Annotated in this window: 63 protein-coding genes (2 of these 63 only partly in view); 20 read left to right on the forward strand and 43 right to left on the reverse strand. The window is 64.1% G+C overall.

Annotated elements, in window-relative coordinates:
• The 11 genes from OB905_03400 to pth2 all read right to left on the reverse strand — a co-directional run.
• Window positions 1-377 carry the 5' portion of a DUF2243 domain-containing protein gene (locus tag OB905_03400; GenBank protein MCU4925032.1) on the reverse strand. The gene continues 136 nt to the left of window position 1, outside the view, so the window shows 377 of its 513 coding nt (coding positions 1-377); it begins with the start codon at window positions 375-377; the stop codon falls past the left edge of the window.
• Window positions 378-432: 55 nt separating this feature from the next.
• A complete protein-coding gene (locus OB905_03405; GenBank protein MCU4925033.1) occupies window positions 433-687 on the reverse strand; it encodes a KEOPS complex subunit Pcc1 in 255 nt (84 codons plus the stop codon).
• 6 nt (window positions 688-693) lie between these two features.
• Complete coding sequence (locus OB905_03410) at window positions 694-828, reverse strand: DNA-directed RNA polymerase subunit P (protein MCU4925034.1); 135 nt, start codon at window positions 826-828, stop codon at window positions 694-696.
• A 9-nt stretch (window positions 829-837) separates the two neighbouring features.
• On the reverse strand, window positions 838-1104 hold the full coding sequence (locus tag OB905_03415; protein MCU4925035.1) for a 50S ribosomal protein L37ae: 267 nt from the start codon (window positions 1102-1104) through the stop codon (window positions 838-840).
• Between the two features lie 143 nt (window positions 1105-1247).
• Window positions 1248-1451 (reverse strand): hypothetical protein, encoded by a 204-nt coding sequence (locus OB905_03420; GenBank protein ID MCU4925036.1) that lies wholly within the window; start codon window positions 1449-1451, stop codon window positions 1248-1250.
• A 111-nt stretch (window positions 1452-1562) separates the two neighbouring features.
• Window positions 1563-2282 carry a DUF2103 domain-containing protein gene (locus tag OB905_03425; protein ID MCU4925037.1) on the reverse strand — a complete coding sequence of 240 codons (720 nt, stop codon included), beginning with the start codon at window positions 2280-2282 and terminating at the stop codon, window positions 1563-1565.
• 60 nt (window positions 2283-2342) lie between these two features.
• Window positions 2343-2603 (reverse strand): hypothetical protein, encoded by a 261-nt coding sequence (locus OB905_03430; GenBank protein MCU4925038.1) that lies wholly within the window; start codon window positions 2601-2603, stop codon window positions 2343-2345.
• Window positions 2604-2950: 347 nt separating this feature from the next.
• Window positions 2951-4348: a tRNA pseudouridine(13) synthase TruD gene (gene truD, locus OB905_03435; protein MCU4925039.1), complete on the reverse strand. Its 1398-nt coding sequence runs from the start codon at window positions 4346-4348 to the stop codon at window positions 2951-2953.
• 60 nt (window positions 4349-4408) lie between these two features.
• Window positions 4409-4984 (reverse strand): hypothetical protein, encoded by a 576-nt coding sequence (locus OB905_03440; protein ID MCU4925040.1) that lies wholly within the window; start codon window positions 4982-4984, stop codon window positions 4409-4411.
• A gap of 65 nt (window positions 4985-5049) precedes the next feature.
• The gene (locus OB905_03445; protein ID MCU4925041.1) at window positions 5050-5694 is read right to left on the reverse strand and encodes a dienelactone hydrolase family protein; all 645 of its coding nucleotides are present in this window, start codon (window positions 5692-5694) and stop codon (window positions 5050-5052) included.
• A gap of 92 nt (window positions 5695-5786) precedes the next feature.
• A complete protein-coding gene (gene pth2 / locus OB905_03450; protein ID MCU4925042.1) occupies window positions 5787-6125 on the reverse strand; it encodes a peptidyl-tRNA hydrolase Pth2 in 339 nt (112 codons plus the stop codon).
• 111 nt (window positions 6126-6236) lie between these two features.
• Here pth2 and OB905_03455 point away from each other — a divergent pair, with 111 nt between their 5' ends.
• Together OB905_03455 and dcd are read left to right on the forward strand one after the other, a co-directional pair.
• The gene (locus OB905_03455; GenBank protein MCU4925043.1) at window positions 6237-6890 is read left to right on the forward strand and encodes a DsbA family protein; all 654 of its coding nucleotides are present in this window, start codon (window positions 6237-6239) and stop codon (window positions 6888-6890) included.
• Window positions 6891-6943: 53 nt separating this feature from the next.
• Window positions 6944-7546: a dCTP deaminase gene (dcd, locus tag OB905_03460; GenBank protein MCU4925044.1), complete on the forward strand. Its 603-nt coding sequence runs from the start codon at window positions 6944-6946 to the stop codon at window positions 7544-7546.
• Window positions 7547-7600: 54 nt separating this feature from the next.
• On the opposite strand, the gene OB905_03465 is transcribed toward dcd, so the two are convergent.
• The 6 genes from OB905_03465 to OB905_03490 all read right to left on the reverse strand — a co-directional run bounded on the left by OB905_03465 (window position 7601) and on the right by OB905_03490 (window position 12549).
• Window positions 7601-8035, reverse strand: coding sequence for an SRPBCC family protein (locus OB905_03465; GenBank protein MCU4925045.1), 435 nt, complete (start codon window positions 8033-8035; stop codon window positions 7601-7603).
• A gap of 88 nt (window positions 8036-8123) precedes the next feature.
• Window positions 8124-8798, reverse strand: coding sequence for a cyclase family protein (locus OB905_03470; GenBank protein MCU4925046.1), 675 nt, complete (start codon window positions 8796-8798; stop codon window positions 8124-8126).
• Window position 8799: 1 nt separating this feature from the next.
• Window positions 8800-9834 (reverse strand): molybdopterin-dependent oxidoreductase, encoded by a 1035-nt coding sequence (locus OB905_03475; GenBank protein ID MCU4925047.1) that lies wholly within the window; start codon window positions 9832-9834, stop codon window positions 8800-8802.
• Window positions 9831-11174, reverse strand: coding sequence for a molybdopterin-dependent oxidoreductase (locus OB905_03480; protein ID MCU4925048.1), 1344 nt, complete (start codon window positions 11172-11174; stop codon window positions 9831-9833). Before OB905_03480 ends, OB905_03475 begins: the two co-directional genes overlap by 4 nt.
• Window positions 11171-11668: a (2Fe-2S)-binding protein gene (locus OB905_03485; GenBank protein MCU4925049.1), complete on the reverse strand. Its 498-nt coding sequence runs from the start codon at window positions 11666-11668 to the stop codon at window positions 11171-11173. The genes OB905_03480 and OB905_03485 overlap by 4 nt, the downstream gene beginning before the upstream one ends.
• A complete protein-coding gene (locus OB905_03490) occupies window positions 11665-12549 on the reverse strand; it encodes an FAD binding domain-containing protein (GenBank protein ID MCU4925050.1) in 885 nt (294 codons plus the stop codon). Before OB905_03490 ends, OB905_03485 begins: the two co-directional genes overlap by 4 nt.
• 193 nt (window positions 12550-12742) lie before the next feature.
• Between OB905_03490 and OB905_03495 the strand changes: the two genes are divergently transcribed.
• Window positions 12743-13642 carry a helix-turn-helix domain-containing protein gene (locus tag OB905_03495; GenBank protein ID MCU4925051.1) on the forward strand — a complete coding sequence of 300 codons (900 nt, stop codon included), beginning with the start codon at window positions 12743-12745 and terminating at the stop codon, window positions 13640-13642.
• A gap of 8 nt (window positions 13643-13650) precedes the next feature.
• Window positions 13651-14337 carry a methyltransferase domain-containing protein gene (locus OB905_03500; GenBank protein MCU4925052.1) on the forward strand — a complete coding sequence of 229 codons (687 nt, stop codon included), beginning with the start codon at window positions 13651-13653 and terminating at the stop codon, window positions 14335-14337.
• Window position 14338: 1 nt separating this feature from the next.
• Here OB905_03500 and OB905_03505 read toward each other — a convergent pair whose 3' ends face one another.
• The 6 genes from OB905_03505 to OB905_03530 all read right to left on the reverse strand — a co-directional run bounded on the left by OB905_03505 (window position 14339) and on the right by OB905_03530 (window position 22460).
• Complete coding sequence (locus OB905_03505) at window positions 14339-14758, reverse strand: hypothetical protein (protein MCU4925053.1); 420 nt, start codon at window positions 14756-14758, stop codon at window positions 14339-14341.
• Between the two features lie 43 nt (window positions 14759-14801).
• Window positions 14802-16616: a hypothetical protein gene (locus tag OB905_03510; GenBank protein ID MCU4925054.1), complete on the reverse strand. Its 1815-nt coding sequence runs from the start codon at window positions 16614-16616 to the stop codon at window positions 14802-14804.
• Between the two features lie 108 nt (window positions 16617-16724).
• A complete protein-coding gene (locus OB905_03515) occupies window positions 16725-18188 on the reverse strand; it encodes a flippase (protein MCU4925055.1) in 1464 nt (487 codons plus the stop codon).
• A 413-nt stretch (window positions 18189-18601) separates the two neighbouring features.
• Window positions 18602-20479 (reverse strand): hypothetical protein, encoded by a 1878-nt coding sequence (locus OB905_03520; protein MCU4925056.1) that lies wholly within the window; start codon window positions 20477-20479, stop codon window positions 18602-18604.
• A 249-nt stretch (window positions 20480-20728) separates the two neighbouring features.
• Window positions 20729-21505 carry a hypothetical protein gene (locus OB905_03525; protein ID MCU4925057.1) on the reverse strand — a complete coding sequence of 259 codons (777 nt, stop codon included), beginning with the start codon at window positions 21503-21505 and terminating at the stop codon, window positions 20729-20731.
• 25 nt (window positions 21506-21530) lie between these two features.
• Window positions 21531-22460 (reverse strand): sulfide-dependent adenosine diphosphate thiazole synthase, encoded by a 930-nt coding sequence (locus OB905_03530; protein MCU4925058.1) that lies wholly within the window; start codon window positions 22458-22460, stop codon window positions 21531-21533.
• A gap of 151 nt (window positions 22461-22611) precedes the next feature.
• Between OB905_03530 and OB905_03535 the strand changes: the two genes are divergently transcribed.
• Window positions 22612-23019 (forward strand): universal stress protein, encoded by a 408-nt coding sequence (locus OB905_03535; protein MCU4925059.1) that lies wholly within the window; start codon window positions 22612-22614, stop codon window positions 23017-23019.
• Window positions 23020-23046: 27 nt separating this feature from the next.
• On the opposite strand, the gene OB905_03540 is transcribed toward OB905_03535, so the two are convergent.
• Window positions 23047-24027, reverse strand: a complete 981-nt coding sequence (locus tag OB905_03540) for a mechanosensitive ion channel family protein (GenBank protein MCU4925060.1) — start codon at window positions 24025-24027, stop codon at window positions 23047-23049.
• Window positions 24028-24238: 211 nt separating this feature from the next.
• On the opposite strand from OB905_03540, the gene OB905_03545 reads away from it, so the two are divergent.
• Entirely contained in the window at window positions 24239-25309 is a 1071-nt protein-coding gene (locus OB905_03545; GenBank protein ID MCU4925061.1) for a Gfo/Idh/MocA family oxidoreductase, read from the forward strand.
• A 26-nt stretch (window positions 25310-25335) separates the two neighbouring features.
• Here OB905_03545 and OB905_03550 read toward each other — a convergent pair whose 3' ends face one another.
• Window positions 25336-26247, reverse strand: a complete 912-nt coding sequence (locus OB905_03550) for a phosphatase PAP2 family protein (protein MCU4925062.1) — start codon at window positions 26245-26247, stop codon at window positions 25336-25338.
• A 76-nt stretch (window positions 26248-26323) separates the two neighbouring features.
• The gene (locus OB905_03555) at window positions 26324-28069 is read right to left on the reverse strand and encodes an ABC transporter substrate-binding protein (GenBank protein MCU4925063.1); all 1746 of its coding nucleotides are present in this window, start codon (window positions 28067-28069) and stop codon (window positions 26324-26326) included.
• Between the two features lie 271 nt (window positions 28070-28340).
• Here OB905_03555 and OB905_03560 point away from each other — a divergent pair, with 271 nt between their 5' ends.
• Window positions 28341-29504, forward strand: coding sequence for a tubulin/FtsZ family protein (locus OB905_03560; GenBank protein ID MCU4925064.1), 1164 nt, complete (start codon window positions 28341-28343; stop codon window positions 29502-29504).
• Window positions 29505-29541: 37 nt separating this feature from the next.
• Here OB905_03560 and OB905_03565 read toward each other — a convergent pair whose 3' ends face one another.
• Window positions 29542-30735, reverse strand: coding sequence for a Xaa-Pro peptidase family protein (locus tag OB905_03565; GenBank protein ID MCU4925065.1), 1194 nt, complete (start codon window positions 30733-30735; stop codon window positions 29542-29544).
• 119 nt (window positions 30736-30854) lie between these two features.
• Between OB905_03565 and aroA the strand changes: the two genes are divergently transcribed.
• The gene (aroA, locus tag OB905_03570; protein ID MCU4925066.1) at window positions 30855-32153 is read left to right on the forward strand and encodes a 3-phosphoshikimate 1-carboxyvinyltransferase; all 1299 of its coding nucleotides are present in this window, start codon (window positions 30855-30857) and stop codon (window positions 32151-32153) included.
• 34 nt (window positions 32154-32187) lie between these two features.
• Here aroA and OB905_03575 read toward each other — a convergent pair whose 3' ends face one another.
• The 3 genes from OB905_03575 to dctP all read right to left on the reverse strand — a co-directional run bounded on the left by OB905_03575 (window position 32188) and on the right by dctP (window position 35350).
• Complete coding sequence (locus tag OB905_03575) at window positions 32188-33480, reverse strand: TRAP transporter large permease (GenBank protein MCU4925067.1); 1293 nt, start codon at window positions 33478-33480, stop codon at window positions 32188-32190.
• Window positions 33477-34049 carry a TRAP transporter small permease subunit gene (locus OB905_03580; GenBank protein ID MCU4925068.1) on the reverse strand — a complete coding sequence of 191 codons (573 nt, stop codon included), beginning with the start codon at window positions 34047-34049 and terminating at the stop codon, window positions 33477-33479. The genes OB905_03575 and OB905_03580 overlap by 4 nt, the downstream gene beginning before the upstream one ends.
• Window positions 34050-34171: 122 nt before the next feature.
• Complete coding sequence (gene dctP, locus OB905_03585; GenBank protein ID MCU4925069.1) at window positions 34172-35350, reverse strand: TRAP transporter substrate-binding protein DctP; 1179 nt, start codon at window positions 35348-35350, stop codon at window positions 34172-34174.
• A 183-nt stretch (window positions 35351-35533) separates the two neighbouring features.
• On the opposite strand from dctP, the gene aroC reads away from it, so the two are divergent.
• The 3 genes from aroC to OB905_03600 all read left to right on the forward strand — a co-directional run bounded on the left by aroC (window position 35534) and on the right by OB905_03600 (window position 38401).
• Window positions 35534-36688 (forward strand): chorismate synthase, encoded by a 1155-nt coding sequence (aroC, locus tag OB905_03590; GenBank protein ID MCU4925070.1) that lies wholly within the window; start codon window positions 35534-35536, stop codon window positions 36686-36688.
• 106 nt (window positions 36689-36794) lie between these two features.
• Entirely contained in the window at window positions 36795-37391 is a 597-nt protein-coding gene (locus OB905_03595) for a small multi-drug export protein (GenBank protein ID MCU4925071.1), read from the forward strand.
• 164 nt (window positions 37392-37555) lie between these two features.
• Window positions 37556-38401, forward strand: a complete 846-nt coding sequence (locus tag OB905_03600) for a hypothetical protein (protein ID MCU4925072.1) — start codon at window positions 37556-37558, stop codon at window positions 38399-38401.
• A gap of 18 nt (window positions 38402-38419) precedes the next feature.
• On the opposite strand, the gene OB905_03605 is transcribed toward OB905_03600, so the two are convergent.
• Window positions 38420-40921: a DNA topoisomerase I gene (locus OB905_03605; protein MCU4925073.1), complete on the reverse strand. Its 2502-nt coding sequence runs from the start codon at window positions 40919-40921 to the stop codon at window positions 38420-38422.
• A 238-nt stretch (window positions 40922-41159) separates the two neighbouring features.
• Between OB905_03605 and OB905_03610 the strand changes: the two genes are divergently transcribed.
• Window positions 41160-42629 (forward strand): MATE family efflux transporter, encoded by a 1470-nt coding sequence (locus tag OB905_03610; protein ID MCU4925074.1) that lies wholly within the window; start codon window positions 41160-41162, stop codon window positions 42627-42629.
• 4 nt (window positions 42630-42633) lie between these two features.
• Here OB905_03610 and OB905_03615 read toward each other — a convergent pair whose 3' ends face one another.
• Both OB905_03615 and OB905_03620 read right to left on the reverse strand, forming a co-directional pair.
• The gene (locus tag OB905_03615; protein MCU4925075.1) at window positions 42634-44187 is read right to left on the reverse strand and encodes a flippase; all 1554 of its coding nucleotides are present in this window, start codon (window positions 44185-44187) and stop codon (window positions 42634-42636) included.
• Window positions 44188-44317: 130 nt separating this feature from the next.
• The gene (locus tag OB905_03620; protein ID MCU4925076.1) at window positions 44318-44698 is read right to left on the reverse strand and encodes a DUF3426 domain-containing protein; all 381 of its coding nucleotides are present in this window, start codon (window positions 44696-44698) and stop codon (window positions 44318-44320) included.
• A gap of 116 nt (window positions 44699-44814) precedes the next feature.
• On the opposite strand from OB905_03620, the gene OB905_03625 reads away from it, so the two are divergent.
• The 3 genes from OB905_03625 to OB905_03635 all read left to right on the forward strand — a co-directional run bounded on the left by OB905_03625 (window position 44815) and on the right by OB905_03635 (window position 45725).
• Window positions 44815-45054: a DUF5816 domain-containing protein gene (locus tag OB905_03625; protein ID MCU4925077.1), complete on the forward strand. Its 240-nt coding sequence runs from the start codon at window positions 44815-44817 to the stop codon at window positions 45052-45054.
• Window positions 45055-45132: 78 nt separating this feature from the next.
• Window positions 45133-45453, forward strand: coding sequence for a hypothetical protein (locus tag OB905_03630; protein ID MCU4925078.1), 321 nt, complete (start codon window positions 45133-45135; stop codon window positions 45451-45453).
• Window positions 45454-45524: 71 nt separating this feature from the next.
• Window positions 45525-45725: a dodecin family protein gene (locus OB905_03635; GenBank protein MCU4925079.1), complete on the forward strand. Its 201-nt coding sequence runs from the start codon at window positions 45525-45527 to the stop codon at window positions 45723-45725.
• Between the two features lie 41 nt (window positions 45726-45766).
• Here the strand turns inward: OB905_03635 and OB905_03640 are convergent, their stop codons facing one another.
• The 3 genes from OB905_03640 to hisD all read right to left on the reverse strand — a co-directional run bounded on the left by OB905_03640 (window position 45767) and on the right by hisD (window position 47803).
• The gene (locus OB905_03640; protein MCU4925080.1) at window positions 45767-46135 is read right to left on the reverse strand and encodes an iron-sulfur cluster assembly accessory protein; all 369 of its coding nucleotides are present in this window, start codon (window positions 46133-46135) and stop codon (window positions 45767-45769) included.
• 54 nt (window positions 46136-46189) lie between these two features.
• A complete protein-coding gene (locus tag OB905_03645; GenBank protein MCU4925081.1) occupies window positions 46190-46411 on the reverse strand; it encodes a hypothetical protein in 222 nt (73 codons plus the stop codon).
• Between the two features lie 96 nt (window positions 46412-46507).
• Window positions 46508-47803, reverse strand: coding sequence for a histidinol dehydrogenase (gene hisD / locus OB905_03650; GenBank protein ID MCU4925082.1), 1296 nt, complete (start codon window positions 47801-47803; stop codon window positions 46508-46510).
• A gap of 195 nt (window positions 47804-47998) precedes the next feature.
• On the opposite strand from hisD, the gene OB905_03655 reads away from it, so the two are divergent.
• Window positions 47999-48589: a metal-dependent hydrolase gene (locus OB905_03655; GenBank protein ID MCU4925083.1), complete on the forward strand. Its 591-nt coding sequence runs from the start codon at window positions 47999-48001 to the stop codon at window positions 48587-48589.
• A gap of 276 nt (window positions 48590-48865) precedes the next feature.
• Here OB905_03655 and OB905_03660 read toward each other — a convergent pair whose 3' ends face one another.
• Entirely contained in the window at window positions 48866-49177 is a 312-nt protein-coding gene (locus OB905_03660; GenBank protein ID MCU4925084.1) for a hypothetical protein, read from the reverse strand.
• On the reverse strand, window positions 49174-49521 hold the full coding sequence (locus OB905_03665) for a winged helix-turn-helix domain-containing protein (protein ID MCU4925085.1): 348 nt from the start codon (window positions 49519-49521) through the stop codon (window positions 49174-49176). Before OB905_03665 ends, OB905_03660 begins: the two co-directional genes overlap by 4 nt.
• 139 nt (window positions 49522-49660) lie before the next feature.
• On the opposite strand from OB905_03665, the gene OB905_03670 reads away from it, so the two are divergent.
• A complete protein-coding gene (locus OB905_03670; protein MCU4925086.1) occupies window positions 49661-50236 on the forward strand; it encodes a TlpA family protein disulfide reductase in 576 nt (191 codons plus the stop codon).
• A 95-nt stretch (window positions 50237-50331) separates the two neighbouring features.
• Window positions 50332-50628 (forward strand): hypothetical protein, encoded by a 297-nt coding sequence (locus tag OB905_03675; protein ID MCU4925087.1) that lies wholly within the window; start codon window positions 50332-50334, stop codon window positions 50626-50628.
• Window positions 50629-50658: 30 nt separating this feature from the next.
• Here OB905_03675 and OB905_03680 read toward each other — a convergent pair whose 3' ends face one another.
• Window positions 50659-50835 carry a hypothetical protein gene (locus OB905_03680; GenBank protein ID MCU4925088.1) on the reverse strand — a complete coding sequence of 59 codons (177 nt, stop codon included), beginning with the start codon at window positions 50833-50835 and terminating at the stop codon, window positions 50659-50661.
• Between the two features lie 264 nt (window positions 50836-51099).
• On the opposite strand from OB905_03680, the gene OB905_03685 reads away from it, so the two are divergent.
• Entirely contained in the window at window positions 51100-51378 is a 279-nt protein-coding gene (locus tag OB905_03685; protein ID MCU4925089.1) for a hypothetical protein, read from the forward strand.
• A 6-nt stretch (window positions 51379-51384) separates the two neighbouring features.
• On the opposite strand, the gene OB905_03690 is transcribed toward OB905_03685, so the two are convergent.
• Window positions 51385-52152: a ribonuclease H-like domain-containing protein gene (locus tag OB905_03690; protein MCU4925090.1), complete on the reverse strand. Its 768-nt coding sequence runs from the start codon at window positions 52150-52152 to the stop codon at window positions 51385-51387.
• 41 nt (window positions 52153-52193) lie between these two features.
• The gene (locus OB905_03695) at window positions 52194-52853 is read right to left on the reverse strand and encodes a hypothetical protein (GenBank protein ID MCU4925091.1); all 660 of its coding nucleotides are present in this window, start codon (window positions 52851-52853) and stop codon (window positions 52194-52196) included.
• A gap of 96 nt (window positions 52854-52949) precedes the next feature.
• Here OB905_03695 and OB905_03700 point away from each other — a divergent pair, with 96 nt between their 5' ends.
• Window positions 52950-53726: a hypothetical protein gene (locus OB905_03700; GenBank protein MCU4925092.1), complete on the forward strand. Its 777-nt coding sequence runs from the start codon at window positions 52950-52952 to the stop codon at window positions 53724-53726.
• On the opposite strand, the gene OB905_03705 is transcribed toward OB905_03700, so the two are convergent.
• Both OB905_03705 and OB905_03710 read right to left on the reverse strand, forming a co-directional pair.
• Window positions 53705-54076 carry a nucleic acid-binding protein gene (locus OB905_03705; GenBank protein MCU4925093.1) on the reverse strand — a complete coding sequence of 124 codons (372 nt, stop codon included), beginning with the start codon at window positions 54074-54076 and terminating at the stop codon, window positions 53705-53707. The two genes, OB905_03700 and OB905_03705, sit on opposite strands and share 22 nt — an antisense overlap.
• A 56-nt stretch (window positions 54077-54132) precedes the next feature.
• On the reverse strand, window positions 54133-54851 hold the 3' portion of the coding sequence (locus OB905_03710) for a thiolase family protein (protein ID MCU4925094.1). The gene runs 436 nt beyond the window's last position; only the last 719 of its 1155 coding nucleotides appear in the window; its start codon lies beyond the right edge, outside the window — the gene reads right to left on this strand; it ends in the stop codon at window positions 54133-54135.

Consider the following 54851-nt stretch of genomic DNA (forward strand, 5'->3'; position numbering starts at 1 on the left):
AGCCCGAGCAGATGGTGGTTGACGAGCCCCTCGAGGACGTTGAACAGTCCCCACCCCATCAGCCAGGAGCCAAACAAGGTTCGTCCGTCCGGCCGAACGCGCGGGCGCTTCCAGGCGCGGTGTAACAGTGCGATTCCGACCGCAGTCGCGATCCAGGCGACGGCGTGAAAGAGCCCATCCGCACGCATGTTCAGGTGGACGTCGTTTGCAACGCTCGGATCCGGGTGGGCTGAGAGCAGCTGGTGCCACTGCAGGATCTGGTGGAAGACGATCCCGTCGAAGAAGCCGCCCAGGCCGATTCCCAGCGCGACGCCAGCCAGGACGAGCGGTCTGCGACGACGTGGGAGTCCCAGCCACGTCGGGTTCCGATCTGGCATACGCGAGTTCAGAGCGCAATTTGGAAGGAGACATTGCCAGCCGTCGCAGGCTGTGTTACTGGGGTTCGACGATTTCTACCGTTCGCTCGGCGACGTCGACCAGCGAAAACCAGGTGTTCAGCGCCGCCCGCAGCGCGATGACGTCTCGGGCTTCGATCGTGATCGTGAGGGTCGTCCCCTGGCGGTCGATCTCGGTGCGCGAACGCTCGTCGTCGATCTCGCCGACCTCGCGGGCGACGCTCTCGGCGACGAGGTGGGCACTCGAGGGGGCGTCGTACTCGAAGGTAAGGATCGCCTCGTGAGAAGACACGGCGGACTACTCGACGTCGACTTCCTTGACGTCGCGGCTGCGCTCTTTTAACAGCACCCGGTGTCCGCAGTACGGACAGCGGACGCCGCCGTACTCGTCGAGTTGGACGTCGCGCTTACAGCGTGAACACTTGTAGCTCATCCGTGTGCGTTACTCGTCGTCGGCAAGCGCTGCGCGAATCGAGCGGCGGACGGTTTTACCGGCCGGCGTCTCGGGGCGGTAGGAGCCGCCGGTGAAGAGCTCGCCGGTCTCCTCGTTCTTCCAGATCCCGGTTCCGACGCGGGTGACGTCGTCGCCGTCGACCGTGGAACTGCGCATTTCGTGTTCGATCTCGCTCACTCGTCGTCGCGAAACGCGTCCGTAGCGCGCGCCGAAGCGACCGGCGCTACCGACGGTTCCGCTCCCGGTATCGGCCATAGTATCGCAACCTATCGCCAGCGGAGGCATAAAGCTGTTGAGTCGGACCCGGATTCCGCCTCGATCGCACTGCAGTCGCGGTGAGGGCGAGGGCCCCGTCGCGACGCCTCGAACGTCGGCCGTGGTGTCGATCGGCTAGGCGGTCAGTCGGCGGCTTGCTCTGCAACGGGGCCGGTGAACAGCTCCCGAAGGACGAGCGCGAACGAAGCCAGAAACCCCGCGGGAGCTAACGGGGCAGCGAGCAGACCGGTACCGAACCCGGTCGCGGCGATCAGCGTGCGGGCGGCGACGCCACTCACCGCGAGCAGCGGCACGGCCGCTAGCACGACGTCGGCGCGTTCGAGCATGGTAATGATATCTAATTACTCCCGGTCGGAAAAGGGGCCCACAACCAGCAGGTACTGTAGCTTCCATCGACGTGTGACTCTCCAGTACGGCAGGCAGTCGAGCGGAACGTGCTACTGGTACTCCTCGTCGGTGAGTACGTCGTTTAAATCGTCCCGAATGCGCTCGCCGAGTTCCCGGTCCCAGGCGGTCGTAACGACCCGATTCTCCTGAACGCTCGAACCGTCACGCAGGAGCATCCGTACGTTACCGCCGTCGTCGGCTCGGGTAACTTTCGCCCGGAGTCCCGACTGCGAGCCAGTTCCGCCGGCGTCGATCGGGCCCGGGATCACCTTCTTGACGTGGGGATGTTCGGCGACGGTCTGGACGACTCGGATCCCGCGCCGGCCGCCGATGAGCGTCGAGTGACTGCCGCCGATCTTCTCTGCGGGCGGGAGGTCGACGACGTCGAGTGCGCGCTCGCCACGGCGTTCGAGCACCGCCTCGACGGGCGTCTCGCCGTCGACGCGGTAGAATGGGTAGTGAAGTAGTTCGCGAACGTCCCGAATCACCGATCGATCCCCGCCGGCGTAGATCTCCTCGGGACGCTTGCGCCGGACGTCCTCCGCGATCAGCTCTGCGAAGTTTCGGCGCTCGACGACCTCCTCGTCACCCGTCTCGGGGACGGTCGTAATCGTCGTCTCGCCGATAACCGTCTCCCCGTCAGCGAGCATCGTGATCGTCGCCCGATCGCGTGCAGCCTCGAGAACGATCGCCTCCGTGTTCCGTTCCCGGCAGACCAGACAGAAGTCTCCGGGCTTCTCGAGTTCCGAGGCGCAGTGGCGACACTCCATTCCCCTGATCGTCCGACTGTAGCGGATCCGGCCCTAAAACGACGCCGTTTCGGTTGCCAGCTAGGGATTCGCGATCTCGTCCGCCGGCGCGTGAATCGCGTCGTCGAGAACGACCTCTAAGCGATCGTCCGCGATCAGGCGGTCGATCTGGTCGAACGAGAACGTCCCGTCGCAGTCGGGGCCGACGAAGGTGACGAGCCGGTCGGTCCGCTCGACGACGGTCGCGAAGGAGCTGCCGGTTCGGTAGTGGTATCGGACAGTCGTTCCGGGGAGGAGGGCGGCTTCGGTCACGCGGAGGTACGATCGACGGCGGAGAGTCATACCGGTGGAGGCGACGGCCGGATTATCGATCTTTCGGTGGGATGGCCGGTGTCACTCTCGTTGTCGGAGGTGAGGAGTTCGGTATTCGGGAAGAACATGGAATTGAATCGGGTAGCTCGGCGAATACAGCTGCGAGTTGAACACGAGCATTCGCGCGAACGAGCGGTCCGAAGGACCCGGTAGTGAGCGCGATTCACCGGTCGAGCGGAGCGAGACCGGCTTTTTGGCATGAACGGGTTTTCGCCGAGCGGTGCGCGAAGCGCATCCGAGGCGAAAAGAGGTTCGCCTCTACTGAACGCGGGTTTCAGGACAGATTCTGTACACGCACTCCGTATCAGGGGCGCTCGTCAGCCCAGGTGGACCGGATCGACCTTCAGGAACTCCCGCGAGAGTACCGTCGCGTACGAGCCCTTGGGGAGCGAAAAGGACAGTGAGAGCGGCTCCCGACCGAGTTCGAGGTCGGTCCGGACGAGGATCGCCCGCCGGGTGCCCGTCGAGTGGAACTCCCCGGGGAGATCGAAGTCCGACTGGGAGAGCCCGAGGTCGTCGAGAACCTCCCGCTCGATCTCGCCTTGCTCACCGTCGGCGAGTTCGGTCTCCGTGCCGACCAGGGGCGCCGTGACGAACGCCCGCCCGCGCTCGCAGTGGCGGGTCACGGAGCGCACGCGGCGCTCGTCGACGCGCTGCTCGCGGGAGACGTCCGGTAGCTCGAGGCCGACGGGGGCATCTCGGTCCGCAAAGCAGACGACGTCGCCTGCCACGGGGCAGTCGAAGGGGAGCCCGCGCTCCAGACGCTCGCTGAGCATCAGATTGAACGCGTAGGACTGGGCCGCGTGGACGAACAGCCGCTGCAGATTCGAAGGGACGCGCTCGAGTGCCGCCCGGAAATCGGCGGGCTCCGGCCTGCCCGATCCGACGCGGTCGGCGAGTTCGTGCAGCATCGAGCGTTCGTACCGGAGGCGGTGGGGGAATCGCTCGAGTGCGGCCTGCCAGTCGCGCTCTTCTTCGAGGAACGCCCGCGCTTCCTGAGTCTCCTCGGGTTCGCGTTCGTGGGGCCGACCGAGGTAGGCCATCACGGCACCCTCCCAGTCGTCGCGAGCGACTGCGAGACCGACCTCGTGGGTGATCGGCCGGCGGCTTCCGAAGCGCTGCTGGCCGAAGAAGTTGGGGACGCCCACCGTGATCGGGCCGGCGGTTTCAGTCTCTTTCCCGCCGTCGTCCGATTCGACAGTGTCACCGTCGTCTTTGGCGCCCGAGAACGCCGCAAGCTTCGCGGCAATCTGCTCGGCGCGATCCGGCCGGTCGGGATCGCTGACAACGAGTTCGAAGGCGTTGCCCGCGAGGTCGCCGAACTCGAGCGAGCGCCCCGCTCGGCCGACAATCTCGATTTCGACACCGTTAATCTCCGGAATCGACTCGGGATCGAGCCCGTAGATTGAGAACAGCTGCGTGGTGATCGCGTACTTGTCTTTCGTCCCGGCCCAGGAGACGCGCTCGCGGCTCATCCCGACCGCGTCCGAAAGGCGGCTCGCGAAGTCGTTCGTATCCCACCCCTGCAGGGTGGCTCGGATGACAACGTGGGGGTAGTCGTCCGGCGAGGCGTCTACTGGCTGGGTCTCAAACCGCTCGAGTTCGCGGACCCGGAAGTGCTCGTCGTCGGCGCGGAGTCGGCCGCCGGTGCCGTCGACGTCGCTCACGTAGTGGTGCATGCCGACGGTCCGTTCGGTGGGGTGGGCCGGGCGCATCTGCCGGCGATTGGATCTCGGCGAGTAAATCGGTTCGGCTCTGGGGTCGCGAAGGGGTGGCTACTGATCGTCACACTCACTCAACGTCGGCTGGTACGTACACGGATCGAAGTCGTCGAGGTCGATCGCCTCGAGTTCGGCCGCCTGGCCCCAGAACGTACACAACCCCGACTCCGGGGGCTCGTCGGCGAACGTGATCCGGGCGGTCAGGGCGAGGGACGGCATACTGTCACCACAACCGGACTCTGCCAGCTGCTCCGCATCCTCGACGCGCCGGACCGTCAGATGAACGCTCCCGTCGAGAACCTCGACGTCTCGAGCCTCGATCTCGTAACAACTGCTGTACCCCCACGTGATCGCGTGGACGAGCACCGACTGCGAGTCGACTGTCACTCCGAACGGACGCTCGTCGCTCGTTGCGTCGGTTGCGAACAGCGCAAGGGGTTCTTCTAAGTTCGGACTCACGGTCGGTGACGCAGAGCGGATGTCGACCTCCGTAATTCCCGAATCGTCGGCGATCTCCACTTCGGAGTCGTCGGTCTCGTCGGAATCTGTATTCCAGGGGAGCTCGCCGACACAGCCGCTGAGTCCCGCGAGCGTTCCGGTCCCAGCCGCGAGGAGCGTTCGGCGGCGCATGGGAGCAATTGGGCTGCCACTGTAAAATAGCCGCGCCAAGGACAAATGCGCGTTTCAGCGTCGGCTCACGCCTCTGCGACCGAGGCGACCAGCTCCCGAACGAAGTCCATCTCGTCCTGGTTGACGGTGTGGCCCATCCCCTCGTAGATCCGTGTCTCGACGTCGCCCTCCAGCCCCTCGCAGATCTTGGCGCTGTCGTGGACGCGCTCTTCGGGGATGTGCGGATCGCGGTCGCTACAGCCGAAGAACACCGGGGTTTCCTCGAGCGAGCCGTCGTAGCGATCCGGATCGAGCGTGTCGCCGATCAGGCCGCCCGAGAGTGCGACGACGCCGCCGTATCGGCGCGGATTCCGGGCGGCGAACTCGGTGCTGAGGCAGGCGCCTTGCGAGAAGCCCAGCAACACCGTGCGCTCGGGCGGTATCCCGCCGTCGGCGACGGTCTCGAGGACGGTTTCGAGACGAGAGAGCGCCGAGTCGAGAAACGGTTGGTTCGCCTCGGTCGGGGCGAGAAACGATTGGGGGTACCAGGTGCGGCGGTGGGCCTGCGGAGCCAGGTACGCGACGTCGCCCCGGCCGATGTCGTCGGCGAAACTGAGCATCCCTCGGGCCTGGGCCCCCCGCCCGTGGACGAGGACGACCGCCGCGGCGGCGTCTTCGAGGGCGGCTCCGGCGCGCTCTACGGGCTGTCCCTGATGTGGATCGTCGGTCATACCCGATTCCTGGTGTCGAACGCCAAAAGGCGTTGGTGCGCCGGTGATTCGCGCCGCCAGGCGCTGTCTGCGAGGTGCCGGCAACCGGCCCCCTACAGCAGCGACAGCTCGCCTGTCACCCGGTCCACCGTCTCTTCGTCGCCGGGACCGACCGCTAGCGCGGTGACGGTCCCCGGCTCGAGTTGGGTGTGTCCCGCATCCCTAACGACGGCGGCGGGGAGCCCCTCGCGTTCGGCGATCTCCGAGAGTTCGTACAGCTCGCGCTCGCTCGATCCCTTCAGCACGACCTTCTTCTGGCCGCCGCCCTTCCAGCGCTTTCGGGCCCGCTTGCCTGCCTTCTCGTAGGCAGACAAGGAGGCGTGAGAAGCCTGTGCAGCGAGCTTCCCGGTTCCCATTCCGATGTCGGTTCGGGCGACGATGGCCTGTTTCATACCCGAGCCACGACGGCGGGCGATTTAGGGGCGGCGATCGGTATCAGCGTACTCAGATCCAAAAGCGGTGACGCACTACATATTTCAGGACCCGACCGCTAGGCTGGTTCGATGACCCCAACACGACGCACGGTGCTTGCCTCGGCGGCCGGGACCGCCGGCCTCGCCCTCGCCGGCTGTCTCGGTGACGACGACACCGGCGAAACTGGTTCCGAGATAACCCTCGACGGGGAGGACATCCTCCCGGTTCCCGTCGCCGGCGACCCCGACGCCGACGTCACGGTGATGGTCTTCGAGGACTTTTCCTGTGGCGGCTGCAGAAGCTACAAACAGAACGTCTATCCGGAAATCCGTGATTCGTACATCGACCCCGAGTCAATCCGGTACGAGCACCACGACTTTCCGATCCCGGTCGACGACATGTGGTCCTGGGGGATCGCGGGTGCGGCGCGCTCGGTCCATGAGCAGGCCGGCGATGAGGCGTTCTGGGCGTTCACAGAGCTGATCTACGACCACCAGGGACAGTACGCCAACGAGGCGATCAGGACGGTCGTCGAAGAGATCAACAACGACGGAGGATACGGCATCGACGACGACACCGTCATCACGGACGTCGACGAAGGGACGTATCGCGACGATCTGGAGACAGAACGCGATCGAGCACACGAGGCCGGCGTCGAGGGGACCCCGACGGTCGTCGTCGACGGCCAACTCGTCGAATCGTCCCTTGGCGCCATCGAGTCGGCGATCGAAGACGCGCTGTAGGTCGCGCGACAGCTTTCATGTAGTTTTACATCGTCCGGCTCGATTCTCCGCACATGATCCTCTCAGATGCCGACATCCTCGACCGGCTCTCGGACGGGGAGCTCGTCGTCGACCCGCTAGACGATCCCGACCTCCAGATCCAGCCGGCAAGTGTCGATCTCCGGCTCGGTCGGGAGTTCCTCGAGTTCCAGCGAACGAACATTCCCTGTATCCATCCGAACTCCGAGCGCGAGGTCGACGAGTACGTCACCGAGACGATCGTCGACGAGGGTGACGACTTCATCCTCCACCCCGGCGACTTCGTCCTGGGGACGACCCACGAGCGCGTCGAAATCCCCGCAGATTTGATCGCTCACGTCGAAGGTCGCTCCTCGCTCGGCCGGCTCGCCGTCGTCGTCCACGCGACCGCGGGTCTGTGCGATCCAGGCTACCGCGGCCAGATCACGCTCGAGCTGTCGAACCTCGGTTCGGCGCCCGTCGCGCTCACGCCCGGCATGCGTATCTCTCAGCTCACATTCACCGAGCTCAAGACGCCCGCTGAGCGACCATATGGAAGCGATCGCGGATCGAAGTACCAGGATCAAGACGGCCCACAGGCCTCCCGAATCCAGAGCGACGACGAGTTCGGCGGCGACCAGCTAGAGCGAGATCAGTAGCGCCGGCGCTCGAGAGACGGGTTCCCAAGTCGACGACAAGTCGATGGCGTTCGCTTACGAGTACTGCTCGCGAAGCGAGTTCAGCGCTCCTGCGAAGACGTCCTCGAGGTGGGCTTTCGCCTCGTCGAGTTCGACGCCCTCGACGTCGAAGTGGGCGTGCTGTCGCGCCAGCGTCTCGCCGGTTTCGGTGATCGGAATCAGTCGAAGTTCGCTCACGTAGTCGACCTTACCCCCACCACCCTCGACGATCGTGTACTGGTAGAATCGGTCCTCATCTGAGAGGGCGACGAGTTCCTCGCGGACGGTCCGGTCGCCGGCCTGAAACGTTCTGACTGCGCCGAGCTGGTCGGGGTCGTGGTCGCCCTCGATGGTACACTCCTCGAGTGGTCCCCACTCGTCTAAGCTGTCGAACTCGCGGATCGTCTTCCACACGTCGTCGGGCGAACCGGGAATGACCTGGCTCACGAGCACTCTGGGTTGGTGCGGCATAACGTGTTCCGAACTGCACCGTATCGGCGTATAAAGACTGCGACGTCGGTCCGAGAAGCCGTCAAAAGAACCGAACGACTGCGGTCGCTCAGTCCTCGAGCACCGCGAAGAACCGGGCCGGCGATCCCTCGCCACCTGCGACCTTGATCGACGGGCCGTAGAACTGGAAGCGCTCGCCGACGGGCAGCTCCGACAGGTTCGTCAGGTGTTGCATCAGGATCGCGTCGTTCTCCAGAATGATCTTGTGAATCTGGAAGTCCTCGGGTTCGAAGTCTGCCAGACGCGCGGGGTACTCGCTAAAGCAGTCGAAGCCGACCGCCTTCGCGCCGTTCTCGACGAGCCACTCAGCGGCCTCGGGCGCGCAGTACGGCGAGTCGCTGTAGTACCGGGGGAAGTTGCCCCACTCCTGTTCGGCCCAGTCGGTCCGGATGAGCACGATGTCGCCCTCCTGGATGTCCGCAGCGTGCTCTCTGACGTCCTCAAGTGTGATCTCGTAGTTCTCGCCGCCGTCGGAGAGATCGACGACGAAGGCGTCCCCGCAGACACGGTCGAGCGAAACGTCGGCGGCCGTCTCACCCTCTTCGACCGTGTGGAGTTCGAAGTCGACGTGCGAGCCGGTGTGGAGCAGCATGTCGACCTCGCTGGATTGCCAGTAGCTCTCGCCGTCCATCGTGTGTGTGGTCAGCTCCACGGGCTTATCGACAGACGGTGGACTGCGCGTCTCCTCGCCGATCGTCACCGAGAGGTCGACGATTTGGCCCACGTCAGCCCTCCACCGTCTGTACGTCGCCGAGTTCGTCGTCTTCCTTTCCTTCGAGCGCCCGCAGCACCCGTTCGGGAGTGACCGGGAGCTTGGTAAAGCGGATGCCGATCGCGTCGTAGATCGCGTTGACGATCGCCGGGATTGGCGGCGTCGCGGACATCTCGCCGATTCCCTTGGTCCCGAACGGACCCGTCCGGGAGGGCATCTCTAAGACGTCGAACTGGATCTCGGGAGTTTCCCCGGGACCCGGAAGCGGATAGTCGCCGAAGCTGCGCGGCTGGTGATCCGTTTTGGGATAATATGGATCGGTGGTCTCATAGAGGGCGTGGGCCATCCCCATCTGGGCGCCGCCGACGATCTGGCCCTCGACGAGCGCCGGATTGACCATCTGGCCGATTTCATAGGCGCAGTTCAGGTTCAATACGTCGACCTCACCGGTCTCGGTGTCGACCTCAACGTCCGCGATGACGCAGGCGTGGGCCTCCGTCGAGTCGGGGTCCATCTCGCCGGTGTCGGGATCTGGCGTACTCTTCTCCTTGTAGCCGATTCCCCGTCCCGAGATCGTCCGTCCCTGGTCGAAGTGGGCCGCCATCGCGACGTCCATCACGCTGATCGAGCGGTCGGGGGCACCCTTGACGTGGATGTTGCCCTCACCGTCGGTGACGAGGTCCTCTGGCGCCGCCTCTAACTCCTCGCCTGCGGCCTCCATCAGGGCTTCCGTGGCTTCCTCGGCGGCGTCGATGATCGCGTTCCCACAGCGGTGGGTCGCCCGGCTGGCGAAGGTGCCCATACAGTGGGGGCCGGTGTCCGTGTCGCCGGTGTCGACGATGATGTTCTCGGCAGGGACGCCCATCGCGTCGGCAGCGATCTGTTTCATCGCCGTCTTCAGCCCCTGTCCGAGGTCGGTACTCGAGATCGTCACGACGAAGCTGCCGGTCGTCGTGCTGTGGATCAGCGCCTGGGTCGGGTCGCCACCCAGGTTCATTCCCGAGGGGTAGTTAACCGCGGCGATCCCGCGGCCGCGCTTTTTGGTCATTGTTCTACCTCCGCGTCCTGCAGCGAACTCATTTGTTTGAACTCCTCCGGCAGCCCCTCGCCCGCCAGCTCGGCGGCCGACTGCATCGCCTCGATCACGCTCGCGTCCTCGACCTCCTTGCGGTGGGGGGTCATATCGCCGTTCTGGTAGGCGTTCTTGAAGCGGACCTCCCACGGATCCATGTCGAGCTTCTCGGCGATGCGGTCCATCTGTGACTCGATCGCGAACGAACACGGCGTCACGCCGAACCCACGCATCGCGCTGGACGGCGTCTTGTTTGTGTAGACGCAGTAGCAGTCGAACTTGGCGTTGGGAATCCGGTACGGCCCACCGAGATTCGCCGCGTGTTTGGTCGTCGCGTACGGGCTGTGTCGGTTGTACGCGCCGGCGTCGGCGTAACTCGTCACCTCGCGGGCGACGATCTCACCGTCGTCGGTGACGCCGTCTTTGTAGTACATCCGCCAGGCACCTCGCGGCGAGGAGACCTGCATCTCCTCTTCCCGGGAGAACTCGTACTGGACCGGCGAACCGGTCTTCTTCGCTGCCAGCGTCGCCAGGGGCTCGACGATGACGTCGACCTTGCCGCCGAAGCCGCCGCCGACGGTGCCGCCGATGAACTGGAGCTTCTCGAAGGGGATGTCCAGGATCAGCGCCGTGTTGTCCAGCGAGAAATACAGCGCCTGGGTGTTCGTGAAGACCTTGAACCGGCCGTCGGCCTCCGGCTTGGCGATCGCCGCGGTCGTCTCGACGGGCGCCTGTTCGATCGGGCTGGTCTGGTACTCGCCTTCGATGATGTGATCGGCCTCCTCGAAGCCCTTCTCGACGTCGCCGTAGCGCACCTTCCGGCTCTCGTTTTCGTTGTCGTCGAACTCGAAGTAGTTCGTCCCCCAGGGTTTGAGGATCGGTGCGTCGTCTTCGAGCGCCTCCTCGACGTCGAAGACCGCAGGCAACTCCTCGATCTCGACTTCGACGGCGGCCGCGGCCTCCATGGCCGCGCGCTTGGTCTCGCCGATCACCGCGACGATCGGCTCGCCCTCGTAGCGGACGCGATCCGCTGCCAGGATCTGTTCTTCGGGCGGACCGATGTCGATCAGGGTGAGGACAGTGTGAACGTTGTTTGGGACGTCCTCGTGGGTCAGCACGTCGACGAATCCGGGCACCTCTTCGGCACCGGAGATGTCGATGTCTTTGATCTCGCCGTGGGCGACCGGGCTCCGGACCATGTGGATGTGTTTTAGATCCCGGAAGTTCCGGTCGGTGACGTACTCAGTCTGGCCGGTGACGTGACCGTCGCCGTCCGAGCGCTGGATCGACGAGCCGACGGCGCGAAGCTCTTTCACGCCTCGCCACCTCCGTTCATCGTCTCGGCGGCTGCTTCGACGGCGTCGACGATCGGATCGTAGCCGGTACACCGACAGACGTTCCCGGAGATGGCGTCGACGATCTCCTCGCGGGTCGGATCGGGGTTGCGATCGAGAAGCGCCTTCGCGGTCATGATCATCCCGGGCGTACAGTAGCCACACTGCATCGCGAAGTGCTCGTTGAACGCCTCCTGGATCGGGTGGAGTTCGCCGTCCTCGCTGGGAGTGATCCCCTCAAGCGTGGTGATCTCCTTGCCCGCGGCCTCCTCGATCGTGACGAGACAGGAGACCTTGGGTTCACCGTCTACCAGAACCGTACAGCTGCCACAGCCGCCTTGCTTGCAGCCGGTCTTGGTGGCGGTGTAGCCCATCTTCTCCCGGAGGACCGCCTGCAGCGGCTCCATCGGTTGGACGATCTCCTCGACGGTGCGACCGTTGACGGTCAGCTCGACGATCTTCGAATTAGAACTCATCTCTCTCCCTCCGCGTCCGTTTCGACCGCTCCGTTCACGTCGTCTCCGTCCACACCGCCGATCTCTGCGAGCGCCGACGCGCAGTGTTTCCGGAGCATTCGCTCGCGGTACCACGACGTCGCGATCGCGTCCGTCGGCGGGTCGGCCGCTTCGGCGGCGGCGTCGGCCGCCTGCTCGATCGCCGCCTCGTCGAGGGCGGTTCCCTCGATCGCCGTCTCGGCGTCGGTCAGTCGGACCGGGTGCGGGCCCGCGCCGTTGGCCGCGATTCGCGCGTTGGTGACCGTCTCGGCGTCTCGCTCTATCGCGATCGCCACCGTTACTACGGGCGGTGCCGGCTCCTGATTGCGCGTGAACTTCTGATAGGCGGTTTCGGCCCCAGACTCGGGCACGCGGATCGCCGTCACCAGCTCCGACGGCTCGAGTGCGGTCTCGCCGGATCCCTCGTAGAATTCGACCAGTGGAATTTCGCGCGACCCGTCGCTACGCTGGACCTCGACGGTGGCGTCGAGTGCCAGCAGCGCCACGGCGGCGTCCCCCAACGGTGCCGGTGCGAAGAGATTGCCCCCGATCGTCGCGCTATTTCGAACCGCCCAGCCGCCGCTGTGGCGAGCGCCTTCCTGTAGGAGTGGAACGTCGACGTCCTCGATGACGTCGGTCAGCGTCAGCGTCGGGCCGAGCGTGATCCCCTCGTCCGTGTTGTCGACGTAGTCGAGGTCGAGTTCACGGATGTCGAGCACTTGTTCGGGGATGTCGTGTCCCTCGTTTACCGCTGGCATCGTGATCGTCCCCCCAGAGATGATCTCGATGTCGGCCGGCCGATCAGCCGTGAGCTCGAGTGCGTCGTCGAGTGATGTCGGTCGATGGTAGGCGTTGACCGGCATCTTACGCCCCCATGAACAGTGGCTGCCACTTGCGAATGTGTTGCATTTGCATCTCTGTCGATGTGGGGATTTCAAATAAATATTCTCCCCAGAAATCGATAGCTGGCGGTGAGATGATGGCACCGATCGAACAGGATCTTGCGAGAACAGGAAGGCACAGTTATCCGGCCGGGTCACGTACAGCCGACAACGAATGAGATTCGTCGAGGAGATCGTCGTCGAGGAGTTTCTACCGACGGTGCGTTCGATGCTCGCCGGGGAGTTACGCGAGGAGGGGCTGACTCAGAGCGAAGTAGCGGCCGTGCTTGGAATCAGCCAGAGCGCCGTCTCGAAGTACGCTCACGGCGAGGTGACCGTCAACGACCGGATCGCCGGCGACGAGCGCGTCGAGGCACTCGTCGTTGAACTCGCCGAGGGGTTGGCGACGGGCAACACTTCACAGGCACAGGCGCTGATCGAACTCGAGGTGCTCGTCCGCGAACTTGAGCGGGGTGGCGATGTCCTCGCAACGCTGCACGAAGAAGCCGTTCCCGCACTGGCCGAACACGGCTCGAGCTTCCGGATTCACGATCCCGAGAGCGACCTGCGAACGAGCGAGCGTGTCCTCTCGTCGGTACGGTCGGGACTGCGCATCTTAGAGAACGCAAGCGGCTTCGCCGGGCTCATTCCCGCTGTGGGGTCGAACCTCGTCGCTTGCACGCCCGATCCGGCGGACGTCGACGACGTCGCGGGCGTCCCGGGGCGGATCTTCGACGTCAAGGGCCAGGCGACCGTCCCCGGCGATCCGGAGTTCGGCGTCTCCGAGCACGTCGCGACGATCCTGCTTGCAGCCCGTGACCATGGTGCAGACGCCAGCGCTGCGGTGAACATCCAGTACGATCCCGCAGTGCTTGCGACGCTCGAGGAAGCGGGCCACGTCACCGCAGAGTTCGACGAGGTCGGTGACGTCGCCGCAAACGTCGGGGCGGCTGTCGAGGAGACGCCGGATGCGACGGTACTCTACCAGACCGGCGGCATGGGAATCGAACCGATCACGTACGTTCTCGGCCCGGATGCGGAGTCGGTTGCGAGCACCGTCCGATCGCTGCTCTAGCTCGAGACATGTCCGAGACAGCCCACTCGAACGACTCCACCGACAGTACGCAGGCGTTCTACGGCCGCTGGGCTCGCCTCTATGACCTGCTGGCACGACGGACGCCCGGTATCGTCCGTCTCCGGCGGCGGGCGGCGGCGGCCTGCCGGCTCGACCCTGGCGACACGGTCGTCGAGATGGGGTGTGGGACGGGGGCGAATCTGCCGTTCTTGCGCGACGCTGTCGGCCCGGAGGGAGCCGTCGTCGGAATCGACGTGACCGAGCCGGTCCTCCAGCGCGCGCGCCGAGTGACTGCCGACTACGACAACGTCCACGTGGTTCAAGCAGACGCGACCCGACCACCCGTCGAGGAGGCCGACGCCGTGCTGGCGACGTTCGTGGTCGGGATGCTTCCTGATCCCGCCGGCGCGGTCGACGACTGGTGTGATCTCGTCGGGTCGGGTGGACACGTGGTCCTCGTCAACGCCGCCGCGAGCGAGGCGTGGTATGGACCGCCCGCAAATGTGGCTCTCCGTGTGGTAACGGTCCTTTCGACGCCGCCGACGACGAAGCTCCGATACGAGCGCTCGCCGACGAACCGCCTCACCGAGCGGGTGACCGCGGCCCACGAGCGATTGTGCGAGCGCTCGCTCGAGATCGCTCACGAGACGCACGCAACAGGAGTGGTTCGGCTCACTGGCGGCCGGATCGACTGAGCTACTCCGGCTGGTCGACGATCCAGGTTGGGGGCCCGCATCGACGATCGGTCTCCGACGCCTCACCTCCGGTCAGCGACTGTGGGAGAGAATCGGTGTTGCTGGCAAGCGTCTCGACGACGGCTGCGAGTTCGTCGAACCGCACTCCTGGAGCAGCACGCAGTGGATCGATATCCCACCGTACGAAGTCGGCAGCCGCAAGTTTCGGAAGGTGACTGTGGACCAACGTCTGGCGTACCATCTCCCGATCCTGCTCGCGAGACCGAGACACGACCCCCTCCGGAAGCCGAATGTGTTCGTCGGACGGGGCGTCTAGAAGGGCGACTACGAGCTGCCGTCGTAGGGGTACCGCAATCGCCTCAAGCACCTCGTCCCAGCGCTCGACGGTCCGTGGCTCGTCACAAAGCGTGGCGTGGGACATACAGTCTATAATGAACAATAACAATACATAAATCGGTCGACGCTTATGTGAACGTTCTGTTTCGGTTGGTTTCGAGAACCGGTTGGCTCGAGTTTACATCGTCGATGAACGACGTCAGCGCGAAGATCCGGTAGACAGAGGCGCGCTGGTTCTCCGCACGTGTATCGAGGAACCGGTGGACGTCCGCCGTCGAGAATACGTCGCCGACCGCGTCACACTGATCCATCTGGTGGCGAATACACCGGATCGTGTCCGGCTGCATCGATGAATCCGTATCGAGGTTGTTGACCGATTTGATGATCGGCTTGACCGCCTCCATCAGCCGTGGATATCGCGAGAGCGTGTCATCGACGAATCCGGCCGCTTCGTGCCGCCAAGAGGTGACTGGAGCACGATAGTCGGGGTGTGGTATCTCGGCGACGTCAGGTGAGAGTTGCGTGAGGAAGCTTCGATAGAGGTTGTACCGAACCTTCTGCTCAGCCGGGCAGTTCATCGCGTAGGTGAAAAACGGCAACGAGTAAAACGGCGTCGTGCTCCAGAAGAAAAACCGATTTCGGTCTTCGCCTTCGAAGAGGTAGTTCACTCCCCGCTCGTAGACGAGGTAGTGGACGTATGCCGAAGCCGGATCGTCCTCCGGGTACTCGTCGAGACGGTCTCGGATGCTCGCCCGAATCTCCGACTCCGGGACGTCAGTAAGCTCTGAAACCTCTTTGATCGGAGAGATGCTGTTCTCCCGGACGACGTGATCGACGAGATTCGACTCCGAAACAGACCCTGGCGGTGTCAGGTCCGGCAACACCTTGTCGCCGCCGTCGCCGGTGACGTAGGCCATCTCCCGGCCGTATTCGTCCTGGAGCTGCCGGAAGAAGCTCAGGATAAACGAGGTCAGCAGCCCGATCTGCCCGTTTTTCGTCTTGACTAGCGTTTCGAGATCCGATCCCAACGGATGCGAGATCTGATAGGTCTGCCACTCCGTCTCGCAGGCCGCCGCGATTTCTTCGGCGATTTCGACGTCCGACTCGGGAACGTACTGAGGGGACTCCATCGTCGCCGCCGTCGGCGCCAGTCCCTCCCGCCGATAGCCTGCGAGCACCGCTCGCGAATCTAACCCGCCGCTGAGCGAGACGACGTCCTGCCCGTCTGGATTCGCACGCGTCCGGCAGGCACGGTCGAACAGCGACACCAGTTCGGCGGCGTTTCGCTCCCGGGAGCGATCGGCGTGTACGTTCGTCTCGAAGTCGTAGCTGTGAACCATCTGCTCTGTGACCAGCCCCTCCTCGTCGTCGACGACCAGAAGCGTCGCCGGTCGGAGCCGTTTGACACCCTCGAGCAGCGTTCGCTCGCCGAGAGAGTAGCCGAGTAAGAGACACTGGGCGGCGCCGAGCCGGTCGAACTCTGTCTCGAGAGACGTCACCAGATATCGGAGTTCGCGGGAGAACAGCACCGAGTCGCCGTCGGCGTAGTAGTACGTCGGGAGCCGCCCGAGCGCGTCGTTGAGCAGCGCGAGCCGACCGGAGGACTTCTCGACGGCCGCCAGCAGGAACTCCCCGTCGGTCCGGGTCACCCAGTCGGCGACCGAGTCGGTGTCGCCGTCGAAGACGGTCTCGGCAACCGCCAGCAGGTCCCGTTTGCGGGTTCGCTCTGGCTCGTCGTAGATGCGTCCCTCCAGGAAGAGCCAGTAGTCGTCGCTCTCGTAGCTCGCCGTCGGATACTCCGGATACGCCGTGGTCCCGATATCGTACGCCTCCGACGTGAACGCGACGTCTGATTCGTACCGATCCGTGTGTAACAACGCCTCGAGAGTCTCCTCGAAGGGTGTTTCGTTCTCCCTGGACGTCCGTCCCGAAAGACCAACCATACCCTCACGATCCCCCGTACTGGTAATTGTTATATCACGGTTTCTGACCCATAGGATGGGAATACCGTGTCCATCAACTGACCGTCACTAGCGCTGGTCGATCAGCGCTCAAAGCTTCGAGGCAAGTTCGCGGGGGTCGAGGAGGCCGGTCGCCACCGAGAGTGTCGCCCAGACGGCGCCGCCCAGCGCGACCGCCGAGAGCAGCGAGATCGGTCCCTGGACGTAGCCCATCGCGATCGAGACAGCGCCAGCCATCACGCTCGTGATAAGGACGACGACCGCCACGTGGCGCAGGAGGTAGCCGAACCGGAGATCGAACTCGGTGTGGACGATCCAGAGATTACCACCCGTGTACATCGAATAGGTGATCACCGTCGCGATCGCGGCGCCCACGACGCCGACCATCGGGATCAGAATGATGTTGAGAATCACGTTCAGGACGGACGTGATCCCCTTGACGATTGCCCGGGACTTCGCTCGGCCGAGGAAGTCGAGTCCGTTGCTCGTGATCCGGGTGATCGCCTGTAAGATCACGTAGAGACTCAGGATCTGTAAGACCGGAACCGCGCCGCCGTACTCCGCGCCGAAGACGAGCGTGATCATCGGATCGGCGACGAGGACGATTCCGGCGGCCGCAGGGATGTAGAGCAACAGTGAGTGCGACAGCGCCTCCTCGTACAATCGGGCGGCTGCGTCGATGTTTCCGTCCGCTTTCTGGGCGCCGAACGTCGGTGAGAGGGTAAAGCCAAGCGCCGAGATCGGTGCTTCGACGAACTCGACGGCCTGCTTGCTGATCGTATAGAACGAGACGGCCACCGGCGTCAAGAAGAAGCCCACGAGCACCGTGTCGACCTGCTTGTCGAGGACGTTCGAGGTGCTCGTCGCGGTGAGCGGAACGGTGTACTCGGCGATCCGGCGGCGGAGCCCGGTCTCCATCTCGGGGGCGACCGTCCAGTCGCGGTAACACCGGAGATAGATCGCACCGAGCCCGACGAGCGCTGCCGTCGCGAGGCTCAACACGTACCCCGCAAGCGCGCCGAGGCCGCCGAAACCCAGGAGGACGAGGCCGACGGCGAACCCGAGGCGCGTGAGCTGGTCGACAGCGTGGACGGCGGCGGCGAGTTCGATCTCCTCGAAGCCCTGCAACACCAGCCGGGCGTACGTCTTGAGCGCCTCGAAGGCCAGATACGCGGCGCCGAGCGCCAGGAACGGCCCGAGTTCGGGCTCGCCGATCAGTTCGGCCAGGAACTGGTGGCCGGCGACGATGGCGATTCCCACGACGACGATCGTCACCGTATTGTACAGCAGTGCAGTCCGCAGAATGTGTGGAACCTGGCCGGGATCTTGCTCCTTGTACTCGGCGACGTACCGTGCCCCCGATTTCGCGATCCCCAGTTTACTTACGACGCCGACGACGGCGAAGACGGAGATCGCGAGAAAGAGCAGGCCGTACTCGTCGGGACCCAGCAGACGGGCCAGCAAGACGGTCAACAGCCCGCCACCGAGGATACCGGCTATCTGCCCGCCGAACTCCGCTTTGAATCGGGAGCCGAGTCCACGCGACGGACTCATCGATCACGCTCGGGAGCTGCGCGGGCGGTTCGTTTACCGCTCTCGGAGCTCGACGGGGCTCCGACTCGAGGATGAAGCCCGCTCTCGCTCTCGGGAGTCGGTGACCAGTCCAGAGGAGTCAGTGACCAGTCCATGAGTGACAACTGGCGTCTGCAACTGGGGTGATGACTTTCGTTATCCGTCTCCTACCTGTCGCGAGCGGGTCGAGAGCCGAGCGTCGCGACTGGAACGTATCGGAGATGCAACGACGATACCGCGGAGGATAGGGCGGGAGGAGTTGGAGGGTGGGGCCAGCGGGGAGTGGAGGAAGGGCAGAGAGTGGGGTGTGGGGTGGTGGTGTGGGACAGAGAGTGGGGGTGTGGGGCAGAATCGGTGGAGGGGCGTCTGCGTCGAGCGTCAGCGGGGGAGGGGGTTCAGGTGGCGTAGTCGGCGGGATCGATCTCTTCGCCGTCGAGTTCGAAGACCGCACTGCCTTCGTGGAGTTCGATCTCGAGGAGGTCGCCGTCGAAGCGGTAGCCGTCGGTGCGGTCGGGGACCGTGACCCAGCCGGTGGCGCTATCGCCGTTGATCTCGGTCCAGGCGTCGATCTCGCCGACCTCAGGATCCTCAGAGAGTTCGCTTTCCGCCCGGATCGTGTATCGACACGGCTGGCCATTGCCGATCACCTCGAGCAGATGTGTTTGGGATCCGTCGTCCCCGTCCGAGTAGTCGGCAGGGTCGATCTGTTCGCCGTTGAGTTCGAAGACGGCGCTGCCTTCGTGGAGTTCGATCTCGAGGAGGTCGCCGTCGAAGCGGTAGCCGTCGGTGCGGTCGGGCACCGTCACCCAGCCGGTTGCGCTGTCGCCGTTGATCTCGGTCCAGGCGTCGATCTCGCCGACCTCGGGATCTTCCGAAAGCGCGTTTTCCGTCCGGACCGTGTATCGACACGGCTCGCCGTTGCCGATCACTTCCAGCAGATTCTCCGGAAGATCGCCCTCGGACGACGGATACTCATCCGGGTCGATCTGTTCGCCGTTGAGTTCGAAGACCGCGCTGCCTTCGTGGAGTTCGATCTCGAGGAGGTCGCCGTCGAAGCGGTAGCCGTCAGTGCGGTCGGAGACGGTGACCCAGCCGGTAGCGCTGTCGCCGTTGATCTCGGTCCAGGCGTCGATCTCGCCGACATCTGGATCCTCCGAGAGTTCGCTTTCCGTCCGGATCGTGTATTGGCACGGCTCACCGTTGCCGATTACCTCGAGTGCATTCTCGGGGAGGTCTTCGTGACCGTCGCTTTGCTCGTCTTCGTCGCCGTCTTCGGATTCGTTATCGTCGCCGTCGCCGGGCTCTGCACCACCGCTTCCGGGATTCGAGACGGCGCCGGTTGCGGCCTCCTCGGCACTCTGTGGGACACCCTCCGGAACGTACAGCTGCGGGTTCGAGCCGATCGTTCCGGTGACGTTCCCACTGATGCTCGCGTTGCTGGTTCCGCCGGTGAGGTCGAGTCCGCCGGTGACGTCGACGCTGGCGCCACTGTGCAGACGCAGCGTCGTGCCGCCGTTTTCCATCACGACGTGGGAGTTCTCGACCGTCACCTCGGCGCCAGGGTTCCCGCCCGGCGCCTCGATGTAGATTCCCCGATTCGTGTAGGCGCCTTCGGTGACCTCGATGACGCAGTTTCGGATGGTGTCGTCGCCACAGACGCGCCAGCCCGAGTGATGCGGATCGATGGCGTAACAGTCCTCTAAGAGGACGGAACCGCCCGCGCCGCCGGAGTTGCGGTTCGGCGGGCAGCCGTAGATCGCCATGTTGTTCTCCAGATTGAAGTTACAGCGCCGGATTTCGAGGCTGCCGGCGTGGCTGGGCGAGACCCAGATCTCCCGGCCGCGGTCGTCGAAGGAGGCGTTCGGATCTCCCTCACCGAAGTAGCAGTTCTCGATCGTGACGGTCTCGCCGGCGGGGGCGTTGACCGCGATCAGCTGATCGGACTGTTCGAAGGTGCCGATCGTCCCGACGTTGCGGATCGTGTGCGAGCCGCTGGTGGCATTGATCTGAATCGAGTTCTGGTTGCCGAAATCGATGATCTTGTTCTCGAAAACCTCGCCGTCGTCGAGGCGGATCACCTGTCCGCGTGCTTCGATTACCTCGTAGTCCTCGGTGGCGCCAGCGCTTCCCGCGCTGGCGGCGGCGCCGAGTCCTGCGGCGGCAACACCGGCCATCTTGAGGTACGATCGGCGGTTCAGAAACCGCCGATTCGAGGCCGAGTCGTCGTGTTCGCGATACTTGTCAGTGGGTTGTACCGGCCGTTCGCGTGCCATGCAGTTCTCGAAACTGGAGTGTTCACATATATACTTTTTCGAGTAATCATGACCATCTTTTCGAGACTGTATTTATAACAGTACAGTATTGTAAATCTGTATTGGTGAATAATCACTTATTTTTATATATTATGCGGAAACTACCACCGGTCTATCAGTAACTGGCGACTCAATTCCAGCGAGAGGACGACAGAAGGACAACAGACCGACGATCCCGAGGGTGGGGCACCAACGACTGGTAGGAATCAGTTACCGATCGTCTGGGCCGTACACCGTCGTGTGAGATGCACAGAACGCAGGCTCCCGAAGCTGGGCATCGATTAGCTCCTCGTGGTAGTGGGCGTTATAGAGTTTGCAGCCGGCGTTCTCACAGAACGCCTCGCCGGTTTCTATGTAGTGGACTGCCTGGAGCACGTATCCACAGAGAGCGTCGGTCGTCCGCGGATCGTCTTCGATCAGGAACTCGCCATCGACCTGGGTCTCGAGAACCTCCCGCGGCGGGGAATCGCCGGAGAGCAGGGCGTGGCGTTGTTTTTCCTTGTAGTAGGCCTCGGGCTTCGCGGGCGCCTCGTAGAGTCCGGGGACGGAGACGAGCGCCGGTTGGCCAGGAACGGTCACCCGCTTGTGCCAGCGCCCGTCGTGGTCGCCCCAAGTGCCGATCGCCCGATCGAGGGCCGCGACGTGGAGCGTCTGGAGGTCGCGCTCGGAGGGCGGAATCGCGCCGTTCAACGCTCGTTGGATCTGGGTGCCGTCGTAAAGTACTCCGCCGCCGCGTTGGGGGTCGTCGAGCAATCGCTCCTCGTATCGTACCGTCCCCAGCATCGTGTTCCCCGTCTCGCGCTCGTACGGCGACTGGACGCGAGCGGCGGCGAACTGCTCTGCGAGATCGTCTGTTCGGTGCTCGTCGAGGAACCGATCCCGGACGTCGACCTCGGTGTTCGGGAGGCGCTCGCGGAGCCAGGCGGCGATATCGTCGACGTCGGCGACGGTCGTCGGAGCGCGATAGCAGATGAGTCGATCGACCATAGACAGTCACTGGGTGGCTGCGTCGTCAGTCGTCAGCGGGGGCGGCGCGGCTCGTGATGTCGACGGGATCGGCGTCGACCTCGAGTTCGTCTAAGGCGACCTGTGCGGCGCGCTTGCCCGAGACGAGCATGGCGCCGAACGTTGGCCCCATGCGGGGCAGGCCGTAGGTCGTCGCCGTGGCCATCCCGGTCGCGATCAGGCCGTCGTGGACGAGGCCCGTGTGCTCGACGACGGCATCCTCGGACTTGCCGACCCACATCGAGTCGTGGCCGGGCGAGTCGTGGCCGGGGGCGCCGTAGGTGTCGTCGTCGGTCTGGTCCATGACCGTCCCGCGCGCCTTCGCGTCCTGAATGCCCGGTGCGTCTAAGACGCCCCGCTCGTCGAGTTTGGTGATCGCCATCGCGTCGTGGCCCGTCGCGTCGATAACCAGGTCGGCCTCGACGGCGATAGGGTCGACGCAGGTGATCTCGCGGGGCAGCGCGTGGACTGGCGTCCAGTTCATCACGATCCCCGAGACCTTGTGGTCCTCGCGGATGACGATGTCCGTAAACTCCGTCATGTTCTGCATCTTCGCGCCCGCGTCGCAGGCGGCCTTGATCAGGCCGGAACAGGCTTCCGGACCGTTCGCGACGTAGAGGCCGTCACTGTCCTGGGACTGCTTGTAGGAGACGTCGAGTTCGTCTAAGATCTGCTGGGCCGGATCGCGGACGGTTACCTTGTTCATCAGGAAGCCGCCGAGCCAGAAGCCCCCGCCCAGATAGTTGTTCTTCTCGACGACCATCGTCTTCACGCCCCGCTCTGCGAGTTCTTTGGCGGCAGTGAGTCCCGAGGGACCGCCGCCGACGATGATGACGTCCGAATCCGAGAAGTCCATGAACTCCTCGGTCCACTCCTGTCCAATCGCACGGGTTACGTCTGCTTCGCCGACATCGCTGAACTGTTCGAAGTCGCTCATACAACCGAATGTTACCATCTGGTGGTAAAAACCTATCGTGACGTGCGTAGCCGAGTTCACTGGACACACTCAGCGTGGACCACGGTACCGTTGGTCAGATCCATCGGCGAAACTGAAACGTTTACCCACGCGGGTCACGTCCGACATGGTGATGACGCTGGTCGTTGTTCCCGTACGATACCCACTGACAACACACTCGCGGCGAACCCTCGAACGAGCGATTGCAGTGGCTCGGGAACGCGACGCGACGTTGACCGTCTTGCACGTCAATCTCTATCAGAACGGCAAGACCGTAAGCCGGGCCGACTTAAAACAGGCCGTCGAGTCCCAGTTCGGCACTCTCGACTTCGCCAGATACGTTGTTCGAACCGGGTTCCTCGTCGAGGAGAGCATCTTAGAGGAGGTCGCCGCCGAGGAGGCAGATGTCGTCGTGATCGGAATGAAACAGGCCAGCCGCTGGCGCCGAGTGTTGCGCCGGTTTACCAATAATCCGAACATCGAAGGCTACCTCCGGAATCACCTCGATTGTGAGGTCGTGACTGTCGACGCCGCAGCGTAACCCACCCACAGGCATTCACACCCCCGGTCAGCGATCTGCGGGTTCGCTTTCGGGGTCCATCGCGGGTCGCCGGGCCGGCGACTCCACCGGTTCGTCGACGGCGACGCGTGCCGTCCCACTCGTTTCGTCGAAGACGTGATGCGTGTGGGGGTAAGCGAACTCGATTCCGTTCTCCGCGAAGCGACGGCGAAGTTCGGCCTGTACGTCCGACTTGACCAGCGCCCGCTTGTAGGGGTTCTCGATCCAGAACCGAAGCTGCAACAACACGCCGTGATCGGCGTACTCGACGATATCACAGACCGGTGCCGCGCCGTAGCGTGCGCTCCCAATCCGGATGTCGGGGCCGCCGGAGAGAACGGCGTCGACGCTGCGGGCCGCCCGAACCGCATGACGTCGCGCCGCTGCGAGCTCACTTTCGTAGGTGACCTCAAACTGCACTGAGATGCGCGTTCGCTCGTCCTCGGCGGAGTAGTTGATCACGTCGCGCGTGTGGATTTCGGAGTTTGGAATGACCAAAAACGTATTTTCGAGGGTGAATATCTTCGTATACCGGATCGTGATGTCCTCGACGAACCCCGTGTGTCCCTCGTCGACGACCTCAATCATGTCGCCGATCTCGAACGGCCGATCGGTCAAGATGAAAATTCCGTTGATGAAACTGCCGATAAGCGGCGCTAAGATGACGCCGACGACCGCCGAGAGGACGGCCGCCGACAGCAAGATATCCGACCCTTCTACCCCGAGGACGACCGCTGCGAGCAGGACCGAAAACAGGATCACGGAGCCCCGGACGGCCCGTAGTGCCGTCCGAGTCACGCTCGGACGCTCGATCCGTCGGGCGACCGTTCGGCCGGTGAGCCGGACGGCAAGCTTCGAGAGGTACCAGCCCACGACGAGTACGAGGACGGCAAACAGGATCTGGGCTGGCCCCGGCAACGTCCCGGGATAGACACTATCGAGGCCATCGGCGAGTTGCGTCGTGTCGAGTTGCAGAAGAAGCCCGCGCATGGGCGCATACTCTCGACCCCGGTGGTTAAGCGTTCTGACGGACACCGCGTGGGATCGATCGACGACGCCGGTTCGACGGCTGCCGTTCGCAGCACGCAAATCGGCGACGGACCAAAGGCACTTGGGCGACAAGAGACGGTATCGGCCGGACCTACCCAACATTGATCGGCCGCATATCGAAGCGCAACTCCCTCTCAACTGAACGAAACTGATGACGACTGAACGAACAGACGTGAGAACCGGTATCGTCGGCCTGGGAAATATCGGCCGATACCACGCCGAGCGGTTGCTCGACCTCGGCGTGCCACTCGTCGGCGGCATGGACGTGTCTCGGGAGGCGAGGCGTCGCTTTGCACAGCAGTACGGTGTCGACGTATACGAGGATCACACGGAGCTGTATGATGCCGTCGACGCCGTCATCGTCACGACGCCCAACCGATACCACGAAGAGTACGCGGTCGATGCGTTGGCGGCTGACCGCCACCTCCTCCTGGAAAAACCGCTCGCTCACACGATCGAAAGCGCCGAGCGGATTGCCGAGGCCGCTGCCGACAGTGACAGCGTTGCCATGGTCGGCTTCAACAACCGCTTTGCGAACGCCGTCCGTATCGTGAAAAACCGGATCGAACGCGGCGAGCTCGGAACGATCTCACACGTCGAGGCAAACTACGTTCGCCGCCGGGGCATTCCAGGTCGTGGAACGTGGTTCACTCGCCGAGCTGATGCCGGCGGCGGCTCGCTCATCGATCTCGGCGTCCACGCGATCGATCTCGCGATGCACCTGCTCGAGTTCCCGGCTCTCGAGGAGGTAGGGGGGACGACTCGCAGCACCTTTGGCACGCGCGAGCAGTACGCCTACCTCGAGATGTGGGGCGACGACGCCGGCCCCGGCGAGTTCGACGTCGACGACTCGGCGAGCGCGTTCATCCGCTGTCACGGCAACCGGACGATCTCACTTGAAGTCGCCTGGGCGACAAACCGACCGACCACACACGAATTCGTCGTCCGCGGGAGCGACGCAGCCGCTCGATTCGATCTCCTGGAGGGTGACCTCTCGATTCACTCGGCCAGCCCGGAGGGTGTAAACCACCTCGAGGATACGACTATCGAAACAGTTCAAAACGACACGCACACCGACGAACAGCGGCAGTTCTTCGAGACGATCGAGTCTGAGACCGAACCGACCGGCACCGTCGAACAGGCACTTACGGTCCAACGGATCGTCGACGCAATCTACCGATCGAGCGATCGCAACGCCTCAATTCGGTTCAACGACGAGTAATTCCGCGGGTCGTTTTCCACGTCCCGCTACCAGGAGAGACGGGTTCGCAGCCACCGAAAGCGGTCGACGGCGGCGGCTCGGAGCCGTTCGACCGCCGCGATGAGCGACTGTCCACCCTCTCTGAGCAGTTCTTCGGTAGTGTAGTTCACCCCGATGTAGACGCTGATCGCAGCCAGCATCGTCCCCGCGACGACATCCGTGAACCAGTGGATGCCGAGGTACATTGTCGAGAGCACGACACCGAGTGCGAGCGCCCCGGAGAGCGGGACCCAGAGGGGATACTCCTTGCGCGTGTGCCAGGCCAGGAAGAAGACTGTCATGGCCATCGAGGTGTGCAACGACGGGAAGACGTTCGTGTTCTCGTTGACCGTGTGCGTCAGGTGGCTCATGTGGGGGTAGGCATCGTACAGCAGCCCCGTAAAGAGATTGAGATCGTAGTTTCGAGGACCGTACGCGACGAACAGCGTGTAGAAGGCAAGTCCGACGCCGTAGTTTACCGTAAACGCCAGCAGTAACGAGGAGAGGCGATCCATGCGCTCGTCGTCGAGAGCGAAGTAGGCCAGAAACGGAAACGCCAGCAAGAATACGTATCCATAGACGTAAATGAAGGCCGCAAGTGACGTGAGGCTCTCAGTTTGGACTGACTGCAACACGATGACCGGATTCCACGGAAGAATCGTCTCCTCGATCGCAAACAGATGCGAGCTGATGTTGACGCCGACGTTCCAGGAGAAGTCGGTGAACCGATCCTGGGTAACGATTCGGACGAGCAGTACGATACCGAGTGCCGCTGCTGGCGGGACGATCGCGACGAGTCGCCATCTACCAGTCTGGATGGCCCGCACTATCGGACGCGGCCCAATAAGTGCGAGTGCAGCCGTCGAGAGCATGGCCAGGGCGACGACCAGAAGCTCGAGGACCACGGCATCCAGAGCCATCATCTGAAACTACGACGTCGATCCCATTAATACGAACCGGTTGCCAGAACGAGACCAGTAAACAGGGGGATGGGGGTCACTCGAGGAGTTGGTCGTCGGCGTATTGATACCCCTCCGCTTCGAACAACGACCGAGCGGCCTCGACGTCGAGTTCTCCGTCGGAGCCGGGAAAGGAAACGGGCGACGAGTCATCGATGTCGAGGTCGGTGTCACGAACGCCGAGCAGTTCGACCGTGCCAGAAGGCACTGTCCCGTGCCCATCGAGAAACTCCGCGAGAACGTACTCCCGATCGATGAGCGACGAGAGGACGACTCGGAACCGAGGGTCACCGAGCTGTGGATGCTGGTGATTGTATCCGACCAGGTAACAGGCGTCCGGCGGCGAGTGATCGAGGGTGACGCTCGTATTTTCGCGGATACGCTGTGCGCTTCCGGGTGGAACTGAGGAGCCAGTAACGTCAATCTCATCGTCGATCAACAACTCGGTAAGTGCCTCCTGTACCGGTGCGACGTGAAACTCGAGCCCGTCGTACTGCGGAAAGTTCTCCAGGATCGCTGGCCGGTCGGTGGCGTCGGAGCTGTACAAGACGTGTTCAGTGAAAAGTTCGTAGGAGACGGACTGTCCGGCCGTCCGGTCGTCGAACTGTAACATCCCGGAGCCGACCGGCATCTCGTTTTCGGTCGTGCGCGCCTCGGTCAGGTGGTCGTCGACGACGGTGGATCGAGGCTCCCAGATATGTTTCGGCAACAGCGGCGTGGTCAGCGCCCGCTCTGCAACGTCTCTGCTGGCAGTATCGAACTCGACTTCGACGGTTCCGGAGTCGACACGAGAGACGGAGCTGATTGCTGTCTGTCGGCCGCGGAATCTGGGTGCCGGGATAGCGCTATCAGCGCCGCCCAGTGAGGTGTCCGCTATGAATTCGAACGTGAACACGACGTCGTCAGCGTCTATCGCCTCACCGTCGTGCCAGGTGAGTCCATCGCGCAACAGGATTGTCGCCCGGGACGAGTCTTCCCAGTCCCAGGAGAGGTCGAGTGCGAGCCACGGAACGTACTCCGTCCCTGTCCATCGTATCAGCGGATCATAAAGTAATCCGATGATCGGATTTACACGCCCGCTCGCCGCAGCAATCGGGTTGAGCTGCTCGGTGAACTCGCCACGAACGAGTCCAACCCGAAGCGGTTCCTCACGAGCTCCGCTGCTCGGTTCGCGAGAAAGTAAGTCGAGGTAGCCGATGGGATGACTCGGTGCCGTCCGGGAAACGTCCGGAAACGAGGTTCGTCGACCGCTTTGGTGCTCGGGGTAGGCGACGACGACGAACGGCATGGTCTGTCCGAGGAGTTCGAACAGTGCCTCAAGGTGCTCCGATCGCTCCTCGTCGGTGGCCTGTAGCTGCGCTTCGAGTAGGGCGTCCAGAGAGACGTCAGTAGCGTTGAACGGATTCTGCCAGCCATCTTCACCGCTGAATTGGGAGTGGAGCAGGCGCCTGAGCACGTCCGGTTCGTCGAACGCCGGCGTACGGGTGACGAAGAGGTCGTAGTCCTGATCGATGAGGATGTCCTGGTAGAGTTCGTTGGCGGCAACCGGCTCGTGGGTCGTAGTAATACCAACCGCAGAGAGATTTTCGCGAAGGTGTCCTAGAATCCGCGAAGCGATCGCGTCTTCGTCACCAGGAACTGTCTTCACTGTCACCGAGATAGAATCGTTTCCGCTGCCAGCTGGGGACCAGATAGCGTCGACACAGCCGGCGACCCCACCGACGGCGGCGGCCCCAAGACCAGCCAGGACCGACCGCCGGCTCGGTGACGTTCCGTCATCCATAGCAGACACTTGGCCGGGGTGGAGTATAGGACTTGCTCTCGAAGCGACAGCTTGTGACACGGTGTGATACAACATCCGGGTGCTCTGTGGCTGGCGATTCCCCTTTCGATGGATGATGGTATTCGGTACCTGACTCTCTTTTCATCGAGTGTATGGTGACCATAACAATGCCATTCGTTCGGGACGGTAGAGCCGTGGACCCCGGTCCGGCGCGGCAGGACTGAAACGCCTGCGACGACGTGTGCCGGAGCGGCCACGGACAACCGAACATATGAAACTCGCACTCATCGGCTTCGGACAGGCGGGCGGGAAGGTAGTCGACGAGCTCTTGGCCTACGAGGAGGCGGTCGACGGGCGCTTCGTGGAGACGGCCATCGCGGTCAACTCCGCCTCCGCCGACCTCCAGGGACTCGAGCGCGTACCCCGGTCGAATCGCGTACTGATCGGCCAAACAAGCGTCAAGGGTCACGGCGTCGGCGCAGACAACGAACTCGGCGCACAGGTTACCAAAACCGACATCGAGGAGGTGCAGGGCGCGGTCGACCAGGTCCCGATCCACGAGGTCGACGCGTTTCTGATCGTCGCCGGCATGGGAGGCGGAACGGGGTCGGGTGGCGCTCCGGTGCTGGCAAAACACCTGAAGGAGATCTACACCGCCCCGGTCTACGGGCTCGGTATCCTCCCCGGAACTGACGAGGGCGGCATCTACACGCTGAATGCGGCGCGTTCGTTCCAGACGTTCGTTCACGAAGTCGATAACCTCCTGTTGTTCGACAACGACGCGTGGCGACAGGCCGGCGAATCGGTCCAGGACGGATACGACGAGATCAACCGCGAAATCGCGATGCGCTTTGGCTTGCTGTTCGCCGCTGGCGAGGTACGGGAGGGAGACGACGTCGCCGAGAGCGTCGTCGACTCCTCGGAGATCATCAACACCCTCTCAGGCGGGGGCGTCTCGACGATCGGCTACGCCTCCGAAACGATCGAGGGAAGCCAGGACGGGCTTCTCTCGCGGTTCATGGGCGACTCCGATAGCGGGGACAACGCTGCGACGACCCGGATGACCAGCCTCATCCGAAAAGCAACCAAGGGTCGACTGACGCTACCGTGTGACGTCGGCAGCGCCGACCGCGGACTGGTCGTCGCAGCCGGGCCAGCGCCCTCGCTGAGCCGCAAGGGGATCGAACGCGGCCGGAGCTGGCTCGAGGAGGAGACCGGCAGTATGGAGATCAGAGGCGGCGACTATCCCACCAATCGCAAGCAAGAGGTGAGTGCGGTCGTACTCCTCTCGGGCGTGACCGACGTTCCTCGAATCGAACGCCTCCAGCAGGTCGCCATCGAGAGCAAGAAGACGACCGCAACCGTTCAGGCCAGCAGCCAGGACGAGTTCAACTCGCTGATGGACACCGGCGACGAGATCGACGCACTGTTTTGAGCCCAACCAGTGTCCCCGCTCGACGCAGGCCCTCGCCTCATCGACTCGTCGGCTCCGGTTCGATTTCCGTTCGGTACGCGGTCAGATTCTCACAGCCGTCCTCGGTGACGACGACGAGGTCCTCCAGGCGCACGCCGCCGACGTCGGGGTCGTAGATCCCGGGCTCGACGGTGACCACGTGACCCGCCTCGAGCTCGCCTCCAGTCGGCGAGAGCGAGGGCTGTTCGTGGATCGCGAGGCCGACGCCGTGGCCGGTGTTGTGGATGTATCCCGTCTCTGCTTCCGGGTTGCTCCGGAGCGAGTCGTAACCCGCCTCCTCGATGACGTCACAGGCAGCATCGTGAACGGTCGCGCCCGTCACCCCCGCCTCGATCGTCTCGATTGCCGCCTGCCTCGCCGTCAGCGTCACGTCGTAGCGTCGGCGCGCCTCCTCGCTGGGCGTCCCGCGACAGAACGTACGGGTCATGTCCGCGAAGTAGCCCGACTCCTTGTCCCGCGGGAAGATGTCGATCACGATCAACTCGTCGGCCGCGAGCGGACCACTCCCGCGGTCGTGGGGATCCGCACCGTCGGCGCCGCAGGCGACGATCGTGTCGTCTAACCCGCAGCCGTGTTCGAGCAGCGTCACCTCGATCTCGCGTTTGACGCGCTCGCTGGTCAGCGGGTCGCCCGACTCGGGATCGACCAGCAGGCCGTCCTCGACGGCAGCCTCGGCGAGCAGCGTCTCAGCGGCGGCCATCGCCGTCTCGTTTGCCCGCTGAGTCGCGCTAATTTGGTCGATCTCCCACTCTGTCTTGCGGGCACGGACATCCTCGATCACGCCCCCGGGTTCGACTGTCACCGAGACGGCCTGCTCGCGCAGGCCGTCGGCCGTCCCCGTCGGAAAGTCCCGGGGGACGCTAACGGACTCGACGTCGTGGGATGCGAGAAACGCCGCGATCGTCCGGCAGCGCCCCTCATAGGAACCGTATTCGGCGACGCGGTCGCGGTAGTCGAACGCTGACAGCCGCGAGACGGTGTCGGCGTCGGCCTCCTTTTTCGCGCGGCCGTACTCGAGCCCCGAGACGAGCAGGTGAACGCCCTCCGTGGTGACGAGCGTCTGGTAGGGGTCGGGCGCGGTAAAGCCCGAGACGTACCGCTGGTCCGGGTCCGAGCCGTCGGCGTCGATGAGGTAGCCGTCGAGTTCTTCGGCCGCGAGATACTCCCGGAGAGAGGTGAGATCGACGTCCATACCCTGCCTGGGGTCGGCGGCCACATAATCCCGCGGGTCGCAATTCGGTAGGCGGTTCGAGAACCGATTCCGGAGCCGCTACCGGTATCGGTATAGGGGTCCCCGACCACAGGGCGAGCATGAGCGTCGACGTCACCCTCTCGCCCTCGCGCGTTCGAGGGACCGTACGCGCACCGCCGTCGAAGAGCTACACCCATCGGGCCATCCTCGCGGCCGGCTACGCCGACGAGGCCGTCGTCCGTGACGCCCTCTGGAGCGCCGACACCCGGGCGACTGCCCGCGCTGTCTCCCTGTTCGGCGGCGGCGTCGACCGTGAGGCAGGCGGCACCCTCGACGTAACTGGCTTCGGCGGCCGGCCCGACGTCCCGGCGAACGTGATCGACTGCGACAACAGCGGGACGACGATGCGGCTCGTGACCGCGGCGGCGGCGCTGGCCGACGGCACGACGGTGCTGACGGGCGACGAGTCCCTCCGAAGTCGGCCCCAGGGACCGCTGCTTGAGGCCATCGCAGCCCTGGGCGGCGAGGCTGCGAGCACCCGCGGGAACGGCCAGGCGCCGCTGGTCGTCACGGGACCGATCTCGGGCGGCGAGGTCTCGATCCCGGGCGACGTCTCCTCGCAGTACATCACCGCCCTGTTGATGGCGGGCGCGGTCACCGACGAGGGGATCGAGATCGACCTCGAGACCGAACTGAAGTCGGCGCCGTACGTCGACGTCACGATCGAGGTGCTCGCCGACTTCGGCGTCGAAGTGCGCAAGACCGAGGCCGGATTCGCCGTCGACGGCGGGCAGACCTACGCACCCGAGGGCGGATCTTACGCCGTCCCCGGGGATTTCTCGTCGATATCCTACCCACTTGCAGCGGGTGCGATCGCGAGCGACGAGGGACTGCGCATCGAGGGCGCCCACCCCAGCGCCCAGGGCGACACGGCCATCGTCGAGATCGCAGAGCGGATGGGCGCCGACGTCGACTGGGATCGCGAGGCCGGCGCGATCGATGTTTCTCGGGGTGCGCTCTCCGGGATCGAGGTGTCGGTCGCGGACACGCCGGACCTGCTGCCGACGATCGCGACGCTGGGTGCCGTCGCCGACGGCGACACGCACATCGTCGACGCCGAGCACGTCCGGTACAAGGAGACCGACCGTGTGAGCGCGATGGCCGAGGAGCTCGGCAAGTTGGGCGTCGAGACGACCGAGGAGCACGATTCGCTGACGGTTCACGGGAGCGACTCCGCGCTCTCGGGTGCGACAGTCGACGGCCGGGGCGACCACCGGATCGTAATGGCGCTCGCGCTTGCCGGACTCGTCGCGGATGGCGAGACGACGATTCGGGGTGCCGAACACGTCGACGTCTCCTTCCCCGGCTTCTTCGACGTCCTCGAGGGGGTCGGCGTCGACGTGACCCGAAGCGACTGACGACTCGCAGGAAGAATCCAGTTTTCGGCGGTGATCAGGGCGCGAGCACGTTCAGCCCGGGGAAGACAAAAAAGGCCGCCCAGATCGCAATCAGGACGAACAGGTGTGGGAGCGCCGCGTAGGCGACCTTCACGTAGTCGATGTCGGTGAGACCACTGATGACATAGAGATTTAGCCCGTATGGCGGCGTGATGAACCCGATCGCGTCGCTCATCATGAACAGGACGCCCCACGTGACCGGATCGAGCCCGAGTTCCATCGCGGCAGGTGTGAGGAAGGGCGCAGTGAGGACGATGTTTGGAACCGACGAGAGCAGCGAGCCGGTTATCAACATGATGACCATCATGACGAGCATCACTTGCCAGTCGGGGCCGATGCTCAAGATCGCGTCAGAGACGATCGTTTGGAGGCCGAGATACGAGAGGTTCTGCTGGACGAGCACCGCGAACACTGTCACCGGCATGATGACACCGACGAGCAACAGCGACGTGAACGAGGCCCGCACGACCTGGTCGAGGCTGTCGATTCGTCTGGCGAGGATCCCCATCCCCAGGATGTAGACGACGGCGACGGCGGAGGCCTCCGAGGGCGTAAAGTACCCCGCGAAGATCCCGCCCAGCAGGATGATGATCGTTCCCAGCCCGAGTTTGGCCTGCCAGCCCGAGCGGACGATCCCCGAGGGGCTAAAGTCAAAGTCGTAGCTCGAGACGCCGTACTCGGTGCGTGAGGAGAGATAGGAGTTGACGGCGATCATCCCCGCGACCATCGCGAGCCCGGGGATCACGCCGGCCAGGAACAGCGCCTGGATCGAGACGTCGAAGAGGACGCCGTAGATGATCAACAGGATGCTCGGCGGGATGATCGCACCGACGGTCCCGCCCGCGGCGACGGTCGCGGCCGCGTAGGTTTCGTCGTACCCCTCCTCGGCCATCGGCGGGTGAAGCGCCTTCCCGACCGCGGCCGTCGTGGCTGTGTTCGAACCAGTGATCGCCGAGAAGATCGCCGACACCGACAGCGCCGTGTTCCCGGTGCTGCCCGGAAGCCAGCCGATCGTCTCCCGGGAGAAACCGATGAGGTCCTCGGCGATGTCGCCCTCGTGGATGAGGTCGCCGACGAGGATGAACAGCGGAATCGCGACGTACGCGAAGTTCTCCAGTTCCGCTTGGGCCTCGATCGCCATATTGGTCATCGGAAACGCCGGCACCATGAGGTGGAAGCCGACGACCCAGACGCCAAAGACCAGCAGGATGGGCACACCGAGGACGAACAGCACGAACGCGAGCAGCGTCAGCAGCCCCAGCAGGGCGCCGAGTCCGAGTTCGATCATTCGTCACCCTCCGTCCCGATCGAGGGATCGGGCGTGATATCCTCGCCCCGACGGTACTCACGGGTTACCTGGGCGATCTGTTCGGTCGCTCTGACCATCACCAGCGCCATTCCGACGGGGACGGAGAGATACAGCAGCGCCGAGGGGACGACACCGGTACCGACGACCAGCCGGCCGGTCTCCCACCGATCGAGGAAGATCGGCACTGAGTACCGGAGCACGATCCCCATGATGGCGATCCAGAGGACGTACTCGAGCCAGTAGACGGCGTAGTTCGCCCGGTTCGATATCGCCTTCCGGACGAGTGTAAATCGGAGGTGCGATCGGTGCCGGACGGCGAAGGCCGCGCTGAGCCAGGTCATCCACGCGAACAGTCCGAGGACGATCTCGAAGCTCCAGGTGAACGCGCCGCCCCAGAGCTCCCGCTGGACGATGTCGATTGTAATGATCGCGGTGTAGACCGCCAGAATACAGATCGCGACGATACCTTCCAGGTACGTAAAGACGTCCCGGATCCGTCGTCTGAGGTCGATTTCGGAGTCACCGACCTCCAGCGTGCGAGCGTCCATGTGTGCGAGTGGATAACGTAGGGGTAGTCGTCTGGTGTGTGAGTGGTCGTCTGGTACTGTGGGTGCGAAAACGGTGTAGTATGTCGTTCGAGTTGTTGATATCAGAGGGGGCCGTACGTCGATTACAGCTCGTCGATGTAGTCGTCCCACCAGGTGTCGACGGAGACGTCTTCGACGTCACTGGGCGTTTCGTCGGCGCGGGCCTGCTCCCAGAGATAGTCGTGGAACTCCTGGCCGTCGATGCCGAGGTCGTCGACGTAGTCGAAGATCTGATCGTAGAGCTCCGGATTCTCCTGTGGATTGACGGAGTCACGCCACTCGTCCAACTCATCGTCGTCGAGCATGGTCACGGCGACGTCGTCCTCGGCGTAGGCCGTCCCGTCGTCGGGGGAGGAGGTCTGGCCGATGCGGTCTTCCAGTACCTCGCGCTGGATGTGAACCGAATCCTCGGTGAGCTCCCGACAGACTTCGGCGAGCGCCTCGCGCTGTTCGTCCGGGAGGTCCTGAAGCCAGTCGACGCTCGCCCACCAGCCCTGGTAGCCGATCGTCCAGTCGGTGACGACGACTTCGCCGAGGCTCTCGGTCATCCCGAACGAGCCGGCGGCGCCGCCCCAGGTCTCGGTCGCGTCGACGACGCCGGTTCGCAGCCCCTCGACGGTGTCGCCCCAGGCCAGCTGCTGTGGGTTGGCGCCCCACTCCTCGAACGCGATCGAGGCGGTCTGACTCTCCGTTCGCCTGACGGTGAGGCCCTCGACGTCCGACGGCGTCCGGACGGGGTCGTCAGGGTCGTAGTGGTCTTCACCGATGTACAGTTGCCGCAGGAACGGCGTTCCCAGCCAGAAGGGGACGACGCCGTACTCCTCGGCGAAGGGCGTCCAGTAGCGCTCCCACGTCTCCTCGTGGGTGATCGTGTGGGCGGCCGCGGCCGGCGTCGGGAAGGTATACGGCAGCAGGAAGACATCCTGTGAGGGCCACTGCCCGCTCGTGTTCCCGATCGACGCGCCGCCGACCTCGACGACGTCCTCGACGATGCTCTCCGGACACTCCTCCTCGCCACAGATCTGCTCGTCGCCCGCGTAGGAGGGATCGAGATCGTCCGTCTGGTCGGCCACTCGGTCCACGAACTCGTTGTGTGCGTACGAACCGACGCCGTCCCAGCCGTGAGACTCGGTGTCCGCACTGAGCACGCCGGCGACGGTAAATGACGAGGGGTCGCCACCGCCGCCGGGCAGGTCGATGCACCCTGCAAGCGCCGATGACGCAGCTACTCCACCACACGCCAGATATCGTCTGCGATTCATCCGCGTCACGTCCGGGTCCGAGCGGAGTTTCCCACTTGGGGATTACGGACTCTCGGCACATGCGGGGTGTTTTATGTCTCGTCTCGAATCGCCCGCTCGGCGGTCAAAGACCGCGTTCGGAGTACCCCAGTCCGCCGCGCGAATCCTGCAGGGCTAAGTGTCCGCGTCCCAGAGAGGGCGATAATGAACGGCAACCGCTTCGGTCGCCTCTTCCAGGTGACCACGTTCGGCGAGAGCCACGGGGAGGCGATGGGCTGTACGGTCTCTGGCTGTCCCGCGGGTCTCGAACTCTCCGAAGACGACATCCAAGGCGACTTAGACCGGCGCAAGCCGGGCCAGTCGATGATCACGACCTCTCGAGGCGAACCAGACGCCGTCTCGATCAAATCGGGCGTCCAGGACGGCTACACGACCGGGACGCCGATCGGGATGGTCATCCAGAACAAAGACGCCCGCTCGGGCAAGTACGAACCGTTCATCACGGCGCCCCGGCCCTCCCACGGCGACTTTACCTACTCGGCGAAGTTCGGCACCCGCAACTGGGGTGGCGGCGGCCGCTCCTCGGCCCGCGAGACGGTCAATTGGGTCGCCGCGGGCGCCATCGCAAAGAAACTCCTCTCGCTGCAGGGCATCGAGCTCAAGGCCCACGTCAACCAGATCGGCGACGTCGAGGCACCCGACGTGAGCTTCGAGCAGATGGTAGAACACAGCGAGGAAAACGACGTCCGCTGTGGCGACCCCGACGCGGCAGCGGAGATGCAGGACCTGATCGCCGACTACCAGGAGGAAGGCGACTCCATCGGCGGTAGCATCTACTTCGAAGCCCGCGGCGTCCCCGTCGGACTGGGCGCACCCCGATTCGACTCTCTCTCGGCGCGGCTCGGCCAGGCGATGATGGCCGTGCCGGCGACCACCGCGTTCGAGTTCGGCCTCGGCACCGAGGCTGCCGAGTGGACCGGCAAGGACCGAAACGACGACTGGGAGTTCAGCGAGGACGGAGATCCCGTCCCCGTCGAGAACGATCACGGCGGCATTCAGGGCGGAATTTCGTCCGGCGAACCGATCTACGGCGAGGTCACCCTCCACGCGCCGACGTCGATCCCGAAGACCCAGCAGACCGCAGACTGGGAGACCGGCGAACTGAAAGAGGAGAAGGTCATCGGCCGCCACGACCCCGTCTTGCCGCCCCGTGGCGTCCCGGTCGTCGAGGCCATGCTGGCGCTCACGCTGGTGGACTTCATGCTCCTTTCAGGGCGGATGAACCCCGACCGCGTCGACGGCCAGCCCGGTACGTACGACACGGACTACCACCCGAGCAATCCTCGAAACGAGGAGTAACGGACTCGGCGGGACGGAGACTGTGAACAGTCCCCGAAACGGGGGCCAAGCGGCCTGCTGACAACAATCGGAAGCATATTACTCGTTCTCGCCCTTCGACCCCGTGATGGCGACTGTTCCGCTCCCGTTCGTTGCCCTCTGCTCGTTACTTGCCGGTACAGCCGCGCTTTCGGCCGTTCTTTTGAGTTTCGGAGCCGCCTCTCTCGAACCGCTCGTCGGCGCCGTCGGCTCCATCGAATCCATGTTCGAGTCGGCGGACGGACCGCTCGCGTACCTGCTGGTCTTTCTCGGCGCGGCGACGCCCTGGCTCGAGATTCTCGTGGTCGTCCCCATCGGCGTCCTCTACGGACTGAACCCGGTGCTCGTCGCGACCGTCGCGTTCCTCGGCAACATCCTGACGGTGTACGCGCTCATCGCCGCGGCCGACCGCGTTACGGACGCCCTGCGACGCTGGCGCGGCGAGTCCGAGTCCTCAGCCCGGCGCGAGCGCGCGGCCCGCGTCTGGAACCGGTACGGAATGCCGGGGCTGGCGATGGGGTCACCCATCCTGACCGGCGTCCACCTCGCGGTCCTGATCGCGTTCGGCTTCGGTGCGAAAAAGCGCTCGACGACCGTCTGGATGACGGCGAGCCTCGCACTCTGGACCGTCATCATCACCGCGTTATCGGTGACTGGTGCAGGGGCGCTCTCGGCGATTCGGTAGGTTCTGGTACCAGGCGGCCGTCGCTTGTTGCAAACAAGTGCCCGCTCCAGACGCCCTACATAATCAATAGTGATGGTTATGCAGTAGCGAAGCGTAGGGTTCTCGGTTATTATGACCTCACACGCACAGTTCCAGTACAATTGCCATGGCTCCGGTGTGGGCCAATGAGTCGCTTCGGATCTGCGAGAACGGTCGGCCACCGGATAACGGAGTCCGCCGGACACGGCGCAGTCCGCGTCCGACGACCGGTGTTTTACCTCCTCACGGTCGCCTTCCTCGCGTTCCTCGTCTTTGCGTTACGCGAGACGATAGCGATGGTCGGCACGGCCTGGCTCCCCGGGTACGCGTTCCCAGATCATCGCGTCCATCACGTGATGATCGGCGGGACGCTGCTGGTGTTCATGGCGACGATCGCCGTCCAGCTCTACCGCCCGGAGCGCCGCGTCGGCGCGCTCCAGGCCGCGATCGCGTTCGTGACCGCGGCGCTCCTCCTCACGGCCGTCGCGTCCGGTCTGGCGGCGGCCACCGAGATTCTGGTGTTCGCGATCCCGGTGTACCTCATCGCGCTGATTCACCCGGCGCGGAGACACCTCGTGCCGCGGCTCGCGCGGCTCGATTCGCGACTGCTCGCGCTCGGCGGGGTCGGGGCGGCCGGCTTCGCGGTCCTCGCCGCCGGCGAGTACATGAGTCACACGACGCTCGCGAACGAGCACGTCGTCTTCGGTCACTACGAGTTCATGCTGTTCGCGCTGGCTTCGATCGGGCTGTTCGCCCTTCTTGCCGCCTTCCGGCCGACCGGCTGGCGCGCGCTCGTCTACGGCGCCGGGGCCCTCGCCGTCCTCTTCGCGGCCGGCTCGCTCGCGTTCCCGGGTTCAGAACAGGGCTCGAGCCTGAGCGCGATCGCGGCGCTCGCGGTCATCGTGTGGGCCGTCGCGTTCGTCGTGGCGGCAGAGTACGTCGACCGAACCGATCCGATCGACGACGAAGAGGCGCGGGACGCTCCCGCGTAGGCGCTTCTCTCTCGGTTTTTAGGCCTTCGCCTGCCAGGTTCGGACGCGGTCGGCGCTGACGCCGTCGACTGTGTCGGCGACACCCTCCGGATCGGCGCCCGTCAGGTCGTCGATGCTCTCAATGCCAGCGGCGAGGAGCTTCTCGACGGTCTTTTCGCCGATCCCCTCGATCGATTCGAGATCCGATCCCGAGTCGCTCTCGCGGGCCTGGAACTCCCGGTAGTTACAGATCGGACAGCCGAGTTCCCATGGCTCGTCGCCGCTGTGAATCACGAGTTCGGGGAGGTCGTGTTCGTCACAGTGCTCGTCGGTGACCTCAATCTCGCCGCGTCGGGGTAAGGGAAGCGAGTACTCGCAGTCGGGATACCGCGTACAGCCGACGAGTCGGGAGCCGCTCTGGAGGGTCTTGATGGCGAGTTCGCCGTCGTGCTCCGAGCCACAGTCTGGACAGCGTCCGAGCACCGGCCCCTCGCCGGCAGCTTCGGCCTTACAGAGCGGGCAGCCGTGGACGAACGTCTGGCGGCCCGCGAGCATCTTTACCTCGTTCAACCCGTGGTCGTCACACTCGGCGTCCTGAATGAGCGGTTTCCCCGTCGAGGGCAGCGGGAGCGTGTACTCACAATCGGGGTAGCCGTCGCAGCCGACAAAGTACGAGCCGTGACGACTTCGGCGCACGAGCAGATCCTCGCCACAATCAGGGCAGGGGCCGAGGCGTTTGTCGTCCTTGAGGGACTTTCGGAGGTGATCGCCGATCTCGTCGCGCGAGTCGGCCAGGTTCGCGAAGATTTCCTCGAGCATCTCGCGGGAGTCGTCGGTGACGTCGTCCAAGGTCGCCTCACCCGAGGCGATGGCATCCATGTCCGCCTCGAGTTGGGCGGTCATCTCCTCTGAGACGACGCGGTCGGCGTAGCTCTCGGCGGCGTCGACGACAGCCATCGCGAGCCGGGTCGGCCGCGGCGGATCGCTCTCAATGTAGCCCCGGTCGTAGAGCTTCTCTAAGGTGTTGTGTCTCGTCGACTTCGTGCCAAGTCCCTGATCCTCCATCGTCTCGATCAGCCGCGACTGGCCGTACCGCCGGGGCGGCTGGGTCTCTTTCTCTTCGAGATCGACCTCGCCGATGGCGAGGGCCTCCCCCTCGGAGACGTCGGGGACGTAGTTCTCGCTGGTAGAGAAGTACGGGTAGACGTCGTGGTAGCCCGCTTCGACGAGGCGCTTGCCGTTTGCCTTCAGGCGCTCGCCATCGGCCTCGGCGACGACCTTCAAGTGCTCCCAGACCGCTGCCTCGGCGACCGTGGCGTAAAACCGCCTGACGACGAGTTCGTAGATCTCCCACTCGTCGTCGTCGACGTCGCCACCACGGGCAGGGATCTCGCCGGTCGGGTGAATTGGTGGGTGGTCCGTCGTCTCCTCGTCGCCCTCCGTGGGGACGAGTTCCTCCTCGGCCTCGAGCAGCGATTCGGCCGACTCGCCGAGGACCGGATGGCTGACGAACGAGTCGAGCAGTTCGTCAGGCTCGAGATCGTCCGGATAGACCGTGTTGTCCGTTCGCGGGTAGGTGATGTAGCCTGCCGTGTAGAGGTCCTCGGCGATCGACATCGCGCGCTGGGCCGAGTAGCCAAGCGAGCTCGCCGCGCGGATGAACTGCGTGGTGTTAAACGGCGTCGGGGGCGAGTCGGTTCTGGTTCGGCGGTTGACGTCGACGACAGTCGCCGTCTCCGCAGCCGAGAGCGTCTCGTAGGCCGCGTCGGCGGCAGCCTCCTTCCAGACGCGCTCGGCTTCGTTGTCGTCTTCGTCGCGGTAGAAGTACTGCGCCTCGAAGGAGGTACCCCCCTCGTCTGTCCCACTTTTCGTGAGATCGGCAATCAGCTCCCAGTAGGTCTCGGGGTCGAACGCTTCGATCTCGCGCTCGCGATCGACGATCAGCTTCAGCGTCGGCGACTGCACCCGGCCGACGGAGATGAAGTCGTTGCCGAGCTGGCCCGAGGATAAGGAGAGGAATCGGGTGAGTGAGGCACCCCAGATGAGGTCGATGATCTGGCGGGCCTCGCCTGCGGCCGCGAGATCGAAGTCTAACTCGTCGGGCTCGTCGAACGCCGACTGGACCTCGTTTTCGGTGATCGAGGAGAACCGCACCCGGTGGATCGGCACCTCCTCGTTGACGTCGCGGACGATCTCGTAGGCCTCCTTGCCGATGAGCTCGCCCTCGCGGTCGTAGTCGGTCGCGATCGTCACTAGCTCGGCCTTCCGAGAGAGGATTCGCAGCGTGGCGACGATGTTCTCTTTCGTCGGCGTCTTCTCGACGTCGGCGTCGATCAGCTCGACCGGCTCGACGTTGCGCCAATCGGAGTACTCCGCGGGGAAGTCGACGCCCACGACGTGGCCAGACAGCCCGACACAGCGCGTGCCACCCCACTCATAGACGTTCACCCCGTTCTCGCGGCTGGCGTCCATCGAGCCGCCGCTCAAGATGTCGGCGATCCGCCGTGCGGCGTTGTCTTTCTCGGTGATGATCAGCTCCACCGGCGATCACCTCCCGGGAGGCGCGTCTTCGGCATCGTGGCTCGCTACGACCGAGACTCGGATAACCCTTTCGTCGGGAAATCGCACGACTACGCGGGTGTGCGTGCGATACGTGCGTGTCCGTGCGCCCTCGCTGGCTCACTGACCAGCGCCGGCAATCCGCCCCGCGGAAACGGCAACCCCGAACGGGAGGTGAGTCCTTTTTGCCCTCCCAGTCCGAGAGGGAATAGAGTTCACAGTGGCAGAGACGGAGCGCAAGGGCGTCGATACGACGACGGGACCGATCCCACCGAAGCTGCTCCACCTGGCCTGGCCTCTGGTCCTCGGTAACCTGTTGCAGACATTCTACAATCTGGCGGACATGTTCTGGGTTGGCCGCGTTGGCAGCGATGCGGTCGCCGCCGTCTCGCTCATGTTTCCACTGTCGTGGCTGTTCGTCTCGACGGCGATGGGACTGACCGCGGCGACGATCGCGCTCGTCTCCCAACACGTCGGCGCCGGCGACGACCGCATGGCCGACAGAGTCGTCGGCCAGACGATCCTGCTCGCGGTCGCGGCCTCGACCGTCCTCGCGGCAGTCGGGCTCGCGTTCCGGCGGCCGCTGCTCTCCCTGATCGGCGCACAGGACCAGGTGTTCGTCGAGGCCCTCGCGTATATCGAGGTGATCTTCCTTGCACTTCCGTTGACGTTTCTCTTCTTCGCGTTTCGCTCGTCCCTGCAGGGTGCCGGCGACACGAAGACGGCAATGTGGCTCGTACTCATCTCGGCGGGCATCAACGTCGTCTTGGATCCCTTCTTCATTCTGGGCTGGGGGCCGTTCCCCGAGATGGGGACGCGGGGTGCCGCGGTCGCGACGTTCATCGCCCGCGGAATCGCCGCCGTCGCGGGGATCTACATCCTGCTCGACGGCCGGTTCGGCGTGCGACTCCGACTCGGTGATCTCGTTCCGAACCTCACCGTCCAGCGGCGGCTGGTCGACATTGGCTACCCAGCGACGATCGACGGCTGGGCGCGCAGTTTCGCCTCGGTCGTGATGGCTGGCTTCGTCGCCCGCTTCGGGGCAGCTCCGACGGCGGCCTACGGAATCGGCGTCCGGTACATGTCCGTCACCTGGGCCGTCTCCGGAGCGATCGGCGACGCGACGGCGACCGGCGTCGGGCAGAACCTGGGTGCCCGGACACCCGATCGCGCGGCTTCGGTTGCCAGGGTAGCCACCGCGGCGACGATGCTAATCATCGCGGCGGTTGCGGCCGTCCTACTCGTCTTTCCGGCCCAAGCGATAGCGATCTTCGTCGACGATCCAGACGTGATCGCCGAGGGCGTCGTCTTCTTGCGGATCATCGCCCCGTTCTGGGCGCTCTTTGCGGGCGTGATGGTCCTGCAGGGTGCGTTCCGCGGGGCGGGCAACACGCGAGAGGCGATGGTGCTGTCTTTTCTCTCCCGGTGGATCTTCCGGGTCCCCGTGGCGCTTGCGCTCGCGTTTACCTCGGTGACGATCCCGCTGGCTTGGCTGGGACTCCCGAGCGTCGAGGTCCCGACGCTCCCCGGCATCGATCTCGGCGTCGCGGGGATCTGGTGGGCCTACGCGTTCGGAATGGCGGCCTCGTTCGTCGTCGCCGTCGTCTGGTTCCGGCTGGGGACCTGGCGGGAGGCCGTCGTCGGAACCGAGACAGAACAGAACGGCGATCCCGGCCCCGCTGAGGAGTAAGTACTTATCGCTCGGTCTGGCGCGAGTCGAGGAACCTGCGAAGTGTCGGGCTGAACTCCGCAGCGATCCGGGCGTCGTTTTCGGTGAAAGCGTCCGTGGTGACCAAGGTGGCGGCGTAGACGGCGACGACGACGATCGGGAGCGCGAGGACGACGACGTAATCGGACGTGACGAAGACGACGATCGGTGCGCCCGCGATTGCCGCCGGGATACCCGCAAGTCCGATCTTCGCGAAGTCGCGGGTAAACGGATGGATCCCGTCGAGGTGGTAGAGTTCGGCGAGCGTGAGACAGCCGACGAGGAACAGCGCCGTCGCCGAGCCGATGGCAGCGCCTTCCATTCCGAGGACGGGGACGAGGGCGAACGAGACGAGCAGGTTAGAGCCAAAGAGGACGAGCGTGTTCGCGAAGACGAGCCGCGAGTAGCCAAGCCCCTGTAACAGCGTCCCGTCGGGGCCGCCGACGGTCACGTTGAAGAGGAACGCTGCAGCGAGCAGCGCGACCACCGTACTCGCCTCGCTGTACTGCGGTGTGTAGAGAACCGCGAGATAGGAGCTGGCACCCAGCGCGAGCGTGATCGCGATCGGTAGCGTGATGCCGGCGATCCAGCGGGCAGAAACCCGGAAGCGATCGGTCACGAGCTCGGGATCGTCTCGCGTTTCGGCGATCAGGGGTTTGAACACCGGCGCGAGCGAGTTGAAGATGATCATCAGCCCGGAGCCGAGCATGTAGCCGACCCGGTAGATGCCGACGTCCTCGGCGTTGAGGAAGAAGCCGAGCACGAAGTAATCGACGTGGCCCATCAGGACGAAGACGACGCTGGTCATCGCCAGCGGGACGGCGTAGGTTACGAGCGGCGTCGGCGCGACGTACTCGAGGGTCGCCGAGACGACGTCCCAGGCCTTGTAGGTGAAGACGATCGCACCGACCGTGATCGCGACGAAGAGGCCGACGACGTAGCCGGCGATTAGTCCGAGCAGCCCGAAACCGGCGAGCAAGAACGCCGCAGTGACGAGAAACCGGACGATCGGTCGCACCAGATCCCGCATCACGACCCGGTACTGGAGCTTCTTGATGCTGTAGAAGGATTTGAGCAAGACGTTATAGATCGCGAGCATTGGAAGCGTCACGGAGAGAAACAGGAGCGCGATCTGCATCGACGGCTCCCGGAAGAACTCGCTGATGACCGGCGCACTGACCGCCAACGCGAGCGCGACGATCGAGGAGGTCACCAGCACCGCCGCAGTGACCTGGACGATCACTCCCTTCGCCTTCCCGTGTTCCTCACGATCCAGATACTGCGGGACGAAGTAATCGATCGCCATCGGCAGTCCGAGCGAGGCAAAGACCTGCATGAACAGAATCACCGAGGTTGCGAGCGTCCACAGCCCGTAGACAGAGGGACTCACGAACCGCGTGATCAGCATGACGACCGCGAAGCCGAGCGCACCGTTTACCACGTTCCCCGCGAACGTGATACTGCCCTGTTTCGCGAGCGTCGAGACGCCGTCGTCGTAGTCTGTCTCGGCCGGCTGCTCATCGCGTTCCGGATCGGCCATTCGCGATCTACCTCCGATCAGACGCTCGGTTGCCGTCGCTCCGACGGCATCCTCGGATCCAGCTGGGGCTACTCCGGTCGACGAGTGACGCCCACGACAGCCAGGTGCAGTTCATCCAGGATCCCTCCTCTCAGACGCCGGTTGCAGGCTCGAGTTCGTACGTCTCAACGCGGGCCGCCCGCTCACCGAAGTCGGGGAACTCGATCTCGAATTCCCACTCCGAACCTGTCGAAACGTCTTCATCAACGTTCGCGACGACGCTCGTGAGTTCCTCGCCGTCGGCATCGAGAAACGTGGCGCGAACTTCGATGTAGCTGAGCGTCCGTTCACCGACGTTTCTGACGATCCCCTGGACGACGACGCGCTCCTCGTCGGTTCCGGGATCCTCGCGGATCAGACTCGACCAGACGATTTCGACGTCCCCTGGCTCGGTGATCTCGCCGTTCTCCTCGAAGACGCGCGTGCAGCCGGGAAGCAAGACGAGCGCGGCGACAAACGCGCGACGTTTCATCGGTTGGAGTACGCGAGCGTCGGCCTTGAGGATTCGGGACTGATGCATTCCCTGTGGCTCGCTGCGGGGCGATTCGGACAGACACGCCTTTAGGCAGCGCGTCGATACTGCGTGGTATGCGACCGAAGTCCACCGACGACGGACGAACCGTCTACGTCGACGAGCGGGACGGGGACACCGGCTCGAAGGCCCCGTTTCTCGTCGCCTACGAGTCTCGGGACCGCAACCGTCGGTACGGCTGGTTCTGTACGCACTGTGAGAGCCTCGACAACGCGATGGATTCGATGGGGCGAATCCAGTGTAACCGCTGTGGGAACTTCCGGAAGCCGACGGAGTGGGACGCCGCCCACGAGTGATGGCCCGGTGGCGGCGAGTCACGTCCTCGTGAGAACTGTGACAACCTTTATCATGGATAGTGCCGTAGAGAGTGTTGAATGGGTCCTGTTAACACGCAGCTCGTCGAGCAGGCCAGAGTGATTTTCGCAGAGCTTGGATACACCGTCGAAGGAACCGGTTCGACCTTCAGAGCCGAACGGGAGTGGAAGGTCGTTCACGTTCGCCCGAACCCGGGCGACGACCTTCCGGCAGACGACGGTGGATTCCACTGTTTCGTCGCCGAACCGGCAGGCGCCGACGCACTCGAACGACGACTCGAACGCGTCGATCCGGCCTACGAGTGGGCCATTATCGTCGTTGACGGCGAGGAGTACGAGGTCGAGCGAGCGCCGCCGGGGCCCCACGCCACCCCCGCCTAAACGAACCACGGCAGAAATCGAGCCGATCCCGCCGTATTCTTAAGTCATCGTGTTCCGTACTGGCACGTGCCATGGTCTATAAGAAGATCACGCTCATCGGTACCAGCACGGAGAGCTTCGACGCCGCGGCTGACGACGCAATCGACCGGGCAGAAGCGACCCTCCAGAACGTCTACTGGGTCGAGGTCGACGAACTCGGCGTCGAACTCGCGAGCGTCGACGACCGGGAGTATCAGGCGGAAGTCACCGTCGCGTTCGAACTCGAAGAGTAGGGACGATCGAACGACGAGGCGAACGTTGGCGCCGGCACAGATTAGGTTCGGAACGACTCGCCACAGCCACACTCGCTGACGACGTTGGGATTCTCGACGTGGAATCCCTCCGCTTGAAGCCCGCTCTCGTAGTCGAGGACGCTGCCCTCGATATATTTGAGACTCGCCGGATCGACGAAGATGCGCAGCTCGTGGTGCTCGTAGATCGTGTCGTCTTCGTCGGGTTCGTCGTCGAATCGCATGCCGTAGGAGAGCCCGGCGCAGCCGCCTTGCTGGACGAACAGCCGGAGCCCTGCCTTCGAGACGTCGAGTCCCTCTCCCTCGAGTAGCGAGCGGGCTTGCTCGGCCGCGTCCGGCGTGACCTCGATTCTGGGACGCGTCTCCCCGTCGGTTGCGGTGTCGGTGCTCATAACTCACTATTCCTGCCCAACGGTGTTAACGTTGACGCACCCGAATCGCCCCAACTACGACCGCTCGCTCATCCGCCGTCGAGCGGCCTCGTACTGGCTGCCAAAGCGTCGTCGATCGTTAGCCGAGAGCGGGACGCCTGTCATCGCCAGCAGCTCGACCATCCGGTCGACGTCACAGCCGTACCACATCGAGAGGATCCAGAGATTCCGCTGGGCGTAGTCGTAGTTGCGCTCTAAGACGCGCGGATCCGTCGGATCGACCGCGGCCGGTTGCATCTCGCTTGAGTATGAGGGGAAACACCCTAAAACCAGCCCCTGCCGTCTCACGGCGAGATTACTCGAGTGTCCGTTACAGTCGCTTCTCGTGGCACGTCACTCGCGTCGTTCGTCCCGTTCGGTCCGCGCACGGACACTCTCGGCGTGGGCCGAGAGCCCCTCGGCTTCGGCGAGCGTCGTAACCGTCTCACCGATCTCTTCGAGCCCCGACTCCGAGAGGCGCTGCACCGTCGTCGACCGGAGGAAGGTTTCGACGGAGAGGCCGCCAGTAACCCGTGCACCACCGTTCGTCGGGAGAACGTGGTTGGTTCCACTGGCGTAGTCGCCAGCCGCGACGGGCGTGTGAGGGCCGAGGAAGACGCTACCAGCGCTGTCGATCCGGTCTAAGATCGCCTCCTCGTCCTCGGCGACGATCGAGAGGTGCTCGGGTGCGTACTCCTCGGTAAAGAGGATCGCCTCGCTCATCGACCGGGCGAGGAAGACCCCGCTGGCGTCGTTGTCGAGTGACTCGCAGACGATCTCGGCGCGCTCGCAGTTCGGCGCGCGCGCTTCCAGTTCGGCGACGAGCGACTCGGCGGTGTCTCGATCGTCCGTGATCGCGATCACCGGGGAGTTGGGATCGTGTTCGGCCTGCGCGAGGAGATCTGCTGCGACGAGCGCCGGCGGCGCGGTCTCGTCGGCGACAGTCACGATCTCGCTCGGGCCGGCCAGGAAGTCGATCTCGACGTCACCTCGGACCTCGGCCTTCGCGGCGGTCACCCAGCGGTTGCCGGGACCGACGATCTTCTGGACCCGCGTGATCGACTCGGTGCCGTAGGCGAGGGCGGCGATCGCCTGTGCACCGCCGACGCTGTAGACCGCGTCCGCACCGGCTTCGTGAATTGCAGCCAGCGTCACGTCGCTTATCTCTTCAGCGGGCGGCGTCACGACGGAGACGTGCTCGACGCCGGCGACGACCGCCGGGACGACGCCCATGATCGCACTCGACGGGTAGGCCGCGGCCCCGCCGGGGACGTAGACGCCGACGCGGTCGATCGGTCGGAATCGCCGTCCCAACTCGCGGCCGGGCGAGAACTCCCGGCGCCAGTCCTCCGGCACCTGTTCTTTGTGGAACTCCCGAACGTTTTGGGCTGCAGTTCGAATCGCTGTGAGCATCTCGTCGTCGAGCCCCTCGTGAGCACGCTCGCACTCGTCGGTGATGTTCAGGTTGCCCACGGTGACGTCGTCGAACTCCTCGCAGAATTCCCGGACAGCGACGTCTCCTTCTTCACGGACGCGGTCGACGATTCCGCGGACGTCCTCGCGGACGGCGTCGATGCCGGCGTCGCGCTCAAAGAGGGCCACGCGCTCGTCGGGACCGAGGTCGGGGACCTCGCGTACCTGTAGGTTCATAGCCACCGGTTGGGACGGACGGCGAAAAACCGTTTCCTTCCCTGGGCGGTCGGTAGGAATCGCTTACGAGACTGATTCGTGAACGGGGGCGCTCTCCGCGATCCGTCTCAGTACTCGCCTACGAACGGCGACCCGACGGCTTCGCGGAGAACACACGCACCCTATAACTATCCCCGACTCGGCGAACGTCCAGGTATGTGGCCTTGGGAACATGCAATCATGGGGTACGTCGCGTACTCGCTTCTCTCTCGCGTCGTTTACCGGGACACTCCGGGTGGACTCGACGCATTTGCAGCCGTCTTCGCGTCGGTGCTCCCCGATCTAATCGACAAGCCACTGGCCTGGGAGTTCGGCGTCTTCGACGGTGGGTACGCGATTGGCCACTCGATATTTTTCGCCGTCCCGCTCGCAATCGCGGTCGGCGTGCTCGCTCGGGAACGCGGGCGCCCGCGGTCGGGACTGGCGTTCGGGCTCGGGTACCTGCTTCACCTGCCCGCAGATGTCGTCGACGCGTACCTGCGCGAAGACGTGGTTCTCGTCGAACTGATGCTGTGGCCGGTCGCGACCGTCGGCGACGGCGGACACAACCACGGGTTCCAAGCGTACGTCGAGATCTTACTCGGCGGCTACCTGGATAACCTCCTCTCGGGCGATCCGTCGACGTATCTCCTGGCACAGGTCGGACTCGGGATCGCCGCCCTGTTGCTGTGGCTCGCCGATGGCGCCCCAGTTCTCCGGGAGTTCGTCGAAACCGTCACCCAAACCAGACGGAGGCTTCACGGCTGATTCAGGGGCCGACGCCGGCATTTTCCGAGACAGAAAATAGGCCAGTGATATTACCATCTGCTGGCGAGACGGTGCTGGTGGAGACGGGTCGTCCCGCCTCCGCCCGATCACACGATCGGGCGCCTCTGACATTCCGACGCTAGCCGACGAGGACCGATCACCGTCACCGGCCGAGACAGATTGTGGTCGACAGGCTCCGCTGGCGCAACTGAAAAGCGATCACATCCTGCGCTGCGATCCCAGGGGTGTACGGCGTGTTTTTGGGACCGGACGTGGTCAATGGCGACCGTACAGCGAGTACATAATCGTGAGCAGGCCAAGCAGCCGGCTCACGTTTTCCAGAAGGGCCGTCGCGACCCGGTTGGTCCCGACGAGGGTGGTGAGTCCGACGTTGAGCAGGAAGGGAACAGCTGTCAGCAACAAGAGGCCGATCGCGAGATAGAGCATCGATGAACTATCGTTTCGCCGGTATCCTCGGTAGGCCTGGTAGGCGATTACTGTCCCGACCAGCGCCACGAGAAACAGCGTGCCGACCGTCAGGACGTCGAGCAGCGGTGCCTCGTCGACGCGAACGACGTCGGTGCTCATCGCAGTTCCTCCCACATCGTGGTGAATCGGTCCGCGACGTCTTCCTCGCGGTAGCTGACTTCGTAGCTGAATTCGCCCTCATCGAGTGACAGCTCGAAGCCGTCTAAGTTCGCCCGGTAGACGCTGTAGTGGTTGCCGTCCGATGCGAGGTTCGTCTCTTCGGTGACGAGCCGACACCCCTCGAGGGTCTCGAGGCGCCGGTAGATCGTGGGAAGCGACGCGTCACAGCGTTCGCTCAGGGTGCTGGCAGACATGGGTTCGACGCTCGTCTCGGTGAGGATCGCCCGTGCGTACTCGTCGTCTAAAATGTCGAGCAACGTCGAAAGATCGCACTCCTCACTCACTGCTGACCAATCGTTGCTACATAACCATCAAAAGGGATCCGGTTTTTCTGCGTCAGAACACGCGCCAGCCCATCGGTTCGCCACGCTGTCTCCCGGGGAGCGATGGATCTATCTATTCATAACCCGACGTGTGGGTCGTATGGAACGCCGCGAGCTACTCGTCGGCGGTGCCGGGCTGGCAGCGCTGGCAAGCGGCGCCGCATTCGCCGTGACCCGTCGCTCGGGGTCGACGACGAACGGCGACGACGAAGTGGCCGGGGACGACGAAAACGGGGAGCCCAACCCACCGTTCGAGCTCCGGACTATCGATCCGGACGACGACACTGTGACCGTCCCTGACCAGGAGGGTGTCAGCGTGGTAAACGTCACCAGGAGCCACTGTCCAACGGGAGAAGGGCAGATTGAAACGCTTTCTTCGGTTGCCAGCGATCTCCGCGAGGACGGAATCGAGGATGTACAGTTGGTGACGGTCGCAGACATGAGTGCCAGTCCAGACGAGGCCGATTTCCGAGAGTGGTGGGACGACACTGACGGCGACTGGACGCTGGCACTTGACGCAGACGATGTCGTCGCCGACTACTACAGAATTGAGGACCTACCGACGACGGTCGTGATAGACCGCGAAGGATCGATCCACTGGCGAGGCGAGGGGTCGCTTGGAAGCGGAACGGTTTCGACGCGTATCCGAGAACTCGTCGAGTCGGACGAGAGCTGACGAGCCGTACTCGACCCACGCGATCCGTCCGGTTTTCCTGACGTATCAGCCGATCACCGTGAGCCGTTTATGCGGAGTGAGAACGTATCACACATATGGCCAGCAAAATGCACAGGATGGACGCACAGGTCCGTGGAATCGATCGCGAGACACTCGCATTTACCGTCCCTCTCGTCGGACAGATCGTCGGTTCGATCGTCCTGCTGATCGGGCTCTTTCAGGGCGGGCTGACGGCGCTGACGGTCCTCGGCGGTGGCATAATTCTGGCGAGCATCGCCGGGTTGGCCGCGTCAGTGGTCGCCAGCGAACCGACAGACGAACACTCACGGTCGGACCGCCGTTCGGTGGTCACCCTCGGACGAGCAGCAATTCGTCAGCGTCTCCAGCGGTGAGTCAGGTGACGACGCCGAACGCTCGTGGCGTTAGTCGGGAGCGACGGAGTCGGTACGGATCATCCGATACCGAAATCCCAGATACACGAGGACGAACCCGAACGTGAGCGCGAAGAGCAACTCGCCGGCCCAGATCGAATACCCCAGTGCGATGACGTTGAGTGCTATTCCAGCGGCGTAGATCGGCGCGAGTTTCTCGGTGTTCATGCGAGGCGTCTACGGCCGACGTTCGAACGGCGAGACCGAGACTCTGTCGTTACGGAATAGACTATCTGCTCCGACGGAACCACGGAACCACCTCTACCGTCCCGCACACTGACTCGTAGCCCACTGATAGTCAGATTATTCTCGGGATCTCGGCCGCCAATAAGGGGTGTGGAAGCCACATCTGATCGTTCACGTTCAAATATGTACACCACCTCTGCGTGCGGTTCACAGGGTTTATATCTCATCATGTGATGAGTGCGCCCAATGCTACTCTCAGTAGACCGATCGGACGAAAGTGGGCGATATCAACCGTTGAGCTTCGAGGTGATTGCCGCGGTTGCCGAGAAGGAGGGGATCGATCCAATGGAGATCGAGCCACCCGAGTACGATGCGCTCTACGACGTCGTCAACCCGGAGGCACTCGACGCGCTGTTTGCCCCACGTGAAGACGGCACACCTCGCGGAAGCGGGCAGATCGAATTTACCTACTGTGGGTACGATATCGTCGTCAGTAGCGATGGGACCGTCGACATTCGCGACTGAGTCACATTAGCGTACGTCCCCATCTCTCGGTCCGGCGATCGCTTCGAAGACCGACCGGTGGAGGCGATTCGAAACGATCTCCATCACCGTCTGCAGGTTCTCCGTATCGGCCCGGTTGTACGCAACGAGCGTCTCGAGAGCACCCTCGTCGCCGCGTTCGTACTCTCGCCAGAGGCGCACCGCGTCCCGGCCGGTGATGTCGGGGCGGTCACGTTCGATCCCAAGGTCGCGCTCGATCCGTTTCAACCCGCCATCGAGTCCGAGGCTCTGACAGGAGTACATGAGGTCGACGTGCGGTGTCGAGGCGTCCACGTCGTAACACTCCTCGAGAAACGGGACGTCGAAACGCTTGCCGTTGAAGGTGACGAGTAGCGAGGCGGCGTCGAGTTCGGCCTGTAGGCGACTCCGTTCTAGGTCATCGCCACGAACCAGCGTCGTCATCTCGCCGCCGCGATAGACGCTGACGGTGGTCACGTCGTTGCACGTCGCATCGAGCCCAGTCGTCTCGATGTCCAGAAAGCACGCCTCGGAACGGGCATTCTCGTAGAGTCGCCACTGGCTCGACGTGGGCAGCGATTCGGCGAAAAAGGCGAGGTTATCCTGCTCGAGGTGTCGACGCCCTTCCGCGATGAACTGATCGATCCGGTCGGCCAGCGTCTCGCCGACGACGCTGCCGTCGAACTCGTCCCAGTGAGTGATGCCGTGCTCCCAGAGCCGGCGCTCGGTCGCTTCGCCGACGCCGGGTACCGGGATGAAACTGTTCTCGATTCGCATACCAACTCGGGGGTGTTCCGCCGATAAAAGCGCTTGGAAGCCTACTCCCTCACCGGAATCCAGCCGCTGCTGGCGTCCTCGTCCCGAAGGTGCCAGCGCTGCTCGTACCCCGTTTCGCTCGCACGCACGTCGACCGTCGCATCGAACAGCGGCTCGAACAGCGACACGAGCTCGTCGTCGGAGTCGACATCTATGTGGACGTGGCCCATGCCGGCGGCGTGTTTGACCCGCGACGTGACCGCGTGAAGGAGGCGAAACAGCCCCTCGACGTCGTGGGCAGCTGTCGCCGCCTCGAGGCCGTCTATGCACACGCGAAGCTGCCCTGCCGAAACGCCACCCGCCTGCTCGTCGAATCCGTCGACCGCCGTGACGATCTCGGCCCCGAGACGGCCAAGCGGGTCACCCCCATCCGTCTCGCGGTCGACGATTGCGGCGTACGAAAGTGTCTGCGTACGAGTTGCGTCGGCGTGGCCATCAGTCAGAGCGGCGCGCCCGTCCCCCGCTTCGCCCGTCGGATCCAGTGAGACGAACAGTCGATACCGGGGTCGGCACGTCGAATCTCCGTCGAGCCGGCGACAGAGCACGTCGTGTCGCGTCGTCTCGCCGACCAGTAACACGTTGCTGCCGCCCGCTTTGAGCGAATCGAGCGCTCGTGCGAACGAGAGTTTCTCACGGGCGACATCCTCTCGGTCGGACTCCATTGGAACCGAGAGGATGTTGTACTGACACAATAACATTGTGATAGACCTCGCGCAATGGACCCTCAGCTTTTCACGTCCGCCTTCGTAGGTGGGCGTATGACCGACCGAGACGACGAACTGGAAGTAGCGATCCAGGAGCTCGCCGGGGCCGTCGAAGAGCTTCGTGTCACGCTCGAATCCCAGCGTCGATCGCCCGTCCGGGCACCGATGCCGAGTGACCTCTTTCGCGTCGCCGACGAACTCGCAATTCCCGCCGCGCTTGCCGTTCTCAAGGCCAACGTCCGCGCACTCGAGGCGTTCCAGCGCGGGCTCAAGCTGGTTCGAACCGAGCGTGAGGCTCGCGATCGTTCACAGGCTGTTGCGACCGAAACCAGTCGTCGGGCCGAAGAGCTTCGCCAAACCACCGTCTCACAGCTCGACCGCGCACTCTCGGAACTCCAGCGCGCGGTTTCAGCGGGCTCGCTTCCCGCCGACGATCGAGCCCACGACTTGCTGGCAGAGGCCCAGCAACTTCGCGACGACGTCGATCGGCGGCTCCAGAAAGCGGGCGACGACGCCGACTCGAAGTTCGCGGACGTCGCCGAGGACGACAGCCAGACCGAATCGAGAGACAGCTACACGATCGAGATCGACGACGGTAGTTCGGAGGCAAACGACTCACACGTAGACGTCGACGCGGAACTCGAAACGCTTAAAGACCGCTACGGCACCGACGATCCCGAGCGAGAAGACGGCGATGATGACGACAATTCGGCGTCGCACGATCCCGAAGACCAACCCGATACCACCGCTGGTGCTGCGAGTGGCGGCAAGGAAGACGACCGGGACGAATCGGACGACAGCGACGGCGGTCAGACCGGCTCGAACCGGTAGCCGTCCCACTCCTGGCTCTCAGGTACCTTGATCCCGGCCTCGGGATCACGCAACTCCTCGACGTAGACCGGTCTGACCTCGTCACCGACCTCAACCTCGTCGGTCGTCACCTGGCCAATCGCTCGGACTGGCTCGCCGTCGTCCGAATCGTCATCAGGAACCTCGAACTCCACGATCGCGATCGTGTTCGGCGCACGGACGCCTGGCGGCGTTGCCGTGCTGGTCGTCCAGGTGACGACCTCCGCGGTGTACTCACTCAGGTCGATCGTCTCGACGGGCTCGGAACCGTCGGGGCCGATCGGATGGACGGGGTAGCTGATCGATCCGTCAGCGTACCGGGCTGCCGCCATCGGCGGCTGTTCGTTTGTGTTCTCCTCGCCACCGTCTCCGGAAGGTCCACGGTCGCTCATGCTGGTGCCTCCATGATGGTGGTGATAACACAGTTGCCAAAGCCACCCACGTTACAACAGAGGCCGACCTCGGCATCGACCTGTCGGGGACCGGCCTCGCCAACGAGTTGCTCGTAGATCTCGACGCCCTGAGCGACGCCACTGGCGCCTAAGGGGTGGCCCTTCGACTTGAGCCCGCCGGAGGTGTTGATCGGCAACTCGGCGTCGCGCTCGGTGTCGCCGGCCTCGACGCGCTTCCAGGCCTCACCCTGTTCTGCGAAGCCAAGCCCCTCCATCTGGAGGAATTCGAGGATGGTAAACATATCGTGAAGCTCCGCGACGTCGATATCCTCGGGCCCGTAACCGCTCATCTCGTAGGCCCCCTGGCCGCTATCGACGACGCCGTTCATCACCGTCGGGTCGGCGCGCTCGTGGACGACGTGAGTGTCCGTCGCGCCATCGACGCCGGCGATCACCGCGTACTCGTCTGTATACTCCTTGGCGACGGATTCCGGACAGAACAGCAACGCGGCGCTGCCGTCGGTAATTGGGCAGAAGTCGTACAAGCGGAGTGGATCCGCGACGATCGGCGAGTCGAGGATCGTCTCGACGTCGACTTCCTTCCGGAACTGCGCGTGGGGGTTGTCCACGCCGTTCTTGTGGTTCTTCTGTGCCACTTTCGCCAGACTCTCTCGGGGCGCGTCGAACCGTTCGAGATAGTGGCGAGCGGTCATTC

The sequence above is a fragment of the Halobacteria archaeon AArc-dxtr1 genome (assembly GCA_025517425.1).
In the GTDB taxonomy this organism is placed as follows: domain Archaea; phylum Halobacteriota; class Halobacteria; order Halobacteriales; family Natrialbaceae; genus Halostagnicola.

Bases quoted from the DNA above. Each gene is read 5' to 3' on its own strand.
- OB905_03575 (MCU4925067.1), bottom strand. From the start codon at position 33,480: ATGATCGAACTCGGACTCGGCGCCCTGCTGGGGCTGCTGACGCTGCTC.
- OB905_03535 (MCU4925059.1), top strand. From the start codon at position 22,612: ATGACGCTGGTCGTTGTTCCCGTACGATACCCACTGACAACACACTCG.
- OB905_03410 (MCU4925034.1), bottom strand. From the start codon at position 828: ATGAGCTACAAGTGTTCACGCTGTAAGCGCGACGTCCAACTCGACGAG.
- OB905_03520 (MCU4925056.1), bottom strand. From the start codon at position 20,479: ATGGCACGCGAACGGCCGGTACAACCCACTGACAAGTATCGCGAACAC.
- OB905_03615 (MCU4925075.1), bottom strand. From the start codon at position 44,187: ATGGCCGATCCGGAACGCGATGAGCAGCCGGCCGAGACAGACTACGAC.
- OB905_03680 (MCU4925088.1), bottom strand. From the start codon at position 50,835: ATGAACACCGAGAAACTCGCGCCGATCTACGCCGCTGGAATAGCACTC.
- OB905_03555 (MCU4925063.1), bottom strand. From the start codon at position 28,069: ATGGATGACGGAACGTCACCGAGCCGGCGGTCGGTCCTGGCTGGTCTT.
- OB905_03500 (MCU4925052.1), top strand. From the start codon at position 13,651: ATGTCCGAGACAGCCCACTCGAACGACTCCACCGACAGTACGCAGGCG.
- OB905_03420 (MCU4925036.1), bottom strand. From the start codon at position 1,451: ATGCTCGAACGCGCCGACGTCGTGCTAGCGGCCGTGCCGCTGCTCGCG.
- OB905_03595 (MCU4925071.1), top strand. From the start codon at position 36,795: ATGGCGACTGTTCCGCTCCCGTTCGTTGCCCTCTGCTCGTTACTTGCC.
- hisD (MCU4925082.1), bottom strand. From the start codon at position 47,803: ATGAACCTACAGGTACGCGAGGTCCCCGACCTCGGTCCCGACGAGCGC.
- OB905_03445 (MCU4925041.1), bottom strand. From the start codon at position 5,694: ATGACCGACGATCCACATCAGGGACAGCCCGTAGAGCGCGCCGGAGCC.
- OB905_03430 (MCU4925038.1), bottom strand. From the start codon at position 2,603: ATGACTCTCCGCCGTCGATCGTACCTCCGCGTGACCGAAGCCGCCCTC.
- aroA (MCU4925066.1), top strand. From the start codon at position 30,855: ATGAGCGTCGACGTCACCCTCTCGCCCTCGCGCGTTCGAGGGACCGTA.
- OB905_03490 (MCU4925050.1), bottom strand. From the start codon at position 12,549: ATGCCGGTCAACGCCTACCATCGACCGACATCACTCGACGACGCACTC.
- OB905_03415 (MCU4925035.1), bottom strand. From the start codon at position 1,104: ATGGCCGATACCGGGAGCGGAACCGTCGGTAGCGCCGGTCGCTTCGGC.
- OB905_03545 (MCU4925061.1), top strand. From the start codon at position 24,239: ATGACGACTGAACGAACAGACGTGAGAACCGGTATCGTCGGCCTGGGA.
- OB905_03690 (MCU4925090.1), bottom strand. From the start codon at position 52,152: ATGCGAATCGAGAACAGTTTCATCCCGGTACCCGGCGTCGGCGAAGCG.
- OB905_03475 (MCU4925047.1), bottom strand. From the start codon at position 9,834: ATGACCAAAAAGCGCGGCCGCGGGATCGCCGCGGTTAACTACCCCTCG.
- OB905_03675 (MCU4925087.1), top strand. From the start codon at position 50,332: ATGGCCAGCAAAATGCACAGGATGGACGCACAGGTCCGTGGAATCGAT.
- OB905_03645 (MCU4925081.1), bottom strand. From the start codon at position 46,411: ATGCAACCGGCCGCGGTCGATCCGACGGATCCGCGCGTCTTAGAGCGC.
- OB905_03510 (MCU4925054.1), bottom strand. From the start codon at position 16,616: ATGGTTGGTCTTTCGGGACGGACGTCCAGGGAGAACGAAACACCCTTC.
- OB905_03550 (MCU4925062.1), bottom strand. From the start codon at position 26,247: ATGGCTCTGGATGCCGTGGTCCTCGAGCTTCTGGTCGTCGCCCTGGCC.
- OB905_03700 (MCU4925092.1), top strand. From the start codon at position 52,950: ATGACCGACCGAGACGACGAACTGGAAGTAGCGATCCAGGAGCTCGCC.
- OB905_03640 (MCU4925080.1), bottom strand. From the start codon at position 46,135: ATGAGCACCGACACCGCAACCGACGGGGAGACGCGTCCCAGAATCGAG.
- OB905_03685 (MCU4925089.1), top strand. From the start codon at position 51,100: ATGCTACTCTCAGTAGACCGATCGGACGAAAGTGGGCGATATCAACCG.
- OB905_03525 (MCU4925057.1), bottom strand. From the start codon at position 21,505: ATGGTCGATCGACTCATCTGCTATCGCGCTCCGACGACCGTCGCCGAC.
- OB905_03540 (MCU4925060.1), bottom strand. From the start codon at position 24,027: ATGCGCGGGCTTCTTCTGCAACTCGACACGACGCAACTCGCCGATGGC.
- OB905_03670 (MCU4925086.1), top strand. From the start codon at position 49,661: ATGGAACGCCGCGAGCTACTCGTCGGCGGTGCCGGGCTGGCAGCGCTG.
- OB905_03515 (MCU4925055.1), bottom strand. From the start codon at position 18,188: ATGAGTCCGTCGCGTGGACTCGGCTCCCGATTCAAAGCGGAGTTCGGC.
- OB905_03505 (MCU4925053.1), bottom strand. From the start codon at position 14,758: ATGTCCCACGCCACGCTTTGTGACGAGCCACGGACCGTCGAGCGCTGG.
- OB905_03625 (MCU4925077.1), top strand. From the start codon at position 44,815: ATGCGACCGAAGTCCACCGACGACGGACGAACCGTCTACGTCGACGAG.
- pth2 (MCU4925042.1), bottom strand. From the start codon at position 6,125: ATGAAACAGGCCATCGTCGCCCGAACCGACATCGGAATGGGAACCGGG.
- OB905_03630 (MCU4925078.1), top strand. From the start codon at position 45,133: ATGGGTCCTGTTAACACGCAGCTCGTCGAGCAGGCCAGAGTGATTTTC.
- OB905_03560 (MCU4925064.1), top strand. From the start codon at position 28,341: ATGAAACTCGCACTCATCGGCTTCGGACAGGCGGGCGGGAAGGTAGTC.
- OB905_03565 (MCU4925065.1), bottom strand. From the start codon at position 30,735: ATGGACGTCGATCTCACCTCTCTCCGGGAGTATCTCGCGGCCGAAGAA.
- OB905_03620 (MCU4925076.1), bottom strand. From the start codon at position 44,698: ATGAAACGTCGCGCGTTTGTCGCCGCGCTCGTCTTGCTTCCCGGCTGC.
- OB905_03495 (MCU4925051.1), top strand. From the start codon at position 12,743: ATGAGATTCGTCGAGGAGATCGTCGTCGAGGAGTTTCTACCGACGGTG.
- OB905_03695 (MCU4925091.1), bottom strand. From the start codon at position 52,853: ATGGAGTCCGACCGAGAGGATGTCGCCCGTGAGAAACTCTCGTTCGCA.
- OB905_03485 (MCU4925049.1), bottom strand. From the start codon at position 11,668: ATGAGTTCTAATTCGAAGATCGTCGAGCTGACCGTCAACGGTCGCACC.
- dctP (MCU4925069.1), bottom strand. From the start codon at position 35,350: ATGAATCGCAGACGATATCTGGCGTGTGGTGGAGTAGCTGCGTCATCG.
- OB905_03655 (MCU4925083.1), top strand. From the start codon at position 47,999: ATGTGGCCTTGGGAACATGCAATCATGGGGTACGTCGCGTACTCGCTT.
- OB905_03600 (MCU4925072.1), top strand. From the start codon at position 37,556: ATGAGTCGCTTCGGATCTGCGAGAACGGTCGGCCACCGGATAACGGAG.
- OB905_03425 (MCU4925037.1), bottom strand. From the start codon at position 2,282: ATGGAGTGTCGCCACTGCGCCTCGGAACTCGAGAAGCCCGGAGACTTC.
- aroC (MCU4925070.1), top strand. From the start codon at position 35,534: ATGAACGGCAACCGCTTCGGTCGCCTCTTCCAGGTGACCACGTTCGGC.
- OB905_03440 (MCU4925040.1), bottom strand. From the start codon at position 4,984: ATGCGCCGCCGAACGCTCCTCGCGGCTGGGACCGGAACGCTCGCGGGA.
- OB905_03660 (MCU4925084.1), bottom strand. From the start codon at position 49,177: ATGAGCACCGACGTCGTTCGCGTCGACGAGGCACCGCTGCTCGACGTC.
- OB905_03530 (MCU4925058.1), bottom strand. From the start codon at position 22,460: ATGAGCGACTTCGAACAGTTCAGCGATGTCGGCGAAGCAGACGTAACC.
- truD (MCU4925039.1), bottom strand. From the start codon at position 4,348: ATGCGCCCGGCCCACCCCACCGAACGGACCGTCGGCATGCACCACTAC.
- dcd (MCU4925044.1), top strand. From the start codon at position 6,944: ATGATCCTCTCAGATGCCGACATCCTCGACCGGCTCTCGGACGGGGAG.
- OB905_03580 (MCU4925068.1), bottom strand. From the start codon at position 34,049: ATGGACGCTCGCACGCTGGAGGTCGGTGACTCCGAAATCGACCTCAGA.
- OB905_03465 (MCU4925045.1), bottom strand. From the start codon at position 8,035: ATGCCGCACCAACCCAGAGTGCTCGTGAGCCAGGTCATTCCCGGTTCG.
- OB905_03705 (MCU4925093.1), bottom strand. From the start codon at position 54,076: ATGGCGGCAGCCCGGTACGCTGACGGATCGATCAGCTACCCCGTCCAT.
- OB905_03455 (MCU4925043.1), top strand. From the start codon at position 6,237: ATGACCCCAACACGACGCACGGTGCTTGCCTCGGCGGCCGGGACCGCC.
- OB905_03635 (MCU4925079.1), top strand. From the start codon at position 45,525: ATGGTCTATAAGAAGATCACGCTCATCGGTACCAGCACGGAGAGCTTC.